Origin of the sequence: Enterobacter cloacae complex sp. 370H10 (genome assembly GCF_050031535.1) — a bacterium.
GTDB lineage: Bacteria > Pseudomonadota > Gammaproteobacteria > Enterobacterales > Enterobacteriaceae > Enterobacter > Enterobacter intestinihominis.
On the sequence record NZ_JBLGWG010000001.1, the window covers coordinates 1,428,336 to 1,484,729 of the forward strand.

Below are 56,394 nucleotides of genomic sequence, written 5' to 3' on the forward strand. Positions count from 1 at the left end.
CGTCCTCGAGCCGTTGGCTACGCTTGCCTGGACGCTGGGCTTTGACTATCACCACGGCTTGCTGGAAAAAATGTGGAAAGAGATCCTCAAGAATCACGCCCACGACAGTATCGGCTGCTGCTGCAGCGATAAAGTGCATCGCGAGGTGATGTCGCGCTTTGAGCTGGCGGAAGACATGGCCGATAACCTGACGTGCTTCTATATGCGCAAGATTGTCGACAACATGCCGCAGAGCGAGGAAGACAAACTGGTGATGTTTAACCTCACGCCCTGGCCGCGTGAGGAAGTGATCAACACCACGATACGTCTGCGCGCCAGCCAGTTCCGCCTGTTGGACGAAAAGGGAAATGAAATCCCTTATTATCTCCGCAGCGCGCGTGAGATAGACCCCGGGCTGATTGACCGGCAGATAGTGCATTACGGCAACTACGATCCCTTCATGGAGTTTGACATCCAGCTCAACCAGATCCTGCCATCTATGGGTTACCGCACGCTCTATATCGAGCCGCACGTGGCCGGCAAACTGCAGACGCCAGATAAATCGCCGGAGGCGTTACTGGAAAATGCTTTCTGGGAAGTAACGTTAAACGAGGACGGTACTTTGCGTCTGCTCGATAAAGCGTCCGGGCTTATCTATGACCGCGCGCTGGAAATTGAAGAGAGCTCGGATGATGGCGATGAGTACGACTACTCGCCTTCACGGGAAGAGTGGAGACTCTCTTCCGCGCAGGGCGAACATGAGGTTGAGGTGATCCACGAGGCCTGGCAGAGCAGGGCGGTGATCCGCCATCGAATGGCGGTGCCAGCGGATCTCGCTGAACGTTCTGCGCGTCAGCAGACGGGAACGCTTGAGGCAGAACTCACGGTCACGCTCAGCCATAACAGCCGACGTATCGACGTCGAGGCACGTCTCGGAAATCACGCGGATGACCACCGTGTGCGGGTGCTGATCCCGACACCATTCACCACAGAGACGGTCTTAGCCGATACCCAGTTTGGTTCGCTGACGCGCCCTGTACAGGATGAAGCGATGGCAAACTGGCAGGAGGAGGGATGGAAGGAAGCGCCGCTGCCGGTGTGGAATCTGCTCAACTACGCGGTGCTCCAGGAACGGCGTAACGGGATGGCGCTATTTACCGAAGGGTTGCGCGAATTTGAAGTAACAGGTGAGCGTCAAAAAACGTTTGCCCTGACGTTGCTTCGCGGCGTGGGGTTGCTTGGGAAGGAAGACTTACTTCTGCGCCCTGGCAGACCGTCCGGGATCAAAATGCCGGTGCCTGATTCGCAGATGCGGGGTCAGTTAACCTGTCGCTTTAGCCTGTTCAGTTTTAATGGTTCGCCCGTCAGTGCTGGCGTTGCGCAGCAGGCGAAGTCGTGGTTAACGCCAGTGCACTGTTATAACAAAATTCCGTGGGATGCGATGAAGCTTAACCGTGCCTCTTTCACCACACCCTGTAGCTATAGCCTGCTAACGCTGGCGCCTAACGGATGTGTACTCAGTGCGCTGAAAAAAGCGGAGGATCGTGACGAGATGATTCTTCGTCTGTACAACCCTTCGGAGACCCGCTCCTGTGACGTGGCTTTGTCTGTGAACCGTGAGGTCCAGGCCTGTTGCGAAACGGACATGAATGAGGTGTGCAAAGCGCAAGGGGAGGAGGGCTCAGCCATTACGGGGCCTTTCAGGCCAGGCCAGTCACGCACCTTCAGCATAAAAATTGAAAGGTAATCTCAAGAACAATATCAAGGCCGCATCCCCTGCGGCCTTTATTTCATCAAATAGTCACTAAAGGGTGTTAATTTTAAGATTAGCGAAGGTGAATGAAATGTAATCTTTTAGGCGGGTAGTAAAACGAAAGAAAAATACTGTGAAGCGGATAACATTATATGTTTCTCTCCCTGCAAAAAGGTCTTTTTTCACACGCGTTAATAAAAATCACAACTGTTTATATTATCTTCTGGCTTTTATAACCATTAATGCCTTTAAATATACATGTTATTAACAAGGTTTTTACTATCCATGTCACAAAGAAACATCATTAACAGTGCCGGCTGTTTTTGATTTAAATCAATGTTTAATCCTTGGAAAAAGGCTCCAAAAGGCGTTAAATTGTTCCCGATCAAAATGGCCGAAAAGTGGTAATTTTGCTATAAATTGATCGCCGTCGAAAAACGTAAATCTGTTCGAATAAAAACCTGTTTATTGTAAGGGTTTTGCAGCGTATTATATTTACGGGATCAATTTGGTTTTTTCTTAACGTATTTGTAACCTTTCATCATTGCTTTTTCCTCCTGTAGAGAATAAGCAACGAAGAAGGGAAGCAGATAACTTTGTATTGGGGCATGCGTGTGGATCCTTATCTAACGGGGTTCACTCTCGGAGTCTTCATGCGATGAGCAAGGAGTCATAATGTTAGACGTAGTCGAACTGTCGCGCTTACAGTTTGCCTTGACCGCGATGTACCACTTCCTTTTTGTGCCGCTGACGCTCGGTATGGCGTTCCTGCTGGCCATCATGGAAACGGTTTACGTCCTCTCCGGCAAACAGATTTATAAAGATATGACCAAGTTCTGGGGCAAGTTGTTTGGTATCAACTTTGCGCTGGGCGTGGCAACCGGTCTGACCATGGAGTTCCAGTTCGGGACAAACTGGTCTTACTATTCCCACTATGTAGGGGATATTTTCGGTGCGCCGCTGGCCATTGAAGGTCTGATGGCCTTCTTCCTCGAATCCACCTTTGTAGGTCTGTTCTTCTTCGGTTGGGACCGTCTGGGTAAAGTCCAGCATATGGCGGTAACCTGGCTGGTGGCATTAGGCTCCAACTTGTCCGCACTGTGGATCCTGGTGGCGAACGGCTGGATGCAAAACCCAATCGCATCTGATTTCAACTTCGAAACCATGCGTATGGAGATGGTCAGCTTCGCTGAGCTAGTCCTGAACCCGGTTGCCCAGGTTAAATTCGTGCACACCGTGGCGTCTGGCTATGTGTGCGGCGCGATGTTCGTGCTGGGCATCAGCTCCTACTATATGCTGCGCGGCCGTGACTTCGCGTTCGCCAAGCGTTCTTTCGCTATCGCAGCAAGCTTCGGTATGGCCGCGATTCTGTCCGTTATTGTTCTGGGTGATGAATCCGGTTACGAAATGGGTGACGTGCAGAAAACCAAACTCGCCGCAATTGAAGCTGAATGGGAAACCCAGCCGGCACCGGCAGCGTTTACCCTGTTCGGCGTGCCTGACCAGGACGCGCAGGAAAACCGCTTCGCCATTCAAATTCCTTACGCTCTGGGTATTATCGCCACGCGCTCCGTCGACAAACAGGTGACTGGCCTGAAAGATCTGATGGTGCAGCATGAAGAGCGTATCCGTAACGGGATGAAAGCCTACTCGCTGCTGGAACAGCTGCGCGCCGGCTCTACCGACCAGGCCGTTCGCGATCAATTTAACGACGTGAAGAAAGACCTCGGTTACGGTCTGCTGCTGAAACGCTATACCCCGAACGTCTCCGACGCGACGGAAGCGCAGATTCAGATGGCAACCAAAGACTCTATTCCACGCGTTGCGCCGCTGTACTTCGCGTTCCGCATCATGGTGGGTTGCGGCATTATCATGCTGCTGATCATCGCGGCCTCGTTCTGGTCAGTCATTCGTAACCGTATCGGTGAGAAAAAATGGCTGCTGCGCACCGCGCTGTACGGTATCCCACTGCCATGGATTGCTATCGAGTCCGGCTGGTTTGTTGCGGAATATGGCCGTCAGCCATGGGCGATCGGTGAGGTGCTGCCAACAGCGGTAGCGAACTCCTCCCTGACCGCAGGCGACCTGATCTTCTCCATGCTGCTGATTTGCGGTCTGTACACCCTGTTCCTGGTGGCTGAACTGTTCCTGATGTTCAAGTTCGCGCGCCTTGGCCCAAGCAGCCTGAAAACCGGTCGCTACCACTACGAGCAGTCTGTTACGACTACTCAGCCGGCACGCTAAGACAGGAGTCATCAAATGATCGATTATGAAGTATTGCGTTTTATCTGGTGGCTGTTGATCGGCGTTCTGCTGATTGGTTTTGCGGTCACCGATGGTTTCGATATGGGCGTGGGCATGCTCACCCGTTTCCTCGGTCGTAATGACACCGAGCGTCGAATCATGATCAACTCCATCGCCCCGCACTGGGACGGTAACCAGGTGTGGCTGATCACCGCAGGCGGCGCGCTGTTCGCTGCCTGGCCGATGGTTTACGCGGCTGCGTTCTCCGGCTTCTATGTGGCGATGATTCTGGTGCTGGCCTCTTTATTCTTCCGTCCGGTAGGTTTTGACTACCGCTCCAAGATTGAAGACACCCGCTGGCGTAACATGTGGGACTGGGGCATCTTCATTGGTAGCTTCGTTCCACCGCTGGTCATTGGTGTGGCGTTCGGTAACCTGTTACAGGGCGTACCGTTCCACGTCGACGAATATATGCGTCTGTTCTACACCGGTAACTTCTTCCAGCTGCTGAATCCGTTTGGTCTGCTGGCGGGCGTGGTGAGCGTGGCGATGATCATCACCCAGGGCGCAACCTATCTCCAGATGCGTACCGTGGGTGAACTGCACCTGCGTTCCCGTGCGACCGCTCAGGTGGCGGCGCTGGTGACGCTGGTCTGCTTCGCGCTGGCAGGCGTGTGGGTCGTGTACGGTATTGATGGCTACGTGGTGACCTCCGCCATTAACCATACCGCACCGTCTAACCCGCTGACCAAAGAGGTGGCGCGTCAGGCTGGCGCATGGCTGGTGAACTTCAACAATATGCCTGCGCTATGGGCTATCCCTGCTCTGGGTGTGCTGCTGCCACTGCTGACAGTGTTAATGTCTCGTCTGGAGAAAGGCGCTATGGCGTTCGTGTTCTCTTCCCTGACGCTGGCGTGCATTATCCTGACGGCAGGTATTGCTATGTTCCCATTCGTGATGCCATCCAGCACCATGATGAATGCTAGCCTGACCATGTGGGATGCAACGTCCAGCCAGTTGACGTTGAACCTGATGACGTACGTTGCTTGCGTGTTCGTGCCGATTATCCTGCTCTACACCGCCTGGTGTTACTGGAAAATGTTCGGTCGCATCACTAAAGAACATATCGAAAGCAACACCCACTCTATGTATTAAGTAAGGAGCTGAATATGTGGTATTTCGCATGGATTTTAGGGACGCTTCTTGCCTGTGCATTTGGTGTCATCACTGCCCTGGCGCTTGAGCATGTAGAAGCGTCTAAAGCAGGTGAAGATAAGCACTAATGAATATTATCGCAACGTTATATGCGGTAATGGACAAGCGCCCCCTGCGGGCGCTTTCCCTCATTATGGCATTACTGCTGGCGGGCTGTATCTTCTGGGACCCGTCGCGCTTCGCGGCTAAAACCAGCGAGCTTGAGATCTGGCACGGCTTCCTGATTATGTGGGCGGTGTGTGCAGGTGTGATTCACGGTGTCGGCTTTCGTCCGAAAGCGCTTCACTGGCAGGGCATCTTCTGCCCGCTGATTGCCGATCTGGTTCTTCTCGCCGGTTTGATTTTCTTCTTCTTCTGAATAAGAAATGTCCGTTAATGATATGGGCTTACCCGAGCCCATAAAAATTTACTCTCCGTTTACTTTCCCCCATTCCAAACCATCATTCCCGCGCGTATAGTAGCGAAGTTTGAAAGCTCCAACTTTTCTTGTATTACCGGGATGTAAAGTGAATACAACGCTGTTTCGATGGCCGGTACGTGTCTATTACGAAGATACCGATGCCGGTGGTGTGGTCTACCACGCCAGCTACGTTGCTTTTTATGAACGGGCACGCACAGAGATGCTGCGCCATCATCACTTTAGTCAACAGGTGCTGTTGGCTGAGCGAGTTGCCTTCGTGGTACGCAAGATGACGCTTGAGTATTTTGCGCCTGCCAGACTCGACGATATGCTCGAAGTCCAAACAGAAATTACATCAATGCGCGGAACTTCACTGGTTTTCACGCAGCGGATAGTCAATGCAGAGAACACGGTACTGAACTCAGCTGAAGTCCTGATTGTCTGTGTTGATCCAACCATAATGAAGCCTCGTGCGCTTCCTAAGTCTATTGTCGCGGAGTTTAAGCAGTGACTGACATGAATATCCTTGATTTGTTCCTGAAGGCAAGCCTTCTGGTTAAACTTATCATGTTGATTTTGATTGGTTTTTCAATCGCATCCTGGGCCATCATCATCCAGAGAACGCGTATCCTCAATGCCGCTGGCCGCGAAGCCGAAGCGTTTGAAGATAAGTTCTGGTCGGGTATAGAGCTTTCTCGTCTCTATCAGGAAAGCCAGGGACGCCGTGATAACCTTTCAGGCTCCGAACAAATTTTTTATAGTGGTTTCAAAGAGTTCGCTCGCTTACACCGTGCTAACAACCATGCGCCGGAAGCCGTGGTAGAAGGTGCGTCGCGTGCGATGCGCATTTCCATGAATCGCGAACTGGAAAATCTTGAAACGCATATTCCTTTCCTCGGTACCGTTGGCTCCATCAGCCCGTATATCGGCCTGTTTGGTACGGTGTGGGGGATCATGCACGCCTTTATCGCCCTGGGGGCGGTGAAGCAGGCAACCTTGCAGATGGTGGCACCGGGTATCGCAGAAGCACTGATCGCGACCGCAATCGGTCTGTTCGCGGCAATTCCGGCGGTAATGGCGTACAACCGTCTGAACCAGCGCGTGAATAAACTGGAACTGAACTACGACAACTTTATGGAAGAGTTCACCGCGATTCTGCATCGTCAGGCGTTTACCAGCACCGAGAGCAACAAGGGGTAAACCATGGCCAGATCGCGTGGACGAGGTCGTCGCGAGCTCAAGTCCGAAATCAATATCGTTCCGTTACTGGACGTGCTGCTGGTGCTGCTGCTGATCTTTATGGCGACAGCCCCCATCATCACCCAGAGCGTAGAAGTTGATCTGCCGGATGCGACAGAATCACAGGCGGTAAGCACCAATGACGATCCTCCGGTCATCATTGAGGTTTCCGGCGTAGGGCAGTACAGCGTGGTGGTCGAGAAGGATCGTATGGATCAGCTCCCCCCAGAGCAGGTTATTGCTGAAGCGCAACGACGCCTGGAGTCAAATCCGAAGACGGTCTTCTTAATCGGTGGTGCGAAAGACGTACCATATGATGAAATTATCAAAGCGCTGAACTTGCTACATAGCGCGGGCGTTAAGTCAGTTGGCTTAATGACTCAGCCTATTTGATCATCTGCGTAGTTTTTGGGAACCGATAGTGTCAAAGGCAACCGAACAGAACGACAAGCTTAAGCGAGCGATAATCGTCTCCGCAGTGCTGCACGTGATTCTTTTTGCAGCGCTGATCTGGAGTTCGTTCGATGAGCACATTGATGCATCGGGCGGTGGTGGAGGCTCATCCATCGACGCCGTCATGGTAGATCCCGGTGCGGTAGTGCAGAACTATAATCGTCAGCAACAGCAGCAGGCGAGCGCAAAACGCGCTGAAGAGCAGCGTGAAAAACAGGCGCAACAGCAGGCGGAAGAGCTGCGTGAAAAGCAGGCCGCCGAGCAGGAACGTTTGAAGCAGCTTGAGAAAGAGCGTTTGCAGGCGCAGGAAGCCGCGAAAGAGCAGGCGGAGCAGCAGAAACAGGCTGAAGCCGCAGCGAAGAAAGCGCAGGAACAGCAGAAGCAGGCGGAGGAGGCGGCAGCCAAAGCCGCAGCAGACGCTAAGGCGCAGGCAGATGCTCAGGCGAAAGTAGCCGCAGAAGCAGCGAAAAAAGCCGCTGCTGACGCGCAGAAGAAGGCCGAAGCAGAAGCCGCGAAGAAAGCCGCTGCTGATGCGAAGAAGAAAGCGGAAGCCGAAGCCGCGAAAAAAGCCGCTGCTGACGCACAGAAGAAAGCCGAAGCAGAAGCCGCGAAGAAAGCCGCCCAGGAAGCAGAGAAAAAAGCGGCCGCCGAAGCGGCGAAGAAAGCGGCTGCCGCTGAGAAAGCTGCGGCAGAAAAAGCCGCCGCTGCGGAAAAAGCCGCTGCTGATAAAAAAGCTGCAGCTGAGAAAGCCGCTGCCGATAAGAAAGCAGCAGCCGAAAAAGCCGCTGCTAAAAAGGCCGCTGCCGCTGAGAAAGCTGCCGCAGCCGCAGGAGTTGACGATCTGCTGGGCGACCTGAGTTCCGGTAAGAATGCACCGAAAACGGGCGGTGGGGCGAAAGGAAATGGACAGCCGTCAAAAGACAGCGGTACCTCCGGAGCCAACGGTGGGGCAACAGGTGCAGATATCAGTGCTTATGCCAAACAGATCCAGGTTGCGATTCAGAGCCGACTCTTTGATGCAGGCCTGTATCAGGGCAAGCAATGCGTACTGCACATCAATCTTGCGCCAGACGGCAGGTTGAAAAGCGTGACGTCTGAAGGGGGCGATCCTGCGCTCTGTCAGGCTGCGCTGGCCGCAGCCAGATCGGCGAACATTCCTAAACCGCCTAGCGAGGCTGTTTATGAAAGGATAAAAGATGCCAAACTGGACTTTAAGCTGTAATCAACTCTTCTAACGGAAGTATGAAAAACAGTCTATGGTCGTAAACAGGATAAGTAGTTTTGTCTATTTGGGTTTGTTAACATTCTGCTAAATTATCGTGGGTAAGGTTACCCAGATAAGGGAGATATGATGAAGCAGGCATTACGTGTAGCAGTTAGTTTTTTAATGCTGTGGGCAGCTGTACTGCACGCAGAAGTACGTATCGAGATCACCCAGGGGGTGGACTCGGCGCGTCCGATTGGTGTCGTTCCGTTCCAGTGGGCAGGCCCGGGCGCTGCGCCTGAAGATATTGGCGGCATTGTTGCAGCTGACCTGCGTAACAGCGGTAAATTTAACCCATTAGATCGTTCCCGCCTGCCTCAGCAGCCGGGTACTGCGCAGGACGTTCAGCCTGCTGCATGGTCTGCGCTGGGTATTGATGCGGTAGTTGTCGGTCAGGTTACGCCTGCACCAGACGGCGGCTATAACGTTGCGTATCAGCTGGTTGATACCGGCGGTGCGCCGGGTACCGTTCTGGCTCAGAACACGTATAAAGTGAACAAGCAGTGGCTGCGCTACGCTGGCCATACGGCAAGTGACGAAGTGTTTGAGAAGCTGACCGGTATTAAAGGTGCGTTCCGTACCCGTATCGCGTACGTGGTACAGACCAACGGCGGCCAGTTCCCTTATGAGCTGCGCGTCTCTGACTACGATGGTTACAACCAGTTCACCGTACACCGTTCACCGCAGCCGCTGATGTCTCCGGCATGGTCTCCGGACGGCTCAAAGCTGGCGTATGTGACCTTCGAAAGCGGCCGCTCCGCGCTGGTCATCCAGACGCTCTCTAACGGTGCTGTTCGTCAGGTTGCGTCATTCCCACGTCACAACGGTGCACCTGCGTTCTCTCCGGACGGTACCAAACTGGCGTTTGCCCTGTCTAAAACCGGTAGCCTGAATCTGTACGTAATGGATATTGGTTCTGGTCAGATCCGTCAGGTCACGGATGGTCGTAGCAATAACACTGAGCCAACCTGGTTCCCGGACAGCCAGAATCTGGCCTTTACGTCCGACCAGGCAGGTCGTCCACAAGTTTATAAAGTGAATATCAACGGCGGAGCAGCGCAGCGTATTACCTGGGAAGGTTCTCAGAACCAGGATGCTGACGTCAGTGCCGATGGTAAAACAATGGTAATGGTTAGCACTGCGGGTGGTCAGCAGCACATTGCCAAACAAGATCTGGTAACGGGAGGCGTACAAATACTGTCGTCAACGTTCCTGGATGAAACGCCAAGTCTGGCACCTAACGGCACTATGGTAATCTACAGCTCTTCTCAGGGGATGGGATCCGTGCTGAATCTGGTTTCTACAGATGGGCGTTTCAAAGCGCGTCTTCCGGCAACTGATGGACAGGTAAAATCACCTGCCTGGTCGCCGTATCTGTAATAATAATTAATTGATTACTAAAGGAATCTTAGAAATGCAACTGAACAAAGTGCTGAAGGGGCTGATGATCGCTCTGCCTGTAATGGCAATCGCAGCGTGTTCTTCTAACAAGAACGCAAGCAATGACCAGAGCGGCGAAGGCATGATGGGTGCCGGCACCGGTATGGACGCTAACGGCAATGGCAACATGTCTTCTGAAGAGCAAGCGCGTCTTCAGATGCAGCAGCTGCAGCAGAACAACATCGTTTACTTCGATCTGGATAAATACGACATCCGTTCTGACTTCGCTGCAATGCTGGATGCGCACGCAAACTTCCTGCGTAGCAACCCGTCTTACAAAGTCACCGTAGAAGGTCACGCGGACGAACGTGGTACTCCAGAGTACAACATCTCCCTGGGTGAACGTCGTGCGAACGCTGTTAAAATGTACCTGCAGGGTAAAGGCGTTTCTGCTGACCAGATCTCCATCGTTTCTTACGGTAAAGAAAAACCAGCAGTACTGGGTCACGACGAAGCGGCTTACTCCAAAAACCGTCGTGCCGTACTCGTTTACTAAGAGAATTGCATGAGCAGTAACTTCAGACATCATCTGATGAGTCTGTCGTTACTGGTTGGAATAGCGGCCCCCTGGGCCGCTTTTGCTCAGGCACCAATCAGTAGTGTCGGCTCAGGCTCGGTAGAAGACCGGGTCACTCAACTCGAGCGTATCTCTAACGCTCACAGCCAGCTTTTAACTCAACTCCAGCAGCAACTTTCTGACAACCAGAACGATATCGATTCCCTTCGTGGTCAGATCCAGGAGAGTCAGTATCAGCTTAATCAGGTTGTGGAACGCCAGAAGCAAATCTTGTCGCAGATGGATAGCCTGAGCAGCGGCGGTGCGGCTGCACAGCCCGCAGCAGGCGATCAAAGCGGTGCGGCGACGCCTGCACCTGCGGCAGATGCCTCCCCGTCGTCAGGTGCGCCTGTACAGAGCGGTGACGCGAATACGGACTATAACGCGGCCATTGCCCTGGTACAGGACAAATCGCGCCAGGACGATGCTATCGTTGCGTTTCAGAACTTCGTTAAGAAGTACCCTGATTCTACTTACCAGCCAAATGCGAACTACTGGCTGGGTCAGTTGAATTACAACAAGGGTAAAAAGGATGATGCGGCGTTTTATTTTGCCTCTGTGGTGAAAAATTACCCGAAATCACCGAAAGCGCCGGATGCGATGTATAAAGTCGGCGTGATCATGCAGGACAAAGGCGACACTGCAAAAGCCAAAGCGGTTTATCAGCAGGTGGTTGCGAAATTCCCGGGTACAGACGGCGCCAAACAAGCGCAAAAACGTTTGAGTTCGATGGGTTGATTATCGCATGACCAGAAATCGCGTTATTTCTGGTCGTGCAGCATGATTCCTAAGCAGTTAAGTGATCTTCATCGAAATTTTTGTTGCGCAGAATTCTTAAATCAGTAATATATGCCGCCGTTGCCACGGGATATCAAACAACGTGAAAGCAGCGCAAAAGTGGGTCGTTAGCTCAGTTGGTAGAGCAGTTGACTTTTAATCAATTGGTCGCAGGTTCGAATCCTGCACGACCCACCACTTAAAGCAGTTCCGGCAGTACAGAGTGGGTGATTAGCTCAGTTGGTAGAGCATCTCCTTTACACGGAGGGGGTCGGCGGTTCGAGCCCGTCATCACCCACCACTCGGGTCGTTAGCTCAGTTGGTAGAGCAGTTGACTTTTAATCAATTGGTCGCAGGTTCGAATCCTGCACGACCCACCAATTTTATTGGTTCCGAGTGATAATTCAGGCAACACCCGAATGGGTCGTTAGCTCAGTTGGTAGAGCAGTTGACTTTTAATCAATTGGTCGCAGGTTCGAATCCTGCACGACCCACCAGCCTGAATAGATTTGAAGTACATCCCGTAAGGGGTCGTTAGCTCAGTTGGTAGAGCAGTTGACTTTTAATCAATTGGTCGCAGGTTCGAATCCTGCACGACCCACCAATTTTAATGTCTTACTCAGATATTACACGTGAAGGATAACGTTGCTTTAGCAACGGCCCGAAGGGCGAGGCGAAGCCGAGTCATCCTGCACGACCCACCAGTGTAGAAAGGCGCCCTAAAGGCGCCTTTTTGCTATCTGTCGTTCGCCAGTGCCTTGTAGGTCGGGTAAGGCGAAGCCACCAGCCGACAAATGCTACCGGCATCAATTCCCGATGACATTCCCCCTCAAATTCGCTATCTTGTTTAGTATATAAAACACCATTGCCTTATTTTTGTTATCTCATGCAAAACAAAGGCAATATTGTTAAGCCAGTAAAACGAGAAGCCATAATGAGTGTGATGTTTGATCCCGAAACCGCAATCTATCCCTTCCCGCCGAAGCCAGCTCCGCTAAGCCGGGATGAGAAGCAGTTCTATCGTGAAAAAATCAAGCGCCTCCTTAAAGAGCGTGATGCGGTGATGGTGGCGCATTACTACACCGACCCGGAAATTCAGCAGCTGGCGGAAGAGACGGGTGGCTGTATCTCAGACTCCCTGGAGATGGCGCGTTTCGGTGCTAAGCATTCAGCCTCCACGCTGCTGGTCGCGGGGGTTCGTTTTATGGGTGAAACGGCAAAAATCCTCAACCCGGAAAAAACGATTCTGATGCCTACGCTGAATGCCGAATGTTCTCTTGACCTCGGTTGCCCGATTGATGAGTTCACCGCCTTCTGTGATGCCCACCCTGACCGTACCGTGGTGGTCTATGCCAATACGTCTGCGGCGGTGAAAGCCCGGGCAGACTGGGTAGTAACGTCCAGTATCGCCGTTGAGCTGATTGAACATCTGGACAGCCTGGGGGAGAAAATCATCTGGGCGCCCGATCGTCACCTGGGAAACTACGTACAAAAACAGACCGGTGCGGATGTACTGTGCTGGCAGGGCGCCTGTATCGTTCACGACGAGTTTAAGACCCAGGCACTGACCCGGATGAAACGCTTATACCCGCAGGCCGCAATTCTGGTGCATCCGGAGTCGCCGCAGTCGATTGTTGAGATGGCGGACGCCGTCGGCTCAACCAGCCAGTTGATAAACGCGGCAAAAACCCTGCCGCACAAGCAGCTCATCGTGGCGACCGATCGCGGTATCTTCTATAAAATGCAGCAGGCCGTACCAGAAAAAGAGCTGCTCGAAGCGCCAACCGCCGGAGAAGGGGCGACCTGTCGAAGCTGCGCGCACTGCCCGTGGATGGCGATGAATGGACTTAAGGCGATAGCGGAGGGGCTGGAGATCGGGGGCGCAGCGCATGAGATCCACGTAGACGCCGCCCTGCGCGAAGGCGCGTTAATTCCGCTTAACCGTATGCTGGATTTTGCGGCTACACTACGTACTTAACTTATTACGCCCCGGAGAAAAAATGGATTTTTTTAGCACACAGAACATCCTGGTTCATATCCCGATTGGTGCGGGCGGCTATGACCTGTCGTGGATTGAAGCGGTAGGTACGCTGGCCGGTTTACTCTGTATCTGGCTGGCCAGCCTTGAGAAGATCAGTAACTATGCGTTCGGGCTGATAAACGTCACGCTGTTTGCGATCATCTTCTTCCAGATCCAGCTCTACGCCAGCTTGCTTCTGCAGCTGTTCTTCTTCGCGGCCAATATCTATGGCTGGTACGCCTGGTCGCGGCAAAACAGTCAGCAGGAGGCGGAGCTGCAAATCCGCTGGCTGCCGTTGCCAAAAGCCATTGCCTGGCTCGCGGCCTGCGTGGTGGCAATCGGCTTTATGACCGTCTTTATTGACCCGGTATTTGCCTTCCTGACGCGCGTGGCGGTCTCGGTCATGTCGGGTCTGGGATTAAACGTGACGATGCCTGAGCTTCAGCCTGATGCCTTCCCGTTCTGGGATTCCTGCATGATGGTGCTTTCGATTGCCGCAATGATCCTGATGACCCGTAAATACGTTGAAAACTGGCTGCTGTGGGTGGTCATCAACGTGATTAGCGTGGTGATTTTTGCCCGTCAGGGCGTTTATGCCATGTCGTTGGAGTATATGCTGCTGACCGTCATTGCCCTGAACGGTAGCCGCATGTGGATCAACAGCGCGCGTGAGCGTGGCTCTCGCGCGCTTTCCCGCTAATGGTGATGCTCGTGTGAGTGGCCGGACTGCGCCTCGTTCAGGTGACAGTCTGGCCCGTTACAAGGCTGATACTCCATCTGGATGGTGGAGTGCGCAATTTCGTAGTGATGCTCAAGGAAGTGCCGAATACGTTCAAGCAACGCATCGTGATCGTGGGGCGGAATAACCTGAACGTGCAGCGTCATAAGCGGTTTCTCACCCACCAGCCAGACGTGAACGTGGTGAACGTTACGGACTTCAGGAATGGAACGACACAGATTGCGTTTTAGCTCGCCAATATCCAGCGACGTGGGAGCGCCTTCCAGCAGTTCATTCACGCTCTCTTTCAACAGCCGCCAGGCACTGCGTAATACAAGGCACGATACCAGCACGGAAAGAATCGGGTCGATGGGGGTCCAGCCCGTACCCATAATGATCAGCGCGGCGACGATGGCACCTACGGAACCCAGCAGATCGCCCAGCACGTGAAGCGCCGCGGCCCGTACGTTCAGATTTTTTTCGCTGCTGCCGCGGTGCAATATCCAGAATGCCAGAATATTGGCGACCAACCCGGCAATAGCAATCACCATCATCGTCGTTCCGGCTACCGGTTGTGGATGACGAAAGCGCTGAAACGCCTCCCAGACGATAAGAATGGTAATAACCACCAGTGCAATCGCATTCACGAACGCAGCAAGTGTGGTCAGTCTGAGCCAGCCAAAGGTGTGGCGGGCATTGGGAGGGCGACGGGCAAACTGCACGGCCAGCAGAGCAAACAGGAGCGCGGCAGCGTCGGTCAGCATATGCCCGGCATCGGCCAGCAGCGCCAGCGATCCGGAGATCAGTCCGCCTGTCACCTCAATAATCATAAAGGTGGCAGTGACGCCAAAAGCCAGCAGAAGCCGTTTGGCATTTTCATCGCCAGTGGAGTGGGAATGGGAGTGGGAGTGCGCCATGGTATCGTTCCTGATTTATTATTATTTTTAGTGTAGCGTTTTTAAGAGCTTAAATAAAAAAGGAGAGCATTCGCTCTCCCTCTTTTACCTTACGGAAGGTTACTGGGTAGTACCGTCCGTTTTGGTATTGGCATCGCTGCCCACTTTGTCATTCGGGTCCGGGCATTTCCCGTCTTTACACATTGAGTTTTTGTGAACTTCGTCAGTGCTCATACCGTCATGGTTCATCGTGCCGGTATTCGTACCGCCGGTGTTGGTATTGCCCGTGTTGATATTACTGTTATCAACATTATTTGGCGCGATATTCTGTTTTGCATCCGGCGCAACCTGGCCCGCTTCGGCAGCGGCATTTGCGTCGCCGTTGCTGCCGGAGGAGCCTGTATCGGCTGCCAGTACGCTACCGCTTGCCAGGGTAAGGGTTGCCGTCAGGAAAAGCGTAGTCAGTTTCGTCATTTTCATCATGGTGCTCCTGTTCTTATCGTTACGCTGGATAACATTCTCCAACAGTGCATCTTGTTCAGTGGCGAAAGATCCCAGATTCCTGAATTATGTCAGGATGGAATCGCGTATAAATATTTAAAAACAGTCGTTACAAGTAAAAAGCTTAGGCGAGATCTCATTTTTCGCTATTTTGTTGCGTATTTTAGGCGAATTCCAGGAATTATCTGCGCGAAGTGTAAAAGCCCGTTTACACTTCGTGACCGACAAGTTAGATTGAAAGCATTGCTTTCATTACTAAAGATATGGCAGAGCCGGAAAGAAGATGAATTATCAGAACGACGATTTACGCATTAAAGAGATCAATGAGTTATTACCTCCCGTAGCGCTCCTTGAAAAATTCCCCGCCACCGAAAATGCCGCCAACACGGTGTCTCATGCCCGCAAGGCGATCCACAAGATCCTGAAAGGTAGCGACGATCGTCTTCTGGTGGTCATCGGACCGTGCTCCATTCACGATCCTGCTGCGGCCAAAGAGTACGCGTCACGTCTGCTCACCCTGCGCGAAGAGCTGAAGGGCGAACTGGAAATTGTGATGCGCGTTTATTTCGAAAAACCGCGTACCACCGTGGGCTGGAAAGGGTTGATCAACGATCCGCACATGGACAACAGTTTCCAGATCAACGACGGCCTGCGTATTGCGCGTAAGCTGCTGCTGGAGATTAACGACAGCGGGCTGCCTGCTGCCGGAGAATTCCTCGATATGATCACCCCGCAGTATCTGGCTGACCTGATGAGCTGGGGCGCTATTGGTGCGCGTACGACTGAATCGCAGGTTCACCGTGAGCTGGCGTCTGGCCTGTCATGCCCGGTGGGTTTCAAAAACGGCACTGATGGCACCATCAAAGTCGCTATTGATGCCATCAATGCGGCTGGCGCGCCGCACTGCTTCCTGTCGGTGACTAAGTGGGGCCACTCGGCTATCGTGAATACCAGCGGTAATGGCGATTGCCATATCATTCTGCGCGGCGGTAAAGAGCCTAACTACAGCGCAAAACACGTGGCGGAAGTGAAGGCGGGTCTGGAGAAAGCGGGACTGGCGCCGCAGATCATGATCGATTTCAGCCATGCGAACTCAAGCAAACAGTTCAAAAAGCAGATGGAAGTTGGTGCAGACGTTTGTCAGCAAATCGCCAACGGTGAACGCGCAGTGATTGGGGTGATGATTGAGAGCCATCTGGTGGAAGGCAATCAGAACCTGGAGGGCAGCGAGCCGCTGGTCTACGGTAAGAGCGTGACGGATGCCTGCATTGGCTGGGATGATACCGATGCGATCCTGCGTCAGCTGGCGGATGCGGTAAAAGCGCGTCGCGGTTAAGTTTATCGCGGGCAATAAAAAAGCGTGGATTGCTCCACGCTTTTTTTATGTCCGGCGAAAATTACTTCGCTTTACCCTGGTTCGCCACGGCCGCCGCTTTTGCAGCGATTTCGTCGGCGTTACCCAGGTAGTAATGTTTAACTGGCTTAAAGTTTTCGTCGAACTCGTACACCAGCGGCACGCCGGTAGGGATGTTCAGCTCGAGGATTTCATCTTCACCCATGTTGTCCAGGTATTTCACCAGCGCACGCAGGGAGTTACCGTGAGCAGCGATAATGACGCGCTCGCCGCTTTTCAGGCGTGGCAGAATGGTTTCGTTCCAGTAAGGCACAACACGGTCGATGGTCAGCGCCAGGCTTTCGGTCTGCGGCAGTTCAGCCTCAGTCAGCTTCGCGTAACGCGGATCGTGGCCCGGGTAGCGCTCGTCATCTTTGCTCAGCTCTGGAGGCGTGACCGCAAAACCACGACGCCACTGCTTAACCTGCTCGTCACCGTATTTTTCTGCGGTTTCTGCTTTGTTCAGACCTTGCAGCGCACCGTAGTGACGCTCGTTCAGTTTCCAGGATTTCTCAACCGGCAGCCAGGCCTGATCCAGCTCGTCCAGAATGTTCCACAGGGTATGGATGGCACGTTTCAGCACAGAGGTGTAAGCAAAGTCAAAGGTGAAGCCTTCTTCTTTCAGCAGTTTACCTGCCGCTTTTGCTTCGCTCACGCCTTTCTCGGACAGATCAACGTCATACCAACCGGTGAAGCGGTTTTCGTTGTTCCACTGGCTTTCGCCGTGGCGCACCAGGACAAGCTTAGTATTAGCCATTTCTTACTCCTCAAGCATTTTGAATGATAACAATTCTCATTATATTGCCGTGACTGTGCCAGCAGCAACGCTTAACCCTAACCATAGCGAAAATAGTTCGAGAGTGTAAGATGCATGTGAATCCAGGGTTATGATTTTGTCTGCGATCGCCGCTATTTTCAGCAAGCTGAGCGGAAAAAAGCCCTCGCGGTGAGGGCCAGGCTTTTTGCCGGATGGCGCTTCGCTTATCCGGCCTACATTCGTAGGCCCGTGCACGCGTAGCGCCGCCGGACATTATGCGCGCGGAATGAAATGATACTCTGTGACGCTTACGTACTCTTCACCCGGACGCAGCACACAGTCAGGCTGCGGCCATTCAGGATGGTTAGGACTGTCCGGCAGGAACTCGCTCTCCAGCGCCAGACCTTGCCAGGCGGCGTAGTCGTTATGTTCACGCGCCGTGGTCCCCTCCAGGTAGTTACCGGAGTAGAACTGCAGGGCAGGGGCGGTGGTGTAGACCGTCATCTGTAACTTCTCATCCGCAGACCAGACCTGTGCGGCAGGTTGAGAAAGATCGCCTTTCGCCTGCAACAGGAAAGCGTGGTCGTAGCCTTTCACCTTGCGCTGATCGTCATCACTCAGGAAATCCTGGGCGATGGTTTTCGGCTGACGGAAATCAAAGCTATTACCGCTTACCGGTTTCAGCCCCTGATAAGGGATCCCCATCTCATCGACCGGCAGATACGCGTCCGCCAGGATCTGGAGTTTGTGGCTGCGGACATCGGTCTGATTGCCGTCAAGGTTGAAATAGGCGTGGTTAGTCAGGTTGACCGGGCACGGCTTGTCGACGGTCGCGCGGTACTCAATGGCGATACGATTATCTTCGGTCAGGGTAAAGCGCGCGGTTGCGGTGAGATTGCCCGGGAAGCCCTGGTCTCCGTCGAGGGAGTCCAGAGAGAACCAGACCTCACCGTCATTTTGCTGCACAATCTTCCAGCGACGTTTATCAAACCCTTCCGGGCCGCCGTGCAGCTGATTTTCACCCTGGCTGGCAAGCAGGGAATAGGTTACGCCGTCCAGCGTAAACCGGCTTCTGGCGATGCGGTTGGCGTAGCGGCCTATGGATGCGCACAGAAAAGCGGTCTGCTCGATATACTGCTCGGGCGATGCGCAGCCGAGCAGGGTTTCGCGCACGCTGCCGTCAGGCATTGGTACGCGGGCAGAAAGTAACGTTGCGCCCCAGTCCATCAGCGTAACCACCATCCCGGCGCTGTTGCGCAGGGTCAACAGGCGATACGGCAGACCATCCGGTGCGAGAGTAGGTGTTTCGTTTAGCACTGTCCGGCTCCTTGTGATGCTTTGCAGACATAGAAAGTTTCTTTGATGCCCGTTTTGGCTTCGTACTGTTTAGCCACCGCGTCCTGAATGGCAGGGACCAGCTCTTCCGGCACCAGGGCGACGACACAGCCGCCAAATCCACCCCCGGTCATACGCACGCCGCCTTTATCGCCAATCGTGGCTTTCACAATTTCAACCAGGGTGTCGATTTGTGGCACGGTGATTTCGAAATCGTCGCGCATGGAGGCATGCGATTCGGCCATCAGCTCGCCCATCCGTTTCAGGTCACCTTTCGCCAGCGCGGAGGCGGCTTCTACGGTACGGGCATTTTCCGTCAGCACGTGACGCACGCGCTTCGTGACAACCGGATCCAGTTCGTGGGCAACCTTGTTAAATTCGTCAAGTGAGACATCACGCAGGGCTGGCTGCTGGAAGAAGCGCGCGCCGGTTTCACACTGCTCGCGGCGGGTGTTGTACTCGCTCCCCACCAGGGTGCGTTTGAAGTTGCTGTTGATGATCACCACAGCCGCACCTTTTGGCAGTGGAACCGCTTTGGTCCCGAGGGAGCGGCAGTCAATCAGCAAAGCATGTTCTTTCTTGCCCAGCGCGGAAATCAGCTGATCCATAATGCCGCAGTTGCAGCCCACGAACTGGTTTTCCGCTTCCTGACCGTTGAGGGCGATCTGCGCCCCGTCCAGCGGCAGATGATAAAGCTGCTGGAACACGGTGCCGACCGCCACTTCCAGCGATGCGGAAGAGCTTAATCCCGCCCCTTGCGGCACGTTGCCGCTGATCACCAGATCGGCCCCGCCGAAATTCTTGTTACGCTTCAGAAGATGCTTCACCACGCCGCGAACATAGTTCGACCACTGCTGGCTGTCGTGGGTCACGATCGGCGCATCAAGGGAAAATTCGTCAATTTCGTTGCCGTAATCCGCGGCGATCACTCGCACGTTACGATCTGAACGTTTCGTGCAGGCGATCACCGTCTGGTAGTCGATGGCACACGGCAGGACAAAACCGTCGTTATAGTCGGTGTGCTCGCCGATCAGATTAACGCGGCCTGGCGCCTGGATAATATGGGTGGCAGGGTAGCCAAATTTTTCAGCAAACAGGGATTGTGTTTTATCTTTCAGACTCATTTTTAGACTCCTGATTCGCGGTAATGGACGTCGCTAACGGCACGCAGGCGTTCTGCCGCCTGTTCCGCCGTCAGGTCGCGCTGGGTTTCCGCCAGCATTTCATAGCCCACCATGAATTTACGTACCGTCGCAGAACGCAGCAGCGGCGGATAGAAGTGTGCATGTAACTGCCAGTGTTGATTCTCTTCGCCGTTAAACGGCGCACCGTGCCAGCCCATGGAGTAGGGGAAGGAACACTGGAACAGGTTGTCGTAGCGGCTGGTCAGTTTTTTCAGCGCCAGGGCAAGGTCGTCTCGCTGGGCGTCGCTGAGGTCCGTAATACGCTGAACATGGGCCTTTGGCAGCAGCAGCGTTTCAAACGGCCACGCCGCCCAGTAAGGGACTACCGCAAGCCAGTGCTCGGTTTCCACCACAGTGCGGCTGCCGTCCGCCAGTTCACGCTGGGTGTAATCCACCAGCATCGGCGAACCGTTCTGGGCGAAATAGGCTTTTTGCAGCCGGTCTTCACGTTCGGCTTCGTTCGGCAGGAAGCTGTTCGCCCAGATCTGGCCGTGCGGATGCGGGTTAGAGCAGCCCATCGCCGCGCCTTTATTTTCAAATACCTGCACCCACGGATAGGTCTGGCCCAGCTCCGCCGTTTGCGCCTGCCAGGTGCTGACCACCTCTTTCAGCGCCTCAACGCTCAGCTCCGGCAGCGTTTTGCTGTGATCGGGAGAGAAGCAGATCACGCGGCTGGTGCCGCGGGCGCTTTCACAGCGCATCAGCGGGTCGTGGTTTTCCGGCGCGTCCGGCGTGTCGGTCATCAGCGCCGCAAAATCGTTAGTGAAAACGAAGGTGCCTTTGTAGTTCGGGTTTGTATCGCCCGTCACGCGCGTGTTGCCCGGACAGAGGAAGCAGTCCGGATCGTGCTGCGGCAGCGACTGTTTGGCAGGCGTCTCTTGCGCCCCCTGCCAGGGGCGCTTGGCGCGATGCGGTGAAACTAAAATCCATTGCCCGCTGAGCGGGTTAAAACGACGATGCGGGTGATCGACGGGATTGAATTGTGTCATGACAAATCCTTAATCCGGATAACCCTGCGGATGGCGTGACTGCCAGTGCCAGGTATCCTGTGCCATTTCATCAAGCGTGCGGGTAACACGCCAGTTAAGCTCTTTATCCGCTTTGGTGGCATCGGCCCAGTAAGCCGGGAGGTCGCCATCACGACGCGGCGCGAAGTGATATTTCACTGGCTTGCCGCAGGCTTTACTGAAGGCATTCACCACATCCAGCACGCTGCTGCCGACGCCGGCGCCGAGGTTGTAAATATGCACGCCCGGTTTATCCGCCAGCTGCTGCATCGCCGCCACGTGGCCGTCGGCCAGATCCATCACGTGAATGTAATCGCGCACGCCGGTGCCGTCTTCGGTGGGATAATCGTTACCAAAAATCGCCAGGGAGTCGCGACGCCCTACGGCAACCTGCGCGATATACGGCATCAGGTTATTTGGGATGCCCTGCGGATCTTCACCCATGTCGCCTGACGGATGCGCGCCAACCGGGTTGAAGTAGCGCAGCAGCGCGATGCTCCACTCAGGCTGGGCTTTTTGCAGGTCGGTCAGGATCTGCTCTACCATCAGCTTGCTTTTGCCATACGGGCTTTGCGGCGTACCGGTCGGGAAGCTTTCAACGTAAGGAATTTTTGGCTGATCGCCGTAGACGGTCGCGGAAGAGCTGAAGATAAAGTTTTTAACGTTCGCCGCACGCATGGCGGAGATCAGACGCAGGGTACCGTTGACGTTGTTGTCGTAGTACTCAAGCGGTTTTGCTACCGATTCGCCCACCGCTTTCAGGCCCGCGAAGTGGATAACGGTTTCAATCGCGTGATCGTGAAGGATTTCAGTCATCAATGCTTCATTGCGGATATCGCCTTCCACGAAAGTCGGCTGTTTACCCGCAAGGCGTTCAATGACCGGCAGCACGCTGCGCTTACTGTTGCACAGGTTATCAAGAATGACGACATCGTGGCCGCTTTGCAGAAGTTGTACGCAGGTATGACTTCCTATGTAACCGCTACCACCTGTTACCAGAACTCGCATATTTCGCTCCATTAGGCTTATGGTATGAATTAACCATAGCATATCAGAGACGCGAAAAGTGTGACATGGGATAAAATAGTGGTATCGTTTACACTGGTTTTCACAGGCGCTTTTTCACAGACTGAGTGCATTGTAGATCAAAGAGATAGAGATGTATTGTTGCAGGTTGTCTGAAAAGCGGAGGGCAGCGCCCTCCACGCGTTAATCGATTATGCTCAGCAGGTAGCGGTAATGCTCGCCGTCAGGCACAAATTCCAGCCGATGGGTGATGCAGGATGGGGCATCCTCAGCATGGTGGGAGACAAACAGCAGCTGGGTTTCACCTTCGCTAATCAGGACATCCACAAAGCGGCGGATCAGCTGACGGTTGAGGGGATCCAGCCCCTGCAACGGTTCATCAAGAATCAGCAGAGTAGGATGCTTAACCAGCGCGCGGACGATCAATGCCAGCCGCTGCTGCCCCCACGACAGGCTGTGGAATGGCGCATCGGCTACCCGGTTGTCCATACCCAGAATATCCAGCCACTGCTGCGCCAGCTTGTGCTGCTTGTCGGATACGGCCTGATAAATACCAATGGAATCGAAGAAGCCAGAGAGGATCACGTTTCGCACCGTAGTGCTCACCCGGTAGTCCAGATGCAGGCTGCTGCTGACATAACCGATATGCTTTTTGATATCCCAGATGGTTTCCCCGCTGCCGCGGCGGCGGCCGAAGAGGGTCAAATCGTTGCTGTAACCCTGCGGGTGATCGCCAGTGATCAGGCTTAGCAGCGTGGATTTACCCGCCCCGTTGGGGCCGACGATCTGCCAGTGCTCACCAGGATTAACCGTCCAGCTGAGATGATTAAGAATAGGGCGATCGTCGTAAGCAACCACCCCATCGCGCAGCACAATGCGCGGCTGGTCAGGTTCCAGCCCGTGGCGTGCCGAAGGGGCATCCGGCTCCGGCAGCGCAATACCGTCCAGTTTCTCGCTGTGGGCCAGCTGTGCAATTAGCGCCTGCCGGAGCAGTACGGCTTTCTCGCCGGTTTCGGTCAGGCTACAGTCCGCCAGCACGCCCGCGTAATGTACGAAATCCGGGATCTCATCAAAGCGGTTAAGGACCAGCACAAGGGTGTATCCCTGCTGGTTAAGCGACGCCAGCAACGCTGCCAGCTGCGCGCGGGACTGCACATCCAGTCCGTCAAACGGTTCATCCAGAATCAGGAGTTCCGGCTCGCTCATCAGCGCCTGACACAGCAGCGTTTTGCGCGTCTCGCCGGTAGAGAGATATTTAAAGCGGCGGTTAAGCAGGGCGGTAATGCCAAATTGCTCCGCCAGCTGCTGACAGCGGGCAGGATCTTTTATCTCATCCTGGATAATGTCCGCCGTCGTGCGGCCGGTATCTTCTTCGCCGGGGCTGAGCAAATCGGTATTGTTACGCTGCCACTCATCGCTGACCAGCTTTTGCAGCTGTTCAAAGGAAAGGCGCGTCAGCCGGGTAAAGGTGCACTGACGCTCACCCTTCAGCTGGGTTAATTCGCCTGCCAGAGCGCGGGCCAGCGCGGATTTTCCGCTGCCGTTCGTGCCCACAAACGCCCAGCTTTCTCCGGCGCGAAGGGTTAACTCTGGCAGCGATAAGGTACGGGTATCGCTAAGACGAAACGTGCCTTGCGAAATATGCAATGATGACATGTGTTATCCCATTTTTTGCAGCAACAGATGTCAGGGATACTCAGTGTTGGTGGGGTTGTCAATGCGCTTAGCACAATGTGGCGATAATTACCCGGTCTGCATTGAAATATGCGGTCACCACAGCACCTTCATCTAATTCGGTCGCGTCGTTCACCGGAACGGTGGCGCAGAGCGACTGTCCATCCGGCAGGGTCATCAGCACTTCACACTGTTCTGCGCCGCGCTCGATGTGGCTGATACGCCCGCGTAGCTGGTTGTCGGCCTCGGCGGCCTGCTCAGGGTTAAGCGTGATGCTGATCCAGGGCGCTTTGAGTAATACCAGCACCTCCTGACCTTCGTTCAGCCCAAGGCGTTGACCGCTTTGCGCGGTGATGGCGGCTTTCAGGCGCGTTGTGCCGTCCGCGAGCAGGATCTCAATATGCTCCTGCACCTGCGAATGATCGCGCCCCGTCACCGTACAAACCATTGGTTGCGGGCGCTGGTCTGCAAAGAGAAGCGGGAGATGGCGCCCAGTAGGCTGTCCAGCGGCAGGTTGTCGTCATCGCTCAGCACATCAAATGCTTTTTGCTGGATCTGCGCCAGTAAGTCATAGAGCTGGATCAGGCGTTGCCCGTAACGCGTCAACACGGCGCCGCCGCCGCCTTTTCCGCCGGTGGCGCGCTCTACCAGCGTTTGTTCGCTCAGGGTGTTCATGTCGTTAATCGCATCCCAGGCGCTTTTATAGCTGATGCCGGCGTTTTTGGCTCCCTGGCTAATCGAGCCAGTTTGTTCTATTTGTTTTAACAGGGCGATGCGTCGCGGATCGGCGAAAAGCTTCTGCTGAAGTCGTAGGGTGAGGAGAATTTCGGCCTGCATAACAATGTCCCGGCAAAAAGGTTATTGTGACCCAAATGTCCGGGTGCGGAAAGCGCACCGCACAAAAGGGGATGTTTTTCTTACTTTTCAGGGTAGAATAAGCCGTTCACAAGATCTGGAGAAAACCATGTTAGAGTTATTGAAAAGTCTGGTATTCGCGGTAATCATGGTGCCAGTAGTGATGGCTATCATCCTCGGTGCCATCTACGGCCTGGGTGAAGTGTTCAACGTCTTTTCGAACATTGGTCATCGTCGTGACCAGCCTAAAAAGCAGCAATGATTTCCTCCAAAACGCCCGGCCAGCCCGGGCGTTTTGCTCTCAAGTTTATTCCTCTCCCGCCGATATCTTTTACAACGTTCCTTGAGTTTACGCATTAATGGGTACGATTTAGCGCTAGGAACGCCTGCGATATGTCGTTATATTTGTTTGTATATAACGATATGCACAGGAGCTTCAAATGGCACGTTCATGGGTACGCCTTTTCGCAGGGGCAACGCTGACTCTCTCACTCACCGGCCACGCGCTGGCGGATGAAGGAAAAATCACGGTCTTTGCGGCGGCGTCGCTGACTAACGCGATGCAGGATATTGCTGCGGTATACAAAAAAGAGAAAAACGTCGAGGTCGTTTCGTCGTTTGCCTCCTCGTCCACGCTGGCCCGCCAGATCGAAGCGGGGGCTCCGGCTGATCTGTTCATCTCTGCCGATCAGAAATGGATGGACTACGCGGTGGAGAAAAAATCTGTTGATACGGCTAGCCGCGAAACGCTGCTGGGAAATAGCCTGGTGGTGGTCGCGCCCGCAAACAGCAAGCAGGGCGACATCGCCATCAACAAACAGACGGACTGGACCCGTCTGCTCAACGGTGGCCGTCTGGCGGTAGGCGATCCGGAGCATGTTCCTGCCGGGATTTATGCGAAAGAAGCGCTGCAAAAACTGGGCGCATGGGAGACCTTATCGCCGAAGCTGGCTCCCGCAGAAGATGTGCGCGGCGCGCTGGCGCTGGTGGAGCGTAACGAAGCGCCACTCGGGATCGTTTACGGCTCCGATGCCGTCGCCAGTAAAGGTGTGAAGGTGGTCGGTACCTTCCCGGAAGACTCGCATAAGAAAGTAGAATATCCTGTTGCGATAGTTGATGGACATAAAAATGCGACCGTGACGGCCTTCGTTGACTACCTGAAGGGGCCTGAAGCGTCCGCTATCTTTAAACGTTACGGATTTACGACTCACGAATGATATTGACCGAACCTGAATGGCAGGCCGTGCTGCTGAGCCTGAAAGTCTCTTCCCTGGCGGTTGCGCTGAGTTTGCCCTTTGGGGTGTTCTTTGCCTGGTTACTGGTTCGCGTGAAGTTTCCAGGCAAAGCCCTGCTCGACAGTGTTCTCCATCTTCCGCTCGTGTTACCGCCTGTGGTGGTCGGCTATCTGCTGCTGATCTCCATGGGGCGACGCGGTTTTATCGGCGAATGGCTGTACGACTGGTTCGGCCTGACCTTTGCTTTCAGCTGGCGCGGCGCGGTTCTGGCCGCGGCAGTAATGTCCTTCCCGCTAATGGTGCGCGCTATCCGCCTGGCGCTGGAAGGGGTGGATATCCGGCTAGAGCAGGCCGCCCGCACGTTGGGTGCAGGCCGCTGGCGAGTATTCCTGACCATTACGCTTCCGCTCACCTTACCGGGCATTATCGTCGGTACGGTGTTAGCCTTCGCCCGCTCACTGGGTGAGTTCGGCGCGACCATCACCTTTGTGTCCAACATTCCCGGCGAGACGCGGACCATCCCGTCGGCCATGTATACCCTGATTCAAACCCCGGGTGGCGAAAGTGCGGCGGCCCGGCTGTGTATTATTTCGATTGTACTCGCCCTGGTCTCGCTGCTGGTGTCTGAATGGCTGGCGCGCCTTAGCCGTGAACGGATGGGGAAACCGTGATGCTGGAACTCAACTTTACGCAAACCCTGGGCAGCCACACTCTGACGCTTAACGAAACGCTGCCTGCCAGCGGTATCACCGCCATTTTTGGCGTTTCCGGGGCAGGGAAAACGTCGCTGATTAATGCGATTAGCGGTCTGACGCGTCCCCAGTCTGGCAGAATTGTGTTAAATAACCGCGTCTTAAACGACGCGGAGAAGAAGGTCTGCCTGTCACCGGATAAGCGCCGCATCGGCTATGTGTTTCAGGATGCGCGCCTGTTTCCGCACTACAGCGTGCGCGGAAATCTGCGCTATGGCATGGCAAAAAGCATGGCCGGACAGTTCGATAAGCTGGTGGCGCTGCTGGGCATCGAACCGCTGCTCGATCGTCTCCCGTCTTCGCTGTCGGGTGGTGAAAAACAGCGCGTGGCAATTGGCCGCGCCCTGTTAACCGCGCCGGAATTGTTGCTGCTGGATGAGCCGCTGGCCTCGCTGGATATTCCGCGCAAGCGCGAGTTGCTGCCGTATCTGCAACGTCTGGCGCGGGAAATCAACGTGCCCATGCTGTACGTCAGCCATTCGCTGGATGAGATCTTACATCTGGCCGACAAAGTGCTGGTGCTGGAGGCGGGCAGGGTGAAGGCATTCGGCAATCTGGAAGAGGTATGGGGCAGCAGCGTTATGCATCCGTGGCTGCCAAAGGAGCAGCAGAGCAGCATTCTGAAGGTGAGCGTGCTGGAGCACCATCCACATTATGCGATGACCGCGCTGGCGCTGGGTGACCAGCATTTGTGGGTGAATAAAATCGATACGCCGATTCAGTCCACGTTACGGATCCGCATTCAGGCGTCGGATGTCTCCCTGGTGCTGCAACCGCCGCTGCAAACCAGTATCCGCAATATTTTGCGCGCAAAAGTGGCGCAGTGTTTTGATGATAACGGCCAGGTAGAAGTGCAACTGGAAGTGGGCAACAGAACGCTGTGGGCGCGCATCAGCCCGTGGGCCAGGGATGAGTTAGGCATCAAGCCTGGCCTGTGGCTTTACGCGCAAATCAAGAGCGTCTCTATCACCGCCTGATTACAGCAGGTGGGTATAAATATACTGCGCGATGCTGTCGGTGGTGTTATCGCCAATCACCACGTTAGCACGCGCTTTCACCGCATCATCGGCGTTGCCCATCGCCACGCCCGTTCCGGCCGCTTCCAGCATGCTGATGTCGTTATAGTTATCGCCGAAGGCAATCACGTCCTGCATTGACCAGCCCTGTGACTCAACGAACTGGGTCAAACGCTTTCCTTTGCTGTTGCCTTTACGGGCGATATCCACCTGATCGTGCCAGGACCATTCACATTCCAGACCCAGCGTATGCTCGACATGTTTTGCGAAGGTATTCAGTTTGGCAGTGTCTTCATCGGTCAGGGCAAATTTCCAGATTGCCTGGACGTCTTCCGCCGCCTGGCGCAGGGAGGAAACCTGAGTGAACACCGGACGCTGCGCTTCCGGCAGGGACAGGGCCCAGTTGCTGGTGCGGATCACATGGCCGGTAGGGCGTTCATACAGCATGGCGTTATCCACATACATCAGGCCGTGAATCGCGTGCTCATCCAGTAAATCAATCAATTGCAGCGCCTGCGGAACGGGAAGCGGATCAGAGGTTAAAACCTTTTTTGCCTGATAATCATACAAATAGGTGCCATTACAACAAATTGCAGGTGTATCTAAGCCCAGTGCCTGATAAAAAGGATGAATGGCTACGTGATGTCGACCCGTTACGATGAGAAGTTGATACCCCGCTTCCCGGGCTCGTTTGAGGGCCTCAAGAGAAGAGGGGAGCAGGGTTTTCTGAGGGGTAAGCAGTGTTCCGTCTAAATCCAGGGCAATCACTCGCGAGGTCATTTTTTCTTCCGGGTTAATGTTGAATTTAAGGTCTGTCGGGATGGTACACCGAGAGCGGAACCCTGCAAAATCCCGGACTACAATTCAGCATTCACCGTTAAAAATAATCAGGAGTATTCATGAAACAAACCGTTTATACCGCCAGTCCTGAAAGTCAGCAGATCCATGTCTGGCGTTTGAATACAGAAGGTTCGCTTACGCTGGTTCAGGTTGTTGATGTGCCAGGCCAGGTGCAGCCGATGGTCGTCAGCCCGGATAAACGTTTTCTTTATGTCGGGGTACGCCCGGAATTCCGCGTACTCGCATACCGCATCTCCCCGGATGACGGCGCGCTGACCTATACCGCAGAAGCGCCGCTGCCGGGCAGCCCGACCCATATTTCTACCGACCATAAAGGCAACTTTATCTTCAGCGGCTCCTACAATGCAGGCTGCGTGAGCGTCACCCGCCTGGAAGACGGTATTCCCGTTGAAACCGTCGACGTGGTAGAAGGGCTTGAGGGTTGCCACTCCGCCAACATTTCGCCGGATAACCGCACGCTGTGGGTGCCAGCGCTGAAGCAGGATCGCATCTGCCTGTTTACCCTGAGCGATGACGGTCATCTGGTCGCGCAGAGCCCGGCGGAAGTCACCACCGTGGAAGGCGCAGGCCCGCGCCATATGGTCTTCCACCCGAATCAGCAGTATGCCTATGTCGTTAACGAGCTGAACAGCTCGGTAGATGTCTGGGAGCTGAACGATCCTAACGGGCAGATCGAGTGCGTACAGACGCTGGACATGATGCCAGCTGATTTCTCCGACACACGCTGGGCGGCAGACATTCACATCACGCCCGATGGCCGCCACCTGTATGCCTGTGACCGTACCTCCAGTCTGATCACCGTCTTCAGCGTCTCAGAAGACGGCAGCGTTCTGGCAGTTGAGGGCTTCCAGCCGACAGAAACCCAGCCGCGCGGCTTTAATGTCGATCACAGCGGCAAATACCTGATTGCTGCGGGGCAGAAATCCCACCACATCGCGCTCTATGAAATCAAAGGCGTGCAGGGTCTACTGGAAGAGAAAGGACGCTATGCGGTCGGACAAGGGCCGATGTGGGTTGTGATTAACGCTCACTGATCCGTAGACGAAAAAAAACCTCGCACATGCGAGGTTTTTTTATGCGTGGTTAATGCATGAGGTAGGCCGGGTAAGGCGTAGCCGCCACCCGGCAGCAGGCATTTTACTGCTTCGGTTCAGCAACCACTTTGCTACCCAGACCGCGGTTGTTGTATTCCCACATGCGGTTGAAGTTAGCGTCGTTCAGGTTACGCTGCACGTTGTCTTTATCATCCACCGTGCCGGTGTTGCCGGAGAAAGGACGTTTCGAGATCGCCGCATCCGCCCACGGTTTCGCCATGTTAAAGCCTTCGTTAATCACGCTGTCGCGGATCACGACCTGGCCGTTAGTGGCGGAGTCCACGTCCAGAGAGCGGCCAAGCTGCGCCACGCCATCGCCAGCAGCAGTAAAGCGGCTATTCACGGCCAGGAAGCCATAGAACAGGTTGGACTGCGTGGCCGGGGCAAAGACGTAACCTTCCTGCTGCGTACGTGAATTCACCACGCGGAAGTCGGTGTTATCAAACACCACCGCGCCGCGACCGGAGACCATATCCACGTCGCCTTCAATGTAGCTGTTGGTGACCAGAGTACGCGTCAGACGGTTGTTCTGAAGGGTATTCTGCACGCCGCTGTTGGTCACGAAGAAGGTATTCTGGCGGCCCAGGATATTGACGTTGTTAATCTGTACCTTGTCGCCATCGCTACGCAGCGCCACGGCCTGGTGATTACCTGCGTCAACGCTGTCGCCCAGGGTGTTCTGAATGGTCAGGTTCTGCAATTGCAGGCCGTTGTTCTGTGACCAGAATACTGCCGAGCACATCACGCCAATGGTGGCGGCACGTTTGCGCTGGCAGTTATCAAACATATACCACGCCGGTTTACCTGGCATGTATTTACCGGCTGGGTTCACCAGATGGCGCCAGGTGGTGCTGTCGATCTCTGAATCAATCGCCAGGCCAATTTTCACGTCGACCGCTTTTTCGCCAAGTCCGTAAAGCGTAATGCTTCCCGGTGCAGCCGGAACATAAACGGTTCCTTCGTATTCACCCGGCAGGATGGCAATGTACTGACGAGATGCGCTGTGTTTGGTGATTGCGGCATCAACAGCTGCCTGAATTGAGGTGTGCGTAACGCCCTCTGCTCCGGCCGGGCCGACAACGAAGTCTGGCTGTTTCGGCAGGTTAATAGAAGAAGGCGTCCATGGGGCTGCATTGGGATCCATCGCCGAGAAATAGTGCGCACGGGTGAAGTTCTTCGCTTCAGCCGCTGACAGGATCGGACGGGAAGCGGTGCCCGGAGCAACCTGCTCAGAAGGTTGCTGATCCGGTGGTGTTGAACTGCAAGCGGATAAAGTCACGCCAAAGGCGAGTGCCAACGCCAGACGGGAAATCCTGGAAATATTCAAGGTAATGCTCCTGGGTATGCAAGTCTTATCTGAATAGACGAAATAGCCTGCTTTTTTATACTAAGTTGAGCGAAACGGGAAGATAAAAACGGGAAAAGTTGCATTTTTGCCCGCAGGCGACGGGAAAGTCATCACAAATAAATAACATTTTCCTGCAAGGCGGTTGACAGCAGGTGACAGATGAAAATAAATGTCTATACAACCCATGACAAGCGGAAGGCACATGCAGCAGCTTCATCCCGATGATGTGATATGGCGAAATGCGCGACTGGCGACCCTGGCGACAGGTGAGCCGGAACCCTACGGCCTGAAAGAACAACATGCCCTCGTCGTGCGCGGCCAGACGATTGCGGCCGTTATTCCTGAAGCCGAGATCCCCTCCGGGCATCGTCAGTGTGTCGATCTCGACGGGCGTCTGGTTACTCCCGGCCTGATCGATTGCCACACCCATCTGGTGTTCGGCGGCGATCGCGCAGCGGAATGGGAGCAACGGCTTAACGGCGTGTCGTATCAGACCATTAGCGCGCAGGGCGGCGGTATTAACGCCACGGTCACGGCGACCCGCAACAGTTCGCCGGAAATGCTCCTGACGGTGGCACAGCAGCGGCTCCAGCGGCTGATGAATGAAGGCGTAACGACCATTGAAATCAAATCGGGATACGGACTGAACGTCCAGGCCGAAGAGAAAATGCTGCTGGTTGCCCGCCAGCTCAGCCTGAACAATCTGGTCGATATCAGCCCGACGCTGCTGGCCGCGCACGCCGTTCCTGCCGAGTACCGACAGGATCCGGATGCCTATCTCACGCTGGTCTGTGAGCAGATCATGCCCACGCTGTGGCAAAAAGAGTTATTTGAAGCGGTGGACGTGTTTTGTGAAAACGTCGGCTTTACCCCGGCGCAAACCGAGCGCCTGTTCCAGGCCGCCGCCGCGCTCGGGATACCGGTTAAAGGGCATGTAGAGCAGCTGTCGAATCTGGGCGGCGCGGCGCTGGTCAGCCAGTATAAGGGGCTGTCGGCCGATCATATTGAGTATCTCGATGATGCAGGTATTCAGGCGATGGCGCAAAGCGGCACGGTGGCGGTATTGCTCCCCGGCGCGTTCTATTTTCTTCAGGAGCGCCAGCGTCCACCGGTGGCGCAGCTCAGAGAGCAGGGCGTGCCGATGGCGGTGGCTACCGACTACAACCCGGGCACCAGCCCGTTTGCCAGCCTGCATCTGGCAATGAACATGGCCTGCGTCCAGTTTGGCCTCACGCCGGAAGAGGCCTGGGCTGGCGTGACGCGGCATGCGGCGCAGGCGCTAGGTCGTGGTGCGACACACGGGCAGTTAAAGCCCGGTTATGTGGCTGATTTCGTCGTCTGGGAGGCGAATCACCCGGTTGAGATGGTTTACGAGCCGGGGCGGAATCCTTTATATCAACGCGTGTTTCGGGGGCAGGTAGCATGAAATTGTGGCATCCCGTTTCCCCGCAGGTCTGGCAGGGTCGTGACGACAGCGCCGAATCCAGCACCGCGAAACGTCTCTTCCAGACCATACAGCAGCGCGTACACTTTTCTCCCGCGCCGTCAGGCATCGCCCTGCTGGGCTTTGAATGTGATGAAGGGGTTAAGCGTAACCAGGGCAGGCCCGGTGCTGCACAGGCTCCCGATGTGCTGCGCGGCGCGCTGGCGAATATGGCGAGCCATCAGGGGCATGCGCGCCTCGTGGATATGGGCTCCATTTTTGTTGAAGGCAATGCGCTGGAGGCGGCACAGCAGGCGCTGAGCGAGGCCATAACCGCGTGCCAGCAATCCGGGATGCGTACTCTGGTTTTTGGCGGTGGACATGAAACCGCCTGGGCGCACGGGCGCGGCGTGCTGGACGCCTTTCCGAACGATCGCATTGCGGTGATCAACCTGGATGCGCACCTCGATTTACGTAAGGCTGAACGGGCTACGTCCGGCACGCCGTTCCGCCAGCTGGCGCTCTACTGCGCGTCGCAGTCGCGGTCGTTTCACTACGCCTGCCTGGGGGTAAGCCGTGCGGCGAATACCCAGGCGCTGTGGGAGGAAGCTGAACGGTTGAACGTGATGCTGGTTGAAGATCTCGATTTTCGCCGGGATGCGCTATCCGCGCTGGATAGCGTGCTTGCGCAGGCAGACCGGGTTTATCTCACCATTGACCTTGATGTGCTGCCCGCCGCAGAAATGCCCGCCGTGTCCGCCCCTGCGGCGTTGGGGATCCCGGCGCTGGATCTGTTCCCGGTGATTGAGCGTATCTGCCGAAGCGGTAAACTACAGGCGGCGGATCTGGTGGAATATAATCCGCACTACGACCGGGACGGTCAGGGGGCGAAGCTTGCCGCCCGACTGGCCTGGCAAATTGCTCACTGGTGGGCATAACAACATTCAAGGAGTCATGATGTTTTCACGCTCGCCCCTGCCGCAGCCGAGCCCTCCCGCGCCTTTTTACGAAAAGGTGAAGCAGGCGATCAGCGAAAAAATTGCTGCCGGCGTCTGGCGTCCGCACGACCGTATTCCCTCCGAAGCTGAACTGGTCGCGCAGTTTGGCTTTAGTCGAATGACCATTAACCGGGCGCTGCGGGAACTGACCGATGAAGGGTTGCTGGTGCGTTTGCAGGGTGTCGGAACCTTTGTCGCCGAGCCAAAAGGACAGTCGGCGCTGTTTGAAATCCGCAGCATTGCCGATGAAATTGCCGCCCGCAACCATCAGCACCACTGCGAAGTGCTGGTGCTTGAAGAGACGCAGGCCAGCGCCGAACAGGCCATCGAGCTGAACGTTAAAGAGGGCACCCGGATCTTCCATTCGGTGATGGTGCATTATGAGAACGATATTCCGGTCCAGATTGAAGATCGCTGCGTCAACGCGGAGCGGATCCCGGACTACCTGAACCAGGATTACACCCAAACCACACCGCATGCGTATCTCTCGCTCGTCGCCCCGCTGACGGAAGGGGAGCATATCGTGGAGGCCGTGCGCGCCACGCCTCAGGAGTGCGAGTTGTTGCGTATTAAAGAGCATGATCCCTGCCTGCTGATCCGCCGTCGTACCTGGTCATCCTCGCAGATCGTGTCGCATGCGAAGCTGCTGTTCCCGGGGAATCGTTACCGGTTGCAGGGCCACTTTATGTCATAAGTTTTATAAGCGTGATCGCTAACGCAATATAGCAAAATTGTATCTTTTTTGTTAAATCCGACCTTGTGTGTGCTTGTCTATACAAGTATATCTAAATGCATCACCTGTCCCTTATGAGGAACACACAATGTCGTCAGATAAATACCGCAAGCAGGATGTCCGCGCCGCGCGCGGCACCACGCTCACCGCAAAAAGCTGGCTCACCGAAGCACCGCTGCGCATGTTAATGAACAACCTTGATCCTGAGGTAGCAGAGAATCCCCATGAGCTGGTGGTCTACGGCGGCATTGGTCGCGCCGCACGCAACTGGGCGTGCTATGACGCGATTGTTGAGTCTTTGACGAATCTCGAAAACGACGAAACGCTGCTGGTGCAATCCGGCAAACCGGTTGGCGTATTCAAAACCCATAAAAATGCGCCCCGTGTGCTGATTGCCAACTCCAACCTGGTGCCGCACTGGGCGACGTGGGAACACTTCAACGAGCTGGACGCAAAAGGGCTGGCCATGTACGGCCAGATGACCGCGGGTAGCTGGATCTACATCGGCAGCCAGGGGATTGTGCAGGGCACCTATGAAACCTTCGTGGAAGCGGGCCGACAGCACTATAACGGCTCACTGAAAGGCCGCTGGGTGCTCACCGCCGGACTGGGCGGCATGGGCGGCGCGCAGCCGCTGGCCGCGACGCTGGCGGGCGCGTGCTCCCTGAACATTGAGTGCCAGCAGAGCCGCATCGATTTCCGTCTGCGTACCCGCTATGTTGATGAACAGGCCGACAACCTCGATGACGCGCTGGCGCGCATCAAAAAGTACACCGCTGAAGGCAAAGCCGTGTCGGTTGCCCTGTGCGGCAACGCGGCGGATATTCTGCCGGAACTGGTGGCGCGCGGCGTGCGTCCGGATCTGGTCACCGACCAGACCAGCGCTCACGATCCTCTTCATGGTTACCTGCCAAAAGGCTGGACGTGGGAAGATTACCAGCAAAAAGCGGAAACCGATCCTGAGGGCACGGTACTGGCGGCTAAACGCGCCATGGCGGAACACGTCTCCGCGATGCTCGCCTTCAGTAAGATGGGGATTCCGACCTTTGATTACGGGAATAACATCCGCCAGATGGCGAAAGAGATGGGGGTGAATAACGCCTTTGACTTCCCCGGCTTCGTGCCCGCCTATATTCGTCCGCTGTTCTGCCGCGGCATCGGGCCGTTCCGCTGGGTTGCCCTGTCCGGCGACCCGGAGGATATCTACAAAACCGACGCCAGAGTGAAGGAAATTGTCGCCGACGATGAACATCTGCACCGCTGGCTGGACATGGCGCGCGAGCGCATTAATTTTCAGGGCTTACCGGCGCGTATCTGCTGGGTCGGGCTGGAGTGGCGGCAAAAACTCGGCCTCGCCTTTAACGAAATGGTGCGCAGCGGCGAAGTCTCCGCGCCGATCGTCATTGGCCGCGACCACCTGGACTCCGGCTCTGTCGCCAGTCCGAACCGTGAAACCGAAGCCATGCGCGACGGCTCGGATGCGGTCTCCGACTGGCCGCTGCTGAATGCCCTGCTGAACACCGCCAGTGGCGCAACCTGGGTGTCGCTGCACCACGGCGGCGGCGTCGGGATGGGCTTCTCCCAGCACTCCGGGATGGTCATCGTCTGTGACGGTACCGACGAAGCGGCGGCACGTATTGCTCGCGTGCTGCATAACGACCCGGCAACCGGCGTAATGCGCCACGCGGATGCGGGTTACGAGATTGCCATTGATTGTGCCAAAGAGCAGGGCCTGAACCTGCCGATGATCCCCGCCACACAAGGAAAGCCTGCATGAACGCGTTAACACTTACTCCCGGCTCTTTGTCGCTCAAACAGCTGCGTCACGTCTGGCGTCAGCCGGTGACACTCGCCCTTGATGAAAGCGCCCACCGTGCCATTAACGACAGCGTGGCCTGCGTGGAGGCGATTGTAGCGGAGGGGCGCACCGCCTACGGCATCAATACCGGGTTTGGCCTGCTGGCACAGACCCGCATTGCCACGCACGATCTGGAGAATTTACAACGTTCGCTGGTGTTGTCGCACGCGGCGGGGGTTGGCCAGCCGCTGGACGATGAGATCGTCCGCCTGATGATAGTGTTGAAAATCAACAGCCTGGCGCGTGGGTTTTCCGGCATTCGTCTGAGCGTGATCCAGGCGCTGATGGCGCTGGTGAATGCGGAAGTTTATCCGTGGATACCGGCAAAAGGCTCCGTTGGAGCTTCCGGCGATCTGGCGCCGCTGGCGCATATGTCACTGCTCCTGCTGGGTGAAGGCAAGGCGCGCTGGCAAGGGGAGTGGCTGCCTGCGAAAGAGGCGCTGAAAAAAGCCGGCTTAGCGCCGATCACCCTCGCGGCAAAAGAAGGGCTGGCGCTGCTCAACGGCACGCAGGCGTCGACGGCCTTTGCGCTGCGCGGCCTGTTTGAAGCAGAAGATCTGTTCGCCTCCGCGGTGGTGTGTGGTGCGCTGACCACTGAAGCGGTGCTCGGCTCGCGTCGTCCGTTCGATGCCCGCATCCACGAGGTGCGCGGCCAGCGTGGTCAGATTGATGCCGCAGCCATGTACCGCCACGTACTTACCGATACCAGCGACATTGCCGAATCACACCATAACTGCGAGAAGGTGCAGGATCCGTATTCCCTGCGCTGCCAGCCGCAAGTGATGGGCGCATGCCTGACGCAGCTGCGCCAGGCGGCAGAAGTGCTGCTGGTGGAGGCCAATGCGGTGTCCGATAACCCGCTGGTGTTTGCCCAGGAAAACGAGGTGGTTTCTGGCGGCAACTTCCACGCCGAGCCGGTGGCGATGGCCGCAGATAATATCGCGCTGGCGATTGCCGAAATCGGAGCCTTGTCCGAGCGTCGAATCGCACTAATGATGGATAAACACATGTCCCAGCTGCCGCCATTCCTGGTGCGCAACGGCGGCGTGAACTCGGGCTTTATGATCGCCCAGGTCACCGCCGCAGCACTGGCAAGCGAAAACAAAGCCCTGTCGCATCCGCACAGCGTGGACAGCCTGCCAACGTCAGCAAATCAGGAAGATCACGTTTCGATGGCCCCGGCTGCCGGGCGTCGACTGTGGGAGATGGCCTCCAACACCCGCGGCGTGCTGGCGGTGGAATGGCTGGCGGCGTGTCAGGGTATTGATTTACGCGAAGGGCTAAAATCCAGCCCGCTGCTGGAGCAGGCGCGTCATACGCTGCGCGAGCACGTTACGCACTACGATGAGGACCGCTTCTTTGCGCCGGATATTGATAAGGCGATACAGCTTCTGGAAGAAGAAACCCTTGCAGGACTGCTACCTTCCGTGCTGTGATTTTTACCCTCACCCTAACCCTCTCCCTGTGGGAGAGGGGATTGTTAGGTTTTCTCCCTCTCCCTGTGGGAGAGGGCCGGGGTGAGGGCATCAGCCCGCACGATTACGAATACATCGCCGTAATCGACGCGCTGCCCAGCGAATGGAAATGGACGTTAAAGCCTACCATTGCCCCGCTCGCCCCTTCGTCAACCTCAATCTTGTCCACATCCAGCGCGTGCACCGTGAAGATATAGCGGTGCGTTTCCCCTTTTGGCGGCGCCGCGCCGCCGTAGCCCGCTTTGCCAAAGTCCGTGCGGGTCTGAATCGCACCGTCGGGCAGGGCAACCAGATCGGAACCGGAACCCTGCGGCAGCACGCGGGTGTCGGCGGGCAGGTTTGCCACGATCCAGTGCCACCAGCCCGAGCCGGTTGGCGCATCCGGATCGTAGCAGGTCACGACAAAACTTTTGGTTCCCGCTGGTACATCGTCCCACGCCAGATGGGGAGAGATATTATCTCCCTGATAACCCATCCCGTTAAACACGTGACGTTCCGGCAGCTTTTCGCCGTCGCGCAAATCTTTACTGATGATTTTCATCCTATTTCCCTCGTTACTCACTCATTCAGAAAGTGTAACGCATGGGGTTAAATCGTGAAATGCGCTGATATGTTAACGGCTTTAACCACTGCCCCGGTCAGCTTGTGGAGCTGATCCGGAGAAATGCTGTACGGCGGCATGAGGTAAATCAGCTTACCGAAAGGTCGCACCCAAACGCCCTGGTCAACGAAGAAGCGCTGCAACGCGGCCATGTTCACCGGATGCGTTGTCTCGATCACCCCGATGGCGCCCAGCACGCGGACGTCCGCGACGTATTCCGCATCCGCCGCCACGCTTAGCTGCTGCTTCAGCTGCGCCTCAATCGCCGCCACCTGCGTCTGCCACTCGCCGCTCTCCAGAATGGCGAGGCTTTCGCTTGCCACGGCGCAGGCCAGCGGGTTGCCCATAAACGTCGGGCCGTGCATAAAGCAGCCCGCGTCGCCGTCGCTGATGGTGTCGGCAACCTGGCGGGTGGTGAGCGTGGCGGAGAGCGTCATGGTGCCGCCGGTGAGCGCTTTCCCCAGGCACAGAATATCCGGCGCGATCCCCGCATGCTCGCAGGCAAACAGCTTCCCGGTACGACCAAAACCGGTGGCGATCTCATCGGCAATCAGCAAAATCCCTTCGCGGTCGCACATCTTCCGAATGCGCTTCAGCCACTCGGGGTGATACATCCGCATTCCGCCCGCGCCCTGCACAATCGGTTCGAGAATAACGGCGGCAATCTCGTGGCGATGGGCCGCCATCAACCGCGCGAAGCCCACCATGTCCATCTCGTCCCATTCGCCGTCGAAGCGGCTCTGCGGGGCTGGCGCAAACAGGTTTTCCGGCAGGTAGCCTTTCCACAGGCTGTGCATGGAGTTGTCCGGATCGCACACCGACATCGCCCCGAAGGTGTCGCCGTGATAGCCGTTGCGGAAGGTGAGGAACCGCTGGCGCGTTTCGCCCTTCGCATGCCAGTACTGCAACGCCATTTTCATCGCCACTTCCACGGCCACCGAGCCGGAATCAGCCAGGAAAACACACTCCAGCGATTCAGGCGTCATCGCTACCAGGCGACGGCATAAATCCACCGCGGGCTGATGCGTGATCCCGCCAAACATCACGTGTGACATCTGGTCAATCTGCGCTTTCATCGCCGCGTTCAGACGCGGGTGGTTGTAGCCATGGATCGCCGCCCACCAGGAGGACATCCCGTCAACAAGCCGCTCGCCGCTGGCGAGATGCAGCTCGCAGCCGTGGGCCGAGGCTACCGGATAGACGGGAAGGGGGCGGGTCGTGGAGGTGTAAGGGTGCCAGATATGCTGCTTGTCGAAGGTGAGATCGTCCTGGGTCATAATCGACTTGTAAACCATTTTGAAAAGTTTTAGGTTTACAAGTATAAACCGAACCGACAATTAACAAAACCCTTTGGAGAAGCCCGATGGCTCACCACGCACGCTGGACGATGTCGCAAGTCACTGAATTATTCAACAAACCTTTCCTGGAGCTGATGTTTGAGGCGCAACAGGTGCACCGCCAGCACTTCGATCCGCGTCATGTTCAGGTCAGCACGCTGCTGTCGATTAAAACCGGGGCTTGCCCGGAAGACTGCAAATATTGCCCGCAAAGCGCGCGCTATAAAACCGGTCTCGAATCCGAGCGCCTGATGGAAGTCGAGCAGGTGCTCGACTCAGCGCGCAAGGCCAAAAACGCTGGCTCAACCCGCTTCTGCATGGGCGCGGCGTGGAAAAACCCCCATGAGCGCGACATGCCCTATCTGGAGCAGATGGTGAAGGGGGTGAAGGAGATGGGGCTTGAAGCCTGCATGACCCTGGGTACGCTAAACGAGGAGCAGGCGCAGCGCCTCTCGGCGGCAGGGCTGGATTACTACAATCACAACCTCGATACCTCGCCGGAATTCTACGGCAACATCATCACCACGCGCACCTATCAGGAGCGTCTGGACACGCTGGATAAAGTGCGTGATGCGGGGATCAAGGTCTGTTCCGGCGGGATCGTGGGACTGGGCGAAACGGTAAAAGATCGTGCCGGCCTGCTGTTACAGCTGGCGAACCTGCCGACCCCGCCGGAAAGCGTGCCCATCAACATGCTGGTGAAGGTAAAAGGTACGCCGCTGGCGGATAATGAGGACGTGGATGCCTTCGATTTCATCCGCACCATCGCGGTGGCGCGCATCATGATGCCAACCTCTTACGTTCGCCTCTCTGCCGGTCGCGAGCAGATGAGCGAGCAGACCCAGGCGATGTGCTTTATGGCCGGGGCCAACTCCATCTTCTACGGTTGCAAACTGCTGACCACACCAAACCCGGAAGAGGACAAAGACGTTCAGCTGTTCCGCAAGCTGGGGCTGAACCCACACCAGACCGGGGTACAGGCGGGGGATAACGAGCAACAGCAGCAGCTGGAGCAGCAGATTTTCAACGCCGACACTGACCAGTTCTACAACGCGGCAGCCGTATGACCTGGCAGGCACGTATCAGGACCGCGCTCGACGAGCGGCGGGCGGCGGATGCGTTTCGGGTACGCAGGGTAGTGGAAAACGGTGCAGGCCGTTTTCTCACCCGGGAAGGAGAGCGGTTCTGTAATTTCTCCAGCAACGATTATCTGGGCCTGAGCCAGCACCCGCAGATCGTTCGTGCCTTGCAGCAGGGCGCGGATCGTTACGGCGTGGGCAGCGGTGGCTCCGGGCACGTCAGCGGCTACACCACGGCGCATCAGGCGCTGGAGGAAGCGTTGGCCGACTGGCTGGGCTACCCGCGGGCGCTGTTGTTTATCTCCGGTTTTGCCGCGAATCAGGCGGTGATTGCCGCCCTGATGGGCAAAGACGACCGCATCATCGCGGACCGCCTGAGCCACGCCTCCCTGCTTGAAGCCGCCAGTCTCAGCCCGGCACAGCTGCGGCGTTTTGCCCATAACGATGCCTCTCAGCTGAACGTCCTGCTGGGTAAACCCTGTTCAGGGCTTCAGCTGGCGGTCACGGAAGGGGTATTTAGCATGGACGGCGACAGCGCGCCCCTGGCCGCGTTGCACGACGCCGCAAAACAGCAAAACGCCTGGCTGCTGGTCGACGATGCCCACGGCATTGGCGTCACCGGCGAGGAGGGGCGCGGAAGCGCTTATCTGCAGGGCGTCAGGCCGGAACTGCTGGTGGTCACCTTTGGAAAAGGCTTTGGCGTCAGCGGCGCCGCGGTGTTGTGCAGCGAGCCGTTGGCCGACTACCTGGTGCAGTTCGCACGGCACCTGATCTACAGCACCAGCATGCCCCCGGCGCAGGCCGTGGCACTCTCAGCGTCGCTTGCGGTGATCCGCGGCGAAGACGGCGCTGAACGCCGGGCTCGCCTGGCCGACCATATACAGCGTTTTCGCCGGGGGGTAAGCGAACTGCCTTACCGGCTTACCGACTCGCACAGCGCCATTCAGCCCGTGATTGTGGGTGAAAACCATCGGGCGCTGATGCTGGCACAGGCGCTACGAGAACGCGGGCAGTGGGTCACGGCGATCCGCCCACCCACCGTGCCGCCAGGCACCGCGCGCTTGCGTCTGACGCTTACGGCAGCGCACGAGCCGCAGGATATCGATACGCTTCTGGAGGCACTGTATGTCTCCCGTCAATAAACAGGCCGTTGCCGCCGCGTTTGGCCGGGCAGCGCAAAGCTATTCACAGCACGATGAGCTGCAACGCCTGAGCGCGCGCGGGCTGCTGGCCGCGCTCGGTGAGGGGCATTTTATGCAGGTGCTGGACGCGGGCTGCGGGCCAGGCGGCAATAGCCGCTACTGGCGCGCAACGGGCAGCCACGTCACGGCGCTGGATTTATCCGCGCAGATGCTGGATGAAGCCCGCCAGCAGCAGTCAGCAGAGCGCTATCTGGTGGCCGATATCGAGGCCATCCCGCTGGAGGATGCGCTGTTTGACCTCGTCTGGAGCCATCTTGCGGTGCAGTGGTGCACCAGCCTGTCGCAGGCGCTACGCGAGCTTTACCGCGTGGCACGGCCCGGCGGAGCGGTGGCCTTTACCACCCTGCTGGAAAGTTCGTTGCCGGAGCTGAATCAGGCGTGGAGGGCGGTGGATGCGCAGCCGCACGCCAACAGGTTTCTCTCGCACGAACAGGTCACTCAGGCGCTGGCAGGCTGGCGCTATCGCAGTGAGGTCCAGACCGTCACCCTCGAATTTAGCGATGCGTTAAGCGCCATGCGCTCTCTTAAGGGCATAGGCGCGACGCACCTGCACGCCGGTCGGGAGAAGAAACCCCTTACCCGCGGACAACTCCAGCGTCTCGGGCTGGCCTGGCCGCAGGATCGGGGCCGGTTCCCGCTCTCTTATCATCTTTTTCATGGGATTATTGAACGTGACTGAACGTTATTTTGTTACCGGTACGGACACTGAGGTCGGTAAAACGGTTGCCAGCGCCGCGCTGTTGCAGGCGGCGTGTCTGCTGGGGAAAACAACGGCCGGGTATAAGCCCGTAGCCTCCGGCAGCGAGATGACGCCGGAAGGCTTACGCAATACTGATGCGCTGGCGCTACAGCGTAACAGCAGCCTTGCGCTGGCCTATTCTGCGGTGAATCCCTATACCTTTGCTGAACCCACCTCGCCGCACATCGTCAGCGCCGATGAAGATCGTCCGATTGATTTTTCGGTGCTCTCTTCCGGATTACGCAACCTGGAAACGCAGGCCGACTGGGTGCTGGTGGAGGGGGCTGGCGGCTGGTTTACCCCGCTGTCCGACGAGCAGACCTTTGCTGACTGGGTGCAGGCCGAACAGCTTCCGGTCATTCTGGTAGTCGGCGTGAAGCTTGGCTGTATCAATCACGCCATGCTGACCGCTCAGGCCGTGCAGCAGGCCGGGTTGCGTCTGGCAGGGTGGATTGCCAATGACGTGGTTGCGCCGGGTAAACGTCATGCTGAGTATCTGGCGACGCTGAAGCGGGTGCTGCCTGCGCCGTTTCTCGGCGAGATCCCGTGGCTTGCCGACGGCGCAGAGCAGGCGGAAACCGGACGCTATCTTGACCTCAGCGCCTTATGTCCCGCGCCATCCAGTGCGCAATAAGGTCATCATCCAGCTCGTTAACGTGGCCCTGTGCCACGTTACGCCCGCGATAGAGCATGCAGAAACGATCCGCTACCCGGCGGATAAACGACAGCTGTTGCTCCGCTAACAGCACCGTCATTCCCAGCTCCCGATTCAACCGTACCAGCAGTTGACCCAGCCTGCGGGCGAAGCCTTGCCCTGCGCCATACATGGGCTCATCCAGAATCAACACGCGCGGGCGATTAACCAGCGCACTGGCGAGGGCCAGCTGATACTGGTCGTCGGGGGACAGCGCAGAGGCACGGCTCTGTCGCAGCGGATAGAGCTCCGGAAACAGGGCGTACACGTCATTTTTTGATGTCGGGTCGGATTTCCCCGTCGCCCGCATAGCGATATGCAGATTTTCATCGACGGTCAGTTGGGAAAATATCCGCCGATCCTGCGGGACGTAGCCTATCGTTGGCGGCGCCGTTAATGCTGACGCAGGGCTGAGCAAATTACGCGGCGGCGCGCCAGCCTCATGCCAGATGATGGTGCCGCTCTCAACGGGCACCTTTCCGGTAATGCAGTTCATGAGCGTGGATTTACCCATGCCAGGCAGGCCAACAATGCCCGTACAGATGCCTTGCGGGAAATCGATATTCACGTTCCATAGCGTATGTTGGCTTCCGTAAAACTGATTTACAGCACGCAGACTCAACATCTTTCTCTCCTTAAAAATGTGTGGGGTAATGCTCAGGCTGATATCTGCAAAACGCCTGCCAGAAACAAAATAATGATTAAAAAAGAGCCATTTTTAGGAATAACCCACTGCTAAAAGCTTAACGTTTGTTCGAATTGCACGCTCCCGGTGCCGTGCGTGTCGAATCGTGGTGCAGGGAAAATGACGGAATTGTGATTAAGATCTCGCCGGTTACTTATGAAAAAATGAACGTTTTCCAGGCAAAAAAGAGTGATAAAAATTTTTTACTGCCGCTTCGTGGGAAAAACCGGGAATTTGCTGGAGTGCATGCTGTACGGGCTGGAGGCAGTTATCCACTATTCCTGTGGATAACCTTGTGCATTAGAGTTAGAAAACACGCGATAAGCGAGAGAATACGCGGGTTACGCCCAAATTGATGCGAAACGCGGCTTTAGGAAATAGTCTATATTTTTTAACGAATTAGATAAAAGCAATTCCCTCAGCGCCAGCGACACCTGTTGCCATAAAACTTTCATAACCGCCCTTGACAAATGTTAAAAAAGTAATAGTTCTGGGGATAACCCCCTGAGGCTGGTGTTTTATATTGTCACAGTTGAAATTTAGCTCGCGAACGCACTAATCCTCTCTGCGCTACGCTAAATATCCTGACACGCTACTGGTTTTCCATCCAGTGTTTTTTACTGGCAATCCTGGCCACAACGAGTAAAATTACTCACCTGCCGCTTATTCTGTCATCAGGTCGTCGCCCATGAGTAAACCGTTCAAATTGAATTCTGCTTTCCGTCCTTCCGGGGATCAGCCCGAGGCCATTCGTCGCCTGGAAGAGGGGCTGGAAGACGGGCTGGCGCACCAGACCCTGCTGGGGGTAACCGGTTCGGGTAAAACCTTCACTATTGCCAACGTCATTGCCGATCTTCAGCGTCCTACGATGGTTCTCGCGCCGAACAAAACGCTGGCGGCGCAGCTGTATGGTGAGATGAAAGAGTTCTTCCCGGAAAACGCGGTGGAGTATTTCGTCTCCTACTACGACTACTACCAGCCGGAAGCCTACGTTCCCAGCTCCGACACGTTTATCGAGAAAGATGCCTCGGTGAACGAACATATCGAGCAGATGCGTTTGTCGGCGACCAAGGCGCTGCTGGAGCGTCGTGATGTGGTGGTGGTGGCCTCGGTGTCGGCGATCTACGGCCTGGGCGATCCGGATCTCTATCTCAAGATGATGCTGCACCTGACGCAGGGGATGATCATCGATCAGCGTGCAATTTTGCGCCGTCTGGCGGAGTTGCAGTACACCCGTAACGATCAGGCGTTCCAGCGCGGGACCTTCCGCGTACGTGGTGAGGTGATTGATATCTTCCCAGCGGAATCGGACGACATGGCGCTGCGCGTGGAGCTGTTCGATGAAGAGGTTGAACGCCTGTCGCTGTTCGACCCGCTGACCGGTCATGTGGAGTCGGTGATCCAGCGCTTCACCATCTACCCGAAAACGCACTACGTGACGCCACGCGAGCGTATCGTACAGGCGATGGAAGAGATTAAAATTGAGCTGGCAGACCGCCGCAAGGTGCTGCTGGCGAACAACAAGCTGCTGGAAGAGCAGCGCCTGAGCCAGCGTACCCAGTTCGATCTGGAGATGATGAACGAGCTGGGCTACTGCTCCGGCATTGAAAACTACTCACGCTACCTCTCCGGACGCGGGCCGGGCGAAGCGCCGCCGACGCTGTTTGACTACCTTCCGGCGGACGGCCTGCTGGTGATCGACGAATCCCACGTTACGATCCCCCAGATCGGCGGGATGTACCGCGGTGACCGCGCGCGTAAAGAGACGCTGGTGGAGTACGGGTTCCGACTGCCATCAGCGCTGGACAACCGTCCGATGAAGTTTGAAGAATTTGAGGCGCTTGCTCCGCAGACCATCTACGTATCGGCGACGCCGGGCAACTACGAGCTGGAGAAATCCGGTGATGACGTGGTGGACCAGGTTGTGCGTCCGACCGGGCTGCTGGATCCGATTATCGAGGTGCGTCCGGTGGCGACGCAGGTGGACGATCTGCTCTCGGAAATACGTGCCCGTTCCGCCATCAACGAGCGTGTACTGGTGACCACGCTCACCAAACGTATGGCGGAGGATTTGACGGAGTATCTGGAAGAACACGGCGAGAAGGTGCGGTATCTGCACTCGGATATTGATACCGTGGAGCGTATGGAGATCATCCGCGACCTGCGCCTGGGCGAGTTCGACGTGCTGGTGGGTATCAACCTTCTGCGAGAAGGTCTGGATATGCCGGAAGTGTCGCTGGTGGCGATTCTGGACGCGGACAAAGAGGGCTTCCTGCGTTCCGAGCGCTCGCTGATCCAGACCATTGGCCGCGCCGCGCGTAACGTCAACGGGAAGGCGATTCTGTACGGGGATAAAATCACCCCGTCGATGGCCAAAGCGATTGGCGAAACGGAACGTCGTCGCGAGAAGCAGCAGCGCTATAACGAAGAGCACGGCATCACGCCGCAGGGGCTGAACAAGAAGGTGGTGGATATCCTGGCGCTGGGTCAGAACATTGCGAAGACCAAAGCGAAAGGGCGCGGCAAGGCCCGTTCAGTGGTGGAAGAGGATACCGTCGCGCTGACCCCGAAAGCGTTGCAGCAAAAGATCCACGAGCTGGAAGGGCAGATGATGCAGCACGCGCAGAATCTGGAGTTCGAAGAGGCTGCGCAAATCCGCGATCAGCTGCATCAGCTGCGGGATCTGTTTATTGCGGCATCGTAGTTTTTTGCCCGGTGGGGTTTTCTCCCTCTCCCTGTGGGCTGAGGGATCCCCAGTAATTTTTTTATGCAGAAGCAATAAAGTTGCTTTCTAAATGACTGAGGGCTGTCAGCGATGCCCTGGTCCGGCTGTAAATCGCTGAGGCGTTTCCTGCAGGCCGGGGCGAGGCGCAGGGATGCGCCGAGAGGGCTGCTTTACAGGGACGTTGCCTCCGCCCGTACCCGATAAGCCGGAAGGAATAAGCCGAGGGCACCGCGAAGCGGCGATTTTCCGCCGGGAGCCCGGGTCGCCAGGGTGGTGGCGACTGAGCCACCCTGGCACGTTCACCGGTCATGTCGTTACAGAGTAGCACGGAACATAAAGTGAACGGAATGACCACCACCGCCGTATGTTCCCCTCACCCTAACCCTCTCCCCGGAGGGGCGAGGGGATTGCTCAGTGCTCGCATTAATTTGTGGGGAACCCTCAGCCCAAAGGGAGAGGGCCGGGGTGAGGGCATCAGGCCGCACAAAACGAACCTAACCTAATGCCTGAATCGCCTTCTCCAGCGCCTCGCGCAGCAGATGGCGGTCGTGGCGATATTTAATATCGCTGGCTTCCAGCGGCTCTTGCACCACCACGCGATCGCCAATCCCCGACACATCTACTTTTGGCCCGACCACGACACCATCGATAATTTTCTTACCAACATACTGTTCCATCAGGTCCAGCTTATCCGCCAGCGACAGGCTTGCCGCCGCCGGACTGAGTTCGCGGCCTAAATTACCGATATAGACCATGGGCGCAGGCGTTCTGCGCAGCGCCTGCGCCAGCTCTTTCACCAGCAGGATCGGCATCAGGCTGGTATAAAAACTCCCCGGCCCAATCAGGATCAGATCGGCCTCGCCAATCGCTTCAACCGCTTCACGCGTTGCGGGTACGCTGGGGTAGGTCATCAGCTCTTTTGGCGGAAGGAGAAGCTGGTCGATATTCACTTCACCATACACTTCGTGATCATCAGCATCGATCGCCATCAAATCTACCGGCTGTTCGGACATCGGGATCAGGAACGCATCCACTTTTAGCAGGTTACGAATTAAATTGATCGCTTCCAGAGGGCGCACGCTCAGGTGATCCAGCGCCTTTAACATCAGATTTCCAAGGTTATGGCCTGAAAGTTCGCCATTTCCCCCAAAACGGTACTCAAACATCGCCGAGGCCACGCTTGGCTCAGTAATGAGCTGGTTGAGGCAGTTGCGCATATCACCCCAGGCTATCCCGCCTTCAGCACGTCGGATCCGCCCGGTTGAGCCGCCGTTGTCCGTTGTTGTCACGATGCCCGTCAGGCGTGAGCCCAGTGACGATAACGACGACATAACCCGTCCCAGACCGTGACCTCCTCCAAGAGCGACCACGCGGTCCAGATCCGCAAAAGTGCGATTGCGCATACCTATTCCTTATCCTGTTAAGCTTGCGTCACAGTAACGCAACTACTCCTAAAAGACGATGCCTCTCACAAACCATAATGACGTATATCAATGCGAAAGCGCTGTTTTTGCGTATTCTGTAGTGAAAATGCACGATAACATCGTTATGTATAAATTTATATAGCGAAAAGCGACAATGGCGAAGTGGCGATTTCCACGCTACTATCGCCATAACCACGTTTTCAAAACTGAAAACATACACTCTAGCCCTGGCGCCTGTGTCGAGAGATATGGCGCCCTGGCCGTGGCGGATTTGCCACCAGGGTACAGAAAGAAATGACTGTGCCTCCCGATCTGGAAAGGTGTACATGGCTTCACAACTTACTGATACTTTCGCGCGTAAGTTTTTCTACTTACGTTTGTCGATTACCGACGTGTGTAACTTCCGTTGCACCTACTGCCTGCCCGATGGCTACAAGCCGGGCAGCGTCACCAATAATGGCTTTCTCTCCGTGGAAGAAGTACGCCGCGTCACGCGCGCGTTCTCTGAACTCGGTACGGAAAAAGTGCGTCTTACCGGGGGAGAGCCCTCCCTGCGCCGTGATTTCCCTGACATCATTGCCGCCGTGCGTGAAAACGAACGTATCCGCCAGATAGCGGTGACCACCAACGGTTACCGCATGGCGCGTGACGTGGCGAACTGGCGCGATGCGGGGCTGACGGCGATCAACGTCAGCGTCGATAGCCTGGACGCCCGTCAGTTCCACGCCATTACCGGCCAGGATAAGTTCCAGCAGGTAATGGACGGCATCGATGCCGCGTTCACCGCCGGTTTCGACAAGGTCAAAGTCAATACCGTATTGATGCGTGATGTGAACCACCATCAGCTGGACACCTTTCTGGCGTGGATCAAACCGCGCCGCATTCAACTGCGTTTTATTGAGCTGATGGAGACCGGGGAGGGCAGCGAGCTGTTCCGTCGCCATCACATCTCCGGCATGGTCCTGCGTGACGAACTGCTGAAACGCGGCTGGATCCACCAGATCCGCCAGCGCAGCGATGGCCCGGCGCAGGTCTTTTGTCATCCGGATTATGAAGGCGAAATCGGCCTGATCATGCCCTATGAAAAAGACTTCTGTGCCAGCTGCAACCGCCTGCGCGTCTCCTCTGTTGGCAAGCTGCACCTCTGCCTGTTCGGGGATGGCGGCGTCGATCTGCGCGATTTGCTGGAAGACGACGCCCAACAGGACGCGCTTGAAGCACGCATTTCCGAGGCGCTGACGCACAAAAAGCAGACCCATTTCCTGCATCAGGGCAACACCGGCATTACTCAGAACCTGTCCTATATCGGCGGGTAATCAGGCTTTAGAAGGAACCAGAAGATGAGTCAGGTAAGCGCGGAATTTATCCCGACACGCATTGCTATTCTTACCGTTTCCGAACGTCGTGGTGAAGAGGATGATACCTCCGGCCACTGGCTGCGCGAGGCGGCACACGAAGCCGGGCACCAGATTGTTGATAAAGCGATCGTCAAAGAGAACCGTTACGCCATTCGCGCTCAGGTTTCACAGTGGATTGCGAGTGATGACGTCCAGGTTGTACTGATCACTGGCGGCACCGGCTTTACCGCAGGCGACCAGGCGCCGGAAGCGCTGCTTCCGCTGTTCGATCGCGAAGTAGAAGGCTTCGGCGAAGTGTTCCGCATGCTCTCATTTGAAGAGATTGGCACCTCTACGCTCCAGTCCCGTGCCGTCGCGGGGGTAGCGAACAAGACGCTGATCTTCGCCATGCCGGGCTCGACCAAAGCCTGCCGCACCGCGTGGGAAAACATTATTGCCCCGCAGCTGGATGCCCGTACCCGTCCGTGTAATTTCCATCCCCATTTAAAGAAATAAGCTATGTCACAACTGACCCACATAAACGCCGCTGGCGAAGCGCATATGGTGGATGTCTCCGCCAAAGCCGAAACGGTGCGCGAGGCGCGTGCTGAAGCGTTCGTCACCATGCTGCCGGAGACGCTGGCGATGATTATCGACGGTAGCCATCACAAGGGTGATGTGTTTGCCACCGCCCGCATCGCCGGTATTCAGGCCGCTAAACGCACCTGGGACCTCATCCCGCTCTGCCATCCGCTGATGCTTAGCAAAGTGGAGGTAAATTTGCAGGCGCAGCCGGAGCATAACCGCGTGCGTATCGAGTCCCTGTGCCGCTTAACCGGGAAAACCGGTGTGGAGATGGAGGCGTTAACGGCAGCCTCCGTGGCGGCGCTGACCATCTACGACATGTGTAAAGCGGTGCAGAAAGATATGGTGATTGGCCCGGTGCGTCTGCTGGCAAAAAGCGGCGGCAAATCCGGTGATTTTAAGGTGGAAAGCCATGATTAAGGTGCTCTTTTTTGCCCAGGTCCGTGAGCTGATCAATACCGACAGCCTGACGCTGGACGGCTCTTTCGAAAACGTCGCCGCCCTGCGTGCGCATCTGGCGGCGCAAAGCGACCGCTGGGCGCTGGCGCTGGATGAAGGCAAACTGCTGGCCGCCGTGAATCAGACGCTGGTGGAGTTGACCCACCCGCTGGCTGATGGAGATGAAGTGGCCTTTTTCCCGCCGGTCACAGGGGGTTGAGATGACGGAAACCCGAATTCTGGTTGGCCATGAGCGTTTTAACGTGGGCACGGAATATGACTGGCTGGCCGGGCGCGACGAAGACGGCGCGGTCGTGACCTTTACCGGGAAAGTGCGTAATCATAATCTCGGCGACAGCGTAAAAGCGCTGACGCTGGAGCACTATCCGGGAATGACCGAAAAATCGCTGGCGGCCATTGTCGAAGAGGCGCGAGGCCGCTGGCCGCTGGGGCGCGTTACGGTTATCCATCGCATCGGCGAAATGTGGCCCGGCGAAGAAATTGTGTTTGTCGGCGTCACCAGCGCCCATCGCGGGAGTGCTTTTGCGGCGGGGGAGTTCATCATGGATTACCTCAAAACTAAAGCGCCGTTCTGGAAGCGTGAAGCGACGCCGGAAGGTGAGCGCTGGGTGGAATCGCGGGACAGCGACAAACAGGCTGCCAGCCGCTGGTAACAGGTTTACGTGGATGTGTTAGTCTTAACGTGTGTGTTTACTTAATCAGGAGTGAATCATGGACCGATTTCCGCGTTCCGATTCGATAGTTCAGCAGACCCGTAGCGGGCTGCAAACCTACATGGCTCAGGTATATGGCTGGATGACGGTTGGCCTGCTGCTTACCGCGTTTATCGCGTGGTATGCGGCAAACACGCCTGAACTGATGATGTTTATCTTCTCCAGCAAAATCACCTTCTTTGGGCTGATTATTGCGCAACTGGCGCTGGTATTCGTGCTCTCCGGGCTGGTGCACAAGCTCAGTTCGGGCATGGCGACCACGCTGTTTATGCTCTATTCGGCGCTGACCGGGCTGACGCTCTCCAGTATTTTCATCGTTTACACCTACTCCTCCATCGCCAGCACCTTTGTGGTGACCGGCGGGATGTTCGGTGTGATGAGCCTGTACGGTTACACCACCAAACGTGACCTGAGCGGCTTCGGCAACATGCTGTTTATGGGGCTGATAGGGATTGTGCTGGCGTCGCTGGTGAACCTGTGGTTGAAGAGTGACGCGCTGATGTGGGCGGTGACCTATATCGGGGTGGTGATCTTCGTGGGCTTAACCGCCTACGACACCCAGAAACTGAAAAACATCGGTGAACAAATTGATGTTCGCGACAGTTCAAACCTGCGCAAATACTCGATTCTGGGCGCACTGACGCTGTATCTGGACTTCATCAACCTGTTCCTGATGCTGCTGCGTATCTTCGGCAACCGTCGCTAGTGAGGGTGGCGCTGTCTGATGCCCTCACCCTGACCCTCTCCCACAGGGCTGAGGGTTCCCCACAAATTAATGCGAGCACTGAGCAATCCCCTCGCCCCTCCGGGGAGAGGGTTAGGGTGAGGGGAACATACGGCGGTGGTGGTCATTCCGTTCACTTTATGTTCCTTGCTACTCTGTAACGACATGACCGGTGAACGTGCCAGGGTGGCTCAGTCGCCACCACCCTGGCGACCCGGGCTCCCGGCGGTAAATCGCCGCTTCGCGGTGCCCTCGGCTTATTCCTTCCGGCTTATCGGGTACGGGCGGAGGCAACGTCCCTGTAAAGCCGCCCTCTCGGCGCATCCCTGCGCCTCGCCCCGGCCGGAAGGCAAACGCCTCAGCGATTTACAGCCGGACCAGGGCATCGCTGACAGCCCTCAGTCATTTAGAAAGCAACTTTATTGCTTCTGCATAAAAAAATTACTGGGGATCCCTCAGCCCACAGGGAAAGGGAACAAACCCTAAAAATGGCAACGAAGTTGCCGTTTTGCTTTTATTTTGCCATCGCCTTCTCGTTCTTCGCGCGCAGCTTCTTCGCCCGACTCTCCAGCACCAGATAACAGACCGTTGCCAGCGCCAGCGGCAGGAAGTAGTAGATCATGCGGTACGCGAGCAGGGCAGCGATAATCGTCCCGTGAGACACATGCTCCCCTGCAAGCAGCGCGATAAACACCGCTTCCAGTACGCCGATCCCCGCCGGAATATGCACAATTACCCCGGCAATACTGCTTACCAGCAGCACGCCCAGCACGAAGAAGTAATTCACATCTTCGCCAATCAGCAGCCAGATAATGGCCCCCATCGCCATCCAGTTGGCGCTGGAAACCACCATTTGCAGGACGGCAAACTTCCATGACGGCAGCACCAGCTTCTGCCCTTTAATGGTCATATGACGACGTTTGGCAAAGGCGCAGGCCCAAAGGTAGGCGGCGATGATCAGCAGCAGTACGATGCCCAGAATGCGCAGGGTGGCCTCATCGATGTACCAGTGCGCAGGCAGTTGCACCACGCCAATGGTGAAAATCACCCCGCCGAGCAGGATATACCCCAGCCAGTTGGTGGTGATACTCAGCGAGAAAATACGCGTGATGGTGCCGCCCGGTAAGCCAAGGCGGGAGTACAGGCGATAGCGCATACCAATCCCGCCCACCCAGGTGCTCAGCGTCAGGTTAAAGGCGTAGCAGATGAATGACACCAGCATAACCTGCCGTTTGGCAAGCTTATGCCCGCAGTAGGCGCGTCCCAACAGGTCATAGCAGCCGTACATCAGGTAGCTCACAATCACCAGGCCAACCGCCCCCAGCAGGACTGTCCGGTTGTAGTTGCGAATAACCTTCCACACCTCTTCCCAGTCCACCTTTTGGGCATACACCACCAGCAGGACCGCGACGGCAATGAAGAACAGCCAGGTCAGGATTTTTTTCGCCAGCCGCCAGCGAGGATGAGATTTCGACATCAGGTTTTCCCTCCATCTTCCGCCTCTACGCGGTCCTGGGTTTCCATTTCGGGTTGCACTGGCGGATCCACCAGCGCCAGTTTCGGTGTATGCGCGGGCAGCCAGCCCACCATGGCCGGGAAGTGGCGCAGGAAGTGGAACACCACCACGCCGATGCCAACGTTCCACCAGCTGCGTTTCGGCACCATGGACTCATCCACACGCACGCAGTCTTTATTGATCAGACCCTGAAGGTTATCGCGCAGGGTCTGATTAAACTGGCGATCGTGGATGATCAGGTTCGCTTCCAGATTGAGCGATAAGCTCAGCGGATCGAGGTTGCTTGAGCCAACGGTCGCCCAGTGGTCATCCATCACGGCCACTTTGCCGTGCAGCGGGCGGCGGCGATATTCATAGATTTGCACGCCGCTTTTGACCAGATAGCGATAGAGCAGACGCGCGCCCACCTTCACAATCGGCATATCGGGCTCACCCTGGACGATGAGCTTCACGCTCACGCCGCGTCGGGCCGCGTTGCGCATGGCGTGCAAAATCCGGTAACCGGGGAAGAAATAGGCGTTGGCGATAATCACCTCGCGCTTCGCGTTCGCCAGCATCTTCAGGTAGTGACGTTCGATATCGTCCCGGTGCTCCTCGTTATCCCGCCAGACGAACAGCGCCTGCGCCTCGCCGGGCTTGCGGTTCTCTTCCGGGCGATGGCGGCGTCGCCACCAGCGGCGAGCGGCCTCTTTGCCGGGTAAGTTTTCCAGCACGAACAGCTGGATGTCCTGAACCACCGGCCCTTCGATACGGATCGCGTAGTCCTGTTTCGCTTCGGGACCATAATCCGACATATGCTCGGCGGAGTAGTTAATGCCGCCCACGAAGGCCACCGTTTCGTCCACCACCACAATTTTGCGGTGCATTCGGCGGAACAGGTTGGTGCGCATCCCGAACAGACGCGGGCCGGGATCGTAATAGCGGAATACCACCCCTGCGGCGGTGAGCTCGTTAACAAATTCGTCGCTGAGATCCGGCGAACCATATCCGTCGAGCAGGACCTCGATTTTTATACCGCGACGAGCGGCTTGCAGCAGCGCGCTGTGCAACTGCCTGCCCACGTCGTCTTCAAACCAGATAAACGTTTCCAGAAAGACTTTCTGCTGTGCGTGGCTAATCGCCTCAAAGACCGCCGGATAAAAGTTATCGCCATTTTCCAGCAGCGTAATACGGTTACCTTCCTGCCATGTGCATTTCATAAGTGGATCTCCGCGCTGAGTGGGGCATGGTCGGAGAGATGTCGCCAGTTGAGTAAAGCCAGCGCCGTCGGGCTGCTGGCGTGGGCATTTTTTACGTAGATGCGGTCAAGGCGCAGCAGGGGGAAGCGCACCGGAAACGTCCGCGCGGGACGACCGCGTGAGCGGGTAAAAATCTCCTCCAGCCCCGCATTCACCTTCAGCGGATGATTGGCCCGCTGTCGCCAGTCGTTAAAATCACCGGCCACTACCACGGGCTCGCCCTCCGGCAGCGCATTGGTCCAGTCTGCCAGCATCTGTAGCTGAGCCTGACGGTGGGCCTCACGCAGGCCAAGATGAACGCAGCCCACATGAATGGGAAAATCGAGCGCCGGTGGCGTGATGCGGCAGTATAACAACCCGCGTTTTTCGCTCTCGCCAACGGAGACGTCCCGGTTCTCATAATGCTCGATAGGAAAACGCGACAGCACTGCGTTACCGTGATGCCCCTCCGGGTAGACCGCATTGCGCCCGTAGGCGTAATCGCTCCACATTGTATCCGCCAGAAACTCGTAATGGGGCGTGTCGGGCCAGTTTTCGAAATGCATCGGGTGCACTTCGTGCGCGCCCATGACCTCCTGGAGGCAGACAATATCGGCGCTGACGGTGCGTACCGCGTCGCGCAGCTCCGGTAAAATGAAGCGGCGGTTAAATGCTGTGAAGCCCTTATGAATATTTATCGTCAGCACCTTAAGCGAGAAATGCTGCGTTCTTTTGCTCATAAACACCTTCCTGGGTGACTATCCCGATGAAAATAAAGTGTAGTAGGCGTCACAAAAAGATGCGGCGTTACGGAATTTTCCGTAAAGTGCGGTAGTCTGAATTAGCAGAGAAAAATCCTTCAGGAGAGAAGCCATGAAGTGGCAACAACGCGTTCGTGTCGCAACCGGTTTGAGTTGCTGGCAGATAATGTTGCATTTACTGGTCGTGGCCGTACTGGTGATGGGCTGGATGAGCGGCACGCTGGTGCGTGTCGGCTTAGGGTTATGTGTGGTTTACGGCGTGACCGTGCTGTCGATGCTGTTTTTACAGCGTCACCACGACGCGCGCTGGCGTGAAGTGGGTGATGTGCTCGAAGAGCTCACCACCACCTGGTATTTTGGTGCGGCAATGATCGTCCTGTGGCTGTTGTCACGCGTGCTGCAAAACAACCTGCTGCTGGCCTTGGCGGGTCTGGCTATCCTCGCAGGGCCTGCGGTGGTGTCGTTGCTCACCAAAGAGAAAAAGCTACGCGATGTTTCGTCTAAACATCGCATAGGCCACTGAGCCCGTTGTGGCCGCGATGACCAGTAGCGGCCACAAACTTCCCCACACAATATCCAGACTCGCATCCTTCAGATAGATTTGCTTGGTGATATCCGTGAAGTGACGAATTGGGTTTATCCATGTCAGATCCTGTAACCACACCGGCATGTTCTCCACTGGCGACACGTACCCTGAAAGCAAAATCGCCGGCATCATAAAGACAAACACCCCGATAAACGCCTGCTGCTGCGTTGAGCAGAGCGCCGAAATCAGCAGCCCAAACCCCACCAGCGACAGGCCGTAAATCACCATCGTGAAGTAAAACAGCGCCAGCGATCCGGCAAACGGGATCTGGTACGCCCATATTCCCACCCCCAGCACGATGGTGGCCTGGAACGTCGCGACAATCAGTGCCGGCACCGCCTTGCCGACAAATATCTGCCAGGTAGCGAGCGGCGAGACAAGCAGCTGATCCAGCGTACCTTGCTCACGTTCGCGTGCCACGGACAGCGAGGTGACAATCATCACGCCAATAGTGGTGATCATGGCGATTAACGACGGCACCACAAACCACTTGTAGTCCAGATTCGGGTTGTACCAGTTGCGCACCACCAG

General features: G+C 56.2%; 55 protein-coding genes, 5 tRNA genes, 1 pseudogene and 1 riboswitch (2 of these 62 running past the window's edge). Of the genes and pseudogenes, 42 read left to right on the forward strand and 19 right to left on the reverse strand.

Annotation, left to right across the window (positions count from 1 at the left end; genetic code table 11):
- From mngB to pnuC, 19 genes are all read left to right on the forward strand, one after another.
- Positions 1-1,726, forward strand: partial view of a mannosylglycerate hydrolase gene (mngB, locus tag ACQG2Q_RS06915; protein ID WP_096216952.1) — the 3' portion only. The gene continues 911 nt to the left of window position 1, outside the view; the window shows 1,726 of its 2,637 coding nt (coding positions 912-2,637); the start codon falls outside the window, past its left edge; the stop codon is at positions 1,724-1,726.
- Between the two features lie 681 nt (positions 1,727-2,407).
- On the forward strand, positions 2,408-3,976 hold the full coding sequence (gene cydA, locus ACQG2Q_RS06920) for a cytochrome ubiquinol oxidase subunit I (protein ID WP_023299615.1): 1,569 nt from the start codon (positions 2,408-2,410) through the stop codon (positions 3,974-3,976).
- Positions 3,977-3,991: 15 nt separating this feature from the next.
- Complete coding sequence (cydB, locus tag ACQG2Q_RS06925; RefSeq protein ID WP_022647469.1) at positions 3,992-5,131, forward strand: cytochrome d ubiquinol oxidase subunit II; 1,140 nt, start codon at positions 3,992-3,994, stop codon at positions 5,129-5,131.
- Positions 5,132-5,145: 14 nt separating this feature from the next.
- Complete coding sequence (gene cydX / locus ACQG2Q_RS06930; protein WP_014169181.1) at positions 5,146-5,259, forward strand: cytochrome bd-I oxidase subunit CydX; 114 nt, start codon at positions 5,146-5,148, stop codon at positions 5,257-5,259.
- The gene (gene ybgE, locus ACQG2Q_RS06935) at positions 5,259-5,549 is read left to right on the forward strand and encodes a cyd operon protein YbgE (RefSeq protein WP_003858596.1); all 291 of its coding nucleotides are present in this window, start codon (positions 5,259-5,261) and stop codon (positions 5,547-5,549) included. Before cydX ends, ybgE begins: the two co-directional genes overlap by 1 nt.
- Before the next feature lie 148 nt (positions 5,550-5,697).
- Positions 5,698-6,102 carry a tol-pal system-associated acyl-CoA thioesterase gene (gene ybgC, locus ACQG2Q_RS06940; protein ID WP_003858593.1) on the forward strand — a complete coding sequence of 135 codons (405 nt, stop codon included), beginning with the start codon at positions 5,698-5,700 and terminating at the stop codon, positions 6,100-6,102.
- On the forward strand, positions 6,099-6,791 hold the full coding sequence (gene tolQ / locus ACQG2Q_RS06945) for a Tol-Pal system protein TolQ (protein WP_022647470.1): 693 nt from the start codon (positions 6,099-6,101) through the stop codon (positions 6,789-6,791). The genes ybgC and tolQ overlap by 4 nt, the downstream gene beginning before the upstream one ends.
- Before the next feature lie 3 nt (positions 6,792-6,794).
- Entirely contained in the window at positions 6,795-7,223 is a 429-nt protein-coding gene (gene tolR, locus ACQG2Q_RS06950; RefSeq protein ID WP_003858589.1) for a colicin uptake protein TolR, read from the forward strand.
- A 28-nt stretch (positions 7,224-7,251) separates the two neighbouring features.
- Positions 7,252-8,505: a cell envelope integrity protein TolA gene (tolA, locus tag ACQG2Q_RS06955; RefSeq protein WP_023299616.1), complete on the forward strand. Its 1,254-nt coding sequence runs from the start codon at positions 7,252-7,254 to the stop codon at positions 8,503-8,505.
- A gap of 129 nt (positions 8,506-8,634) precedes the next feature.
- Positions 8,635-9,927 carry a Tol-Pal system beta propeller repeat protein TolB gene (tolB, locus tag ACQG2Q_RS06960; protein WP_022647472.1) on the forward strand — a complete coding sequence of 431 codons (1,293 nt, stop codon included), beginning with the start codon at positions 8,635-8,637 and terminating at the stop codon, positions 9,925-9,927.
- A gap of 34 nt (positions 9,928-9,961) precedes the next feature.
- On the forward strand, positions 9,962-10,483 hold the full coding sequence (pal, locus tag ACQG2Q_RS06965; RefSeq protein ID WP_003858578.1) for a peptidoglycan-associated lipoprotein Pal: 522 nt from the start codon (positions 9,962-9,964) through the stop codon (positions 10,481-10,483).
- A gap of 9 nt (positions 10,484-10,492) precedes the next feature.
- Positions 10,493-11,281: a cell division protein CpoB gene (gene cpoB, locus ACQG2Q_RS06970; protein WP_063850183.1), complete on the forward strand. Its 789-nt coding sequence runs from the start codon at positions 10,493-10,495 to the stop codon at positions 11,279-11,281.
- 161 nt (positions 11,282-11,442) lie between these two features.
- Positions 11,443-11,518 (forward strand) — tRNA-Lys (locus ACQG2Q_RS06975).
- A 27-nt stretch (positions 11,519-11,545) separates the two neighbouring features.
- A tRNA-Val gene (locus ACQG2Q_RS06980) sits at positions 11,546-11,621 on the forward strand.
- Between the two features lie 3 nt (positions 11,622-11,624).
- Positions 11,625-11,700: transfer RNA gene (locus ACQG2Q_RS06985), tRNA-Lys, on the forward strand.
- 41 nt (positions 11,701-11,741) lie between these two features.
- Positions 11,742-11,817 (forward strand) — tRNA-Lys (locus tag ACQG2Q_RS06990).
- A gap of 31 nt (positions 11,818-11,848) precedes the next feature.
- Positions 11,849-11,924 (forward strand) — tRNA-Lys (locus tag ACQG2Q_RS06995).
- A gap of 330 nt (positions 11,925-12,254) precedes the next feature.
- Positions 12,255-13,298: a quinolinate synthase NadA gene (gene nadA, locus ACQG2Q_RS07000; RefSeq protein WP_023299618.1), complete on the forward strand. Its 1,044-nt coding sequence runs from the start codon at positions 12,255-12,257 to the stop codon at positions 13,296-13,298.
- A 22-nt stretch (positions 13,299-13,320) separates the two neighbouring features.
- Positions 13,321-14,040 carry a nicotinamide riboside transporter PnuC gene (gene pnuC / locus ACQG2Q_RS07005; RefSeq protein ID WP_022647475.1) on the forward strand — a complete coding sequence of 240 codons (720 nt, stop codon included), beginning with the start codon at positions 13,321-13,323 and terminating at the stop codon, positions 14,038-14,040.
- On the opposite strand, the gene zitB is transcribed toward pnuC, so the two are convergent.
- Positions 14,037-14,975 carry a CDF family zinc transporter ZitB gene (gene zitB, locus ACQG2Q_RS07010; RefSeq protein ID WP_022647476.1) on the reverse strand — a complete coding sequence of 313 codons (939 nt, stop codon included), beginning with the start codon at positions 14,973-14,975 and terminating at the stop codon, positions 14,037-14,039. The genes pnuC and zitB overlap by 4 nt on opposite strands.
- A 99-nt stretch (positions 14,976-15,074) precedes the next feature.
- A complete protein-coding gene (locus tag ACQG2Q_RS07015; protein ID WP_022647477.1) occupies positions 15,075-15,434 on the reverse strand; it encodes a protein YbgS in 360 nt (119 codons plus the stop codon).
- A 304-nt stretch (positions 15,435-15,738) separates the two neighbouring features.
- Between ACQG2Q_RS07015 and aroG the strand changes: the two genes are divergently transcribed.
- Entirely contained in the window at positions 15,739-16,791 is a 1,053-nt protein-coding gene (gene aroG / locus ACQG2Q_RS07020) for a 3-deoxy-7-phosphoheptulonate synthase AroG (RefSeq protein WP_022647478.1), read from the forward strand.
- Between the two features lie 61 nt (positions 16,792-16,852).
- On the opposite strand, the gene gpmA is transcribed toward aroG, so the two are convergent.
- From gpmA to modE, 7 genes and pseudogenes are all read right to left on the reverse strand, one after another.
- A complete protein-coding gene (gene gpmA / locus ACQG2Q_RS07025; protein ID WP_003858562.1) occupies positions 16,853-17,605 on the reverse strand; it encodes a 2,3-diphosphoglycerate-dependent phosphoglycerate mutase in 753 nt (250 codons plus the stop codon).
- A 273-nt stretch (positions 17,606-17,878) separates the two neighbouring features.
- Positions 17,879-18,922, reverse strand: coding sequence for a galactose-1-epimerase (galM, locus tag ACQG2Q_RS07030; protein ID WP_426759092.1), 1,044 nt, complete (start codon positions 18,920-18,922; stop codon positions 17,879-17,881).
- Positions 18,916-20,064 (reverse strand): galactokinase, encoded by a 1,149-nt coding sequence (gene galK / locus ACQG2Q_RS07035; protein ID WP_045309135.1) that lies wholly within the window; start codon positions 20,062-20,064, stop codon positions 18,916-18,918. The genes galM and galK overlap by 7 nt, the downstream gene beginning before the upstream one ends.
- A 2-nt stretch (positions 20,065-20,066) precedes the next feature.
- A complete protein-coding gene (gene galT, locus ACQG2Q_RS07040; RefSeq protein ID WP_022647481.1) occupies positions 20,067-21,113 on the reverse strand; it encodes a galactose-1-phosphate uridylyltransferase in 1,047 nt (348 codons plus the stop codon).
- A gap of 9 nt (positions 21,114-21,122) precedes the next feature.
- Positions 21,123-22,139: a UDP-glucose 4-epimerase GalE gene (galE, locus tag ACQG2Q_RS07045; protein ID WP_022647482.1), complete on the reverse strand. Its 1,017-nt coding sequence runs from the start codon at positions 22,137-22,139 to the stop codon at positions 21,123-21,125.
- 201 nt (positions 22,140-22,340) lie between these two features.
- On the reverse strand, positions 22,341-23,813 hold the full coding sequence (gene modF / locus ACQG2Q_RS07050) for a molybdate ABC transporter ATP-binding protein ModF (protein WP_063850181.1): 1,473 nt from the start codon (positions 23,811-23,813) through the stop codon (positions 22,341-22,343).
- 67 nt (positions 23,814-23,880) lie between these two features.
- A pseudogene (modE, locus tag ACQG2Q_RS07055) lies at positions 23,881-24,668 on the reverse strand (molybdenum-dependent transcriptional regulator).
- A gap of 127 nt (positions 24,669-24,795) precedes the next feature.
- On the opposite strand from modE, the gene ACQG2Q_RS07060 reads away from it, so the two are divergent.
- From ACQG2Q_RS07060 to modC, 4 genes are all read left to right on the forward strand, one after another.
- A complete protein-coding gene (locus tag ACQG2Q_RS07060) occupies positions 24,796-24,948 on the forward strand; it encodes an AcrZ family multidrug efflux pump-associated protein (RefSeq protein ID WP_003858549.1) in 153 nt (50 codons plus the stop codon).
- A 178-nt stretch (positions 24,949-25,126) separates the two neighbouring features.
- Positions 25,127-25,903 (forward strand): molybdate ABC transporter substrate-binding protein, encoded by a 777-nt coding sequence (modA, locus tag ACQG2Q_RS07065; RefSeq protein ID WP_023299624.1) that lies wholly within the window; start codon positions 25,127-25,129, stop codon positions 25,901-25,903.
- Positions 25,900-26,592: a molybdate ABC transporter permease subunit gene (gene modB, locus ACQG2Q_RS07070; RefSeq protein ID WP_045309132.1), complete on the forward strand. Its 693-nt coding sequence runs from the start codon at positions 25,900-25,902 to the stop codon at positions 26,590-26,592. The genes modA and modB overlap by 4 nt, the downstream gene beginning before the upstream one ends.
- Positions 26,592-27,650 carry a molybdenum ABC transporter ATP-binding protein ModC gene (modC, locus tag ACQG2Q_RS07075; RefSeq protein ID WP_017384950.1) on the forward strand — a complete coding sequence of 353 codons (1,059 nt, stop codon included), beginning with the start codon at positions 26,592-26,594 and terminating at the stop codon, positions 27,648-27,650. The genes modB and modC overlap by 1 nt, the downstream gene beginning before the upstream one ends.
- Here the strand turns inward: modC and ACQG2Q_RS07080 are convergent, their stop codons facing one another.
- Complete coding sequence (locus ACQG2Q_RS07080) at positions 27,651-28,469, reverse strand: pyridoxal phosphatase (RefSeq protein WP_022647486.1); 819 nt, start codon at positions 28,467-28,469, stop codon at positions 27,651-27,653. It lies immediately after the preceding gene.
- A 119-nt stretch (positions 28,470-28,588) separates the two neighbouring features.
- On the opposite strand from ACQG2Q_RS07080, the gene pgl reads away from it, so the two are divergent.
- The gene (gene pgl, locus ACQG2Q_RS07085; protein WP_023305719.1) at positions 28,589-29,584 is read left to right on the forward strand and encodes a 6-phosphogluconolactonase; all 996 of its coding nucleotides are present in this window, start codon (positions 28,589-28,591) and stop codon (positions 29,582-29,584) included.
- Between the two features lie 103 nt (positions 29,585-29,687).
- On the opposite strand, the gene ACQG2Q_RS07090 is transcribed toward pgl, so the two are convergent.
- Complete coding sequence (locus tag ACQG2Q_RS07090) at positions 29,688-30,971, reverse strand: putative acyl-CoA thioester hydrolase (protein WP_017384948.1); 1,284 nt, start codon at positions 30,969-30,971, stop codon at positions 29,688-29,690.
- 223 nt (positions 30,972-31,194) lie between these two features.
- On the opposite strand from ACQG2Q_RS07090, the gene hutI reads away from it, so the two are divergent.
- The 5 genes from hutI to hutH all read left to right on the forward strand — a co-directional run bounded on the left by hutI (position 31,195) and on the right by hutH (position 37,440).
- The gene (gene hutI / locus ACQG2Q_RS07095; RefSeq protein WP_063850180.1) at positions 31,195-32,418 is read left to right on the forward strand and encodes an imidazolonepropionase; all 1,224 of its coding nucleotides are present in this window, start codon (positions 31,195-31,197) and stop codon (positions 32,416-32,418) included.
- Entirely contained in the window at positions 32,415-33,353 is a 939-nt protein-coding gene (gene hutG / locus ACQG2Q_RS07100; protein WP_063850179.1) for a formimidoylglutamase, read from the forward strand. The genes hutI and hutG overlap by 4 nt, the downstream gene beginning before the upstream one ends.
- 19 nt (positions 33,354-33,372) lie before the next feature.
- Positions 33,373-34,107 (forward strand): histidine utilization repressor, encoded by a 735-nt coding sequence (locus ACQG2Q_RS07105; protein ID WP_046618841.1) that lies wholly within the window; start codon positions 33,373-33,375, stop codon positions 34,105-34,107.
- Between the two features lie 127 nt (positions 34,108-34,234).
- Complete coding sequence (hutU, locus tag ACQG2Q_RS07110; RefSeq protein ID WP_003858533.1) at positions 34,235-35,923, forward strand: urocanate hydratase; 1,689 nt, start codon at positions 34,235-34,237, stop codon at positions 35,921-35,923.
- Positions 35,920-37,440, forward strand: coding sequence for a histidine ammonia-lyase (gene hutH, locus ACQG2Q_RS07115; RefSeq protein WP_063850177.1), 1,521 nt, complete (start codon positions 35,920-35,922; stop codon positions 37,438-37,440). The genes hutU and hutH overlap by 4 nt, the downstream gene beginning before the upstream one ends.
- A 103-nt stretch (positions 37,441-37,543) precedes the next feature.
- Here the strand turns inward: hutH and ACQG2Q_RS07120 are convergent, their stop codons facing one another.
- Positions 37,544-38,020: a kinase inhibitor gene (locus tag ACQG2Q_RS07120; protein WP_003858531.1), complete on the reverse strand. Its 477-nt coding sequence runs from the start codon at positions 38,018-38,020 to the stop codon at positions 37,544-37,546.
- 47 nt (positions 38,021-38,067) lie between these two features.
- Positions 38,068-39,357, reverse strand: coding sequence for an adenosylmethionine--8-amino-7-oxononanoate transaminase (gene bioA / locus ACQG2Q_RS07125; protein ID WP_046618837.1), 1,290 nt, complete (start codon positions 39,355-39,357; stop codon positions 38,068-38,070).
- A gap of 86 nt (positions 39,358-39,443) precedes the next feature.
- On the opposite strand from bioA, the gene bioB reads away from it, so the two are divergent.
- The 4 genes from bioB to bioD are packed head-to-tail and all read left to right on the forward strand — an operon-like array spanning position 39,444 to position 43,071.
- Positions 39,444-40,484 (forward strand): biotin synthase BioB, encoded by a 1,041-nt coding sequence (gene bioB, locus ACQG2Q_RS07130; RefSeq protein ID WP_038415709.1) that lies wholly within the window; start codon positions 39,444-39,446, stop codon positions 40,482-40,484.
- Positions 40,481-41,638, forward strand: a complete 1,158-nt coding sequence (gene bioF / locus ACQG2Q_RS07135) for an 8-amino-7-oxononanoate synthase (protein ID WP_063850174.1) — start codon at positions 40,481-40,483, stop codon at positions 41,636-41,638. Before bioB ends, bioF begins: the two co-directional genes overlap by 4 nt.
- The gene (gene bioC / locus ACQG2Q_RS07140; protein WP_023299633.1) at positions 41,622-42,377 is read left to right on the forward strand and encodes a malonyl-ACP O-methyltransferase BioC; all 756 of its coding nucleotides are present in this window, start codon (positions 41,622-41,624) and stop codon (positions 42,375-42,377) included. The genes bioF and bioC overlap by 17 nt, the downstream gene beginning before the upstream one ends.
- Positions 42,370-43,071 carry a dethiobiotin synthase gene (gene bioD, locus ACQG2Q_RS07145; protein ID WP_074169649.1) on the forward strand — a complete coding sequence of 234 codons (702 nt, stop codon included), beginning with the start codon at positions 42,370-42,372 and terminating at the stop codon, positions 43,069-43,071. The genes bioC and bioD overlap by 8 nt, the downstream gene beginning before the upstream one ends.
- Here bioD and ACQG2Q_RS07150 read toward each other — a convergent pair.
- A complete protein-coding gene (locus ACQG2Q_RS07150) occupies positions 43,034-43,756 on the reverse strand; it encodes an ABC transporter ATP-binding protein (protein WP_023305730.1) in 723 nt (240 codons plus the stop codon). The genes bioD and ACQG2Q_RS07150 overlap by 38 nt on opposite strands.
- Positions 43,757-44,504: 748 nt before the next feature.
- On the opposite strand from ACQG2Q_RS07150, the gene uvrB reads away from it, so the two are divergent.
- Positions 44,505-46,520, forward strand: coding sequence for an excinuclease ABC subunit UvrB (uvrB, locus tag ACQG2Q_RS07155; RefSeq protein ID WP_003858519.1), 2,016 nt, complete (start codon positions 44,505-44,507; stop codon positions 46,518-46,520).
- Positions 46,521-47,035: 515 nt separating this feature from the next.
- Here the strand turns inward: uvrB and yvcK are convergent.
- A complete protein-coding gene (gene yvcK / locus ACQG2Q_RS07160) occupies positions 47,036-47,944 on the reverse strand; it encodes a uridine diphosphate-N-acetylglucosamine-binding protein YvcK (protein WP_023299636.1) in 909 nt (302 codons plus the stop codon).
- Positions 47,945-48,170: 226 nt separating this feature from the next.
- Positions 48,171-48,304: riboswitch (molybdenum cofactor riboswitch) on the forward strand.
- Here yvcK and moaA point away from each other — a divergent pair.
- The 6 genes from moaA (at position 48,292) to ACQG2Q_RS07190 (ending at position 51,765) form a co-directional block, all read left to right on the forward strand.
- Positions 48,292-49,281, forward strand: a complete 990-nt coding sequence (moaA, locus tag ACQG2Q_RS07165; RefSeq protein WP_063850470.1) for a GTP 3',8-cyclase MoaA — start codon at positions 48,292-48,294, stop codon at positions 49,279-49,281. (Overlaps the previous riboswitch by 13 nt.)
- Positions 49,282-49,305: 24 nt before the next feature.
- On the forward strand, positions 49,306-49,818 hold the full coding sequence (gene moaB / locus ACQG2Q_RS07170) for a molybdenum cofactor biosynthesis protein B (protein ID WP_022647501.1): 513 nt from the start codon (positions 49,306-49,308) through the stop codon (positions 49,816-49,818).
- 3 nt (positions 49,819-49,821) lie between these two features.
- Complete coding sequence (gene moaC / locus ACQG2Q_RS07175) at positions 49,822-50,307, forward strand: cyclic pyranopterin monophosphate synthase MoaC (RefSeq protein ID WP_006809528.1); 486 nt, start codon at positions 49,822-49,824, stop codon at positions 50,305-50,307.
- Positions 50,300-50,545: a molybdopterin synthase sulfur carrier subunit gene (gene moaD, locus ACQG2Q_RS07180; protein ID WP_022647502.1), complete on the forward strand. Its 246-nt coding sequence runs from the start codon at positions 50,300-50,302 to the stop codon at positions 50,543-50,545. Before moaC ends, moaD begins: the two co-directional genes overlap by 8 nt.
- Before the next feature lies 1 nt (position 50,546).
- Positions 50,547-50,999 (forward strand): molybdopterin synthase catalytic subunit MoaE, encoded by a 453-nt coding sequence (moaE, locus tag ACQG2Q_RS07185; RefSeq protein ID WP_022647503.1) that lies wholly within the window; start codon positions 50,547-50,549, stop codon positions 50,997-50,999.
- Positions 51,000-51,057: 58 nt separating this feature from the next.
- Positions 51,058-51,765, forward strand: a complete 708-nt coding sequence (locus ACQG2Q_RS07190) for a Bax inhibitor-1/YccA family protein (protein WP_003858508.1) — start codon at positions 51,058-51,060, stop codon at positions 51,763-51,765.
- A 532-nt stretch (positions 51,766-52,297) separates the two neighbouring features.
- Here the strand turns inward: ACQG2Q_RS07190 and ACQG2Q_RS07195 are convergent.
- The 3 genes from ACQG2Q_RS07195 to ACQG2Q_RS07205 are packed head-to-tail and all read right to left on the reverse strand — an operon-like array spanning position 52,298 to position 55,256.
- On the reverse strand, positions 52,298-53,260 hold the full coding sequence (locus tag ACQG2Q_RS07195) for a lysylphosphatidylglycerol synthase domain-containing protein (protein ID WP_003858505.1): 963 nt from the start codon (positions 53,258-53,260) through the stop codon (positions 52,298-52,300).
- Positions 53,260-54,498: a cardiolipin synthase ClsB gene (clsB, locus tag ACQG2Q_RS07200; RefSeq protein ID WP_022647504.1), complete on the reverse strand. Its 1,239-nt coding sequence runs from the start codon at positions 54,496-54,498 to the stop codon at positions 53,260-53,262. The genes ACQG2Q_RS07195 and clsB overlap by 1 nt, the downstream gene beginning before the upstream one ends.
- Positions 54,495-55,256, reverse strand: a complete 762-nt coding sequence (locus ACQG2Q_RS07205) for an endonuclease/exonuclease/phosphatase family protein (RefSeq protein WP_022647505.1) — start codon at positions 55,254-55,256, stop codon at positions 54,495-54,497. Before ACQG2Q_RS07205 ends, clsB begins: the two co-directional genes overlap by 4 nt.
- A 133-nt stretch (positions 55,257-55,389) precedes the next feature.
- On the opposite strand from ACQG2Q_RS07205, the gene ACQG2Q_RS07210 reads away from it, so the two are divergent.
- Positions 55,390-55,800, forward strand: a complete 411-nt coding sequence (locus ACQG2Q_RS07210) for a YbhQ family protein (protein WP_003858499.1) — start codon at positions 55,390-55,392, stop codon at positions 55,798-55,800.
- Here ACQG2Q_RS07210 and ACQG2Q_RS07215 read toward each other — a convergent pair.
- Positions 55,762-56,394, reverse strand: partial view of an ABC transporter permease gene (locus tag ACQG2Q_RS07215; RefSeq protein ID WP_022647506.1) — the 3' portion only. 474 nt of this gene lie beyond the right edge of the window; the window shows 633 of its 1,107 coding nt (coding positions 475-1,107); the start codon falls outside the window, past its right edge — the gene reads right to left on this strand; it ends in the stop codon at positions 55,762-55,764. The genes ACQG2Q_RS07210 and ACQG2Q_RS07215 overlap by 39 nt on opposite strands.

Coding starts and splice junctions, on each gene's coding strand:
- moaD (WP_022647502.1), top strand. CDS start 50,300: ATGATTAAGGTGCTCTTTTTTGCCCAGGTCCGTGAGCTGATCAATACC.
- ybgE (WP_003858596.1), top strand. CDS start 5,259: ATGAATATTATCGCAACGTTATATGCGGTAATGGACAAGCGCCCCCTG.
- yvcK (WP_023299636.1), bottom strand. CDS start 47,944: ATGCGCAATCGCACTTTTGCGGATCTGGACCGCGTGGTCGCTCTTGGA.
- bioB (WP_038415709.1), top strand. CDS start 39,444: ATGGCTCACCACGCACGCTGGACGATGTCGCAAGTCACTGAATTATTC.
- ACQG2Q_RS07205 (WP_022647505.1), bottom strand. CDS start 55,256: ATGAGCAAAAGAACGCAGCATTTCTCGCTTAAGGTGCTGACGATAAAT.
- gpmA (WP_003858562.1), bottom strand. CDS start 17,605: ATGGCTAATACTAAGCTTGTCCTGGTGCGCCACGGCGAAAGCCAGTGG.
- hutH (WP_063850177.1), top strand. CDS start 35,920: ATGAACGCGTTAACACTTACTCCCGGCTCTTTGTCGCTCAAACAGCTG.
- moaE (WP_022647503.1), top strand. CDS start 50,547: ATGACGGAAACCCGAATTCTGGTTGGCCATGAGCGTTTTAACGTGGGC.
- nadA (WP_023299618.1), top strand. CDS start 12,255: ATGAGTGTGATGTTTGATCCCGAAACCGCAATCTATCCCTTCCCGCCG.
- ACQG2Q_RS07060 (WP_003858549.1), top strand. CDS start 24,796: ATGTTAGAGTTATTGAAAAGTCTGGTATTCGCGGTAATCATGGTGCCA.
- ACQG2Q_RS07015 (WP_022647477.1), bottom strand. CDS start 15,434: ATGAAAATGACGAAACTGACTACGCTTTTCCTGACGGCAACCCTTACC.
- modC (WP_017384950.1), top strand. CDS start 26,592: ATGCTGGAACTCAACTTTACGCAAACCCTGGGCAGCCACACTCTGACG.
- modB (WP_045309132.1), top strand. CDS start 25,900: ATGATATTGACCGAACCTGAATGGCAGGCCGTGCTGCTGAGCCTGAAA.
- moaB (WP_022647501.1), top strand. CDS start 49,306: ATGAGTCAGGTAAGCGCGGAATTTATCCCGACACGCATTGCTATTCTT.
- aroG (WP_022647478.1), top strand. CDS start 15,739: ATGAATTATCAGAACGACGATTTACGCATTAAAGAGATCAATGAGTTA.
- uvrB (WP_003858519.1), top strand. CDS start 44,505: ATGAGTAAACCGTTCAAATTGAATTCTGCTTTCCGTCCTTCCGGGGAT.
- tolB (WP_022647472.1), top strand. CDS start 8,635: ATGAAGCAGGCATTACGTGTAGCAGTTAGTTTTTTAATGCTGTGGGCA.
- bioC (WP_023299633.1), top strand. CDS start 41,622: ATGTCTCCCGTCAATAAACAGGCCGTTGCCGCCGCGTTTGGCCGGGCA.
- moaC (WP_006809528.1), top strand. CDS start 49,822: ATGTCACAACTGACCCACATAAACGCCGCTGGCGAAGCGCATATGGTG.
- zitB (WP_022647476.1), bottom strand. CDS start 14,975: ATGGCGCACTCCCACTCCCATTCCCACTCCACTGGCGATGAAAATGCC.
- moaA (WP_063850470.1), top strand. CDS start 48,292: ATGGCTTCACAACTTACTGATACTTTCGCGCGTAAGTTTTTCTACTTA.
- ACQG2Q_RS07210 (WP_003858499.1), top strand. CDS start 55,390: ATGAAGTGGCAACAACGCGTTCGTGTCGCAACCGGTTTGAGTTGCTGG.
- hutG (WP_063850179.1), top strand. CDS start 32,415: ATGAAATTGTGGCATCCCGTTTCCCCGCAGGTCTGGCAGGGTCGTGAC.
- pgl (WP_023305719.1), top strand. CDS start 28,589: ATGAAACAAACCGTTTATACCGCCAGTCCTGAAAGTCAGCAGATCCAT.
- bioA (WP_046618837.1), bottom strand. CDS start 39,357: ATGACCCAGGACGATCTCACCTTCGACAAGCAGCATATCTGGCACCCT.
- hutU (WP_003858533.1), top strand. CDS start 34,235: ATGTCGTCAGATAAATACCGCAAGCAGGATGTCCGCGCCGCGCGCGGC.
- galT (WP_022647481.1), bottom strand. CDS start 21,113: ATGACACAATTCAATCCCGTCGATCACCCGCATCGTCGTTTTAACCCG.
- cpoB (WP_063850183.1), top strand. CDS start 10,493: ATGAGCAGTAACTTCAGACATCATCTGATGAGTCTGTCGTTACTGGTT.
- pal (WP_003858578.1), top strand. CDS start 9,962: ATGCAACTGAACAAAGTGCTGAAGGGGCTGATGATCGCTCTGCCTGTA.
- hutI (WP_063850180.1), top strand. CDS start 31,195: ATGCAGCAGCTTCATCCCGATGATGTGATATGGCGAAATGCGCGACTG.
- modA (WP_023299624.1), top strand. CDS start 25,127: ATGGCACGTTCATGGGTACGCCTTTTCGCAGGGGCAACGCTGACTCTC.
- ACQG2Q_RS07150 (WP_023305730.1), bottom strand. CDS start 43,756: ATGTTGAGTCTGCGTGCTGTAAATCAGTTTTACGGAAGCCAACATACG.
- ACQG2Q_RS07120 (WP_003858531.1), bottom strand. CDS start 38,020: ATGAAAATCATCAGTAAAGATTTGCGCGACGGCGAAAAGCTGCCGGAA.
- galE (WP_022647482.1), bottom strand. CDS start 22,139: ATGCGAGTTCTGGTAACAGGTGGTAGCGGTTACATAGGAAGTCATACC.
- ACQG2Q_RS07080 (WP_022647486.1), bottom strand. CDS start 28,469: ATGACCTCGCGAGTGATTGCCCTGGATTTAGACGGAACACTGCTTACC.
- cydB (WP_022647469.1), top strand. CDS start 3,992: ATGATCGATTATGAAGTATTGCGTTTTATCTGGTGGCTGTTGATCGGC.
- tolR (WP_003858589.1), top strand. CDS start 6,795: ATGGCCAGATCGCGTGGACGAGGTCGTCGCGAGCTCAAGTCCGAAATC.
- pnuC (WP_022647475.1), top strand. CDS start 13,321: ATGGATTTTTTTAGCACACAGAACATCCTGGTTCATATCCCGATTGGT.
- cydA (WP_023299615.1), top strand. CDS start 2,408: ATGTTAGACGTAGTCGAACTGTCGCGCTTACAGTTTGCCTTGACCGCG.
- cydX (WP_014169181.1), top strand. CDS start 5,146: ATGTGGTATTTCGCATGGATTTTAGGGACGCTTCTTGCCTGTGCATTT.
- ACQG2Q_RS07105 (WP_046618841.1), top strand. CDS start 33,373: ATGTTTTCACGCTCGCCCCTGCCGCAGCCGAGCCCTCCCGCGCCTTTT.
- bioF (WP_063850174.1), top strand. CDS start 40,481: ATGACCTGGCAGGCACGTATCAGGACCGCGCTCGACGAGCGGCGGGCG.
- ACQG2Q_RS07195 (WP_003858505.1), bottom strand. CDS start 53,260: ATGTCGAAATCTCATCCTCGCTGGCGGCTGGCGAAAAAAATCCTGACC.
- galK (WP_045309135.1), bottom strand. CDS start 20,064: ATGAGTCTGAAAGATAAAACACAATCCCTGTTTGCTGAAAAATTTGGC.
- ACQG2Q_RS07190 (WP_003858508.1), top strand. CDS start 51,058: ATGGACCGATTTCCGCGTTCCGATTCGATAGTTCAGCAGACCCGTAGC.
- modF (WP_063850181.1), bottom strand. CDS start 23,813: ATGTCATCATTGCATATTTCGCAAGGCACGTTTCGTCTTAGCGATACC.
- clsB (WP_022647504.1), bottom strand. CDS start 54,498: ATGAAATGCACATGGCAGGAAGGTAACCGTATTACGCTGCTGGAAAAT.